The sequence below is a fragment of the Treponema porcinum genome, from assembly GCF_900167145.1.
Taxonomy (GTDB): Bacteria; Spirochaetota; Spirochaetia; order Treponematales; family Treponemataceae; genus Treponema_D; species Treponema_D porcinum.
Window position 1 is genome coordinate 64,355 of the sequence record NZ_FUWG01000003.1, and the last position, 57,671, is coordinate 122,025.

The 57,671-nt window shown below is 43.3% G+C and carries 48 protein-coding genes (1 of these 48 cut by a window edge); 15 read left to right on the forward strand and 33 right to left on the reverse strand.

Going from position 1 to position 57,671, the window contains the following annotated elements:
- Positions 1 to 1,031, reverse strand: partial view of a fibronectin type III domain-containing protein gene (locus tag B5D55_RS02020; protein WP_078932326.1) — the 5' portion only. 3,064 nt of this gene lie to the left of the window's left edge; 1,031 of the gene's 4,095 nt are visible here — the first part of the coding sequence; its start codon is at positions 1,029 to 1,031; its stop codon lies beyond the left edge, outside the window.
- A gap of 187 nt (positions 1,032 to 1,218) precedes the next feature.
- Between B5D55_RS02020 and leuS the strand changes: the two genes are divergently transcribed.
- A complete protein-coding gene (gene leuS / locus B5D55_RS02025) occupies positions 1,219 to 3,771 on the forward strand; it encodes a leucine--tRNA ligase (RefSeq protein WP_078932501.1) in 2,553 nt (850 codons plus the stop codon).
- Between the two features lie 92 nt (positions 3,772 to 3,863).
- Here the strand turns inward: leuS and B5D55_RS02030 are convergent, their stop codons facing one another.
- The 4 genes from B5D55_RS02030 to B5D55_RS02045 are packed head-to-tail and all read right to left on the reverse strand — an operon-like array spanning position 3,864 to position 8,806.
- Positions 3,864 to 4,724, reverse strand: a complete 861-nt coding sequence (locus B5D55_RS02030; RefSeq protein ID WP_078932327.1) for a M15 family metallopeptidase — start codon at positions 4,722 to 4,724, stop codon at positions 3,864 to 3,866.
- Position 4,725: 1 nt separating this feature from the next.
- Entirely contained in the window at positions 4,726 to 5,052 is a 327-nt protein-coding gene (locus tag B5D55_RS02035) for an STAS domain-containing protein (RefSeq protein WP_078932328.1), read from the reverse strand.
- A gap of 48 nt (positions 5,053 to 5,100) precedes the next feature.
- Positions 5,101 to 7,413, reverse strand: coding sequence for a PP2C family protein-serine/threonine phosphatase (locus B5D55_RS02040; RefSeq protein WP_078932329.1), 2,313 nt, complete (start codon positions 7,411 to 7,413; stop codon positions 5,101 to 5,103).
- 1 nt (position 7,414) lies between these two features.
- Positions 7,415 to 8,806, reverse strand: a complete 1,392-nt coding sequence (locus B5D55_RS02045; RefSeq protein WP_078932330.1) for a PP2C family protein-serine/threonine phosphatase — start codon at positions 8,804 to 8,806, stop codon at positions 7,415 to 7,417.
- A 228-nt stretch (positions 8,807 to 9,034) separates the two neighbouring features.
- Between B5D55_RS02045 and B5D55_RS02050 the strand changes: the two genes are divergently transcribed.
- Positions 9,035 to 10,939: a phosphoenolpyruvate carboxykinase (GTP) gene (locus B5D55_RS02050; RefSeq protein WP_268811090.1), complete on the forward strand. Its 1,905-nt coding sequence runs from the start codon at positions 9,035 to 9,037 to the stop codon at positions 10,937 to 10,939.
- Positions 10,940 to 11,105: 166 nt separating this feature from the next.
- On the opposite strand, the gene B5D55_RS02055 is transcribed toward B5D55_RS02050, so the two are convergent.
- The 4 genes from B5D55_RS02055 to B5D55_RS02070 form a co-directional block, all read right to left on the reverse strand.
- Entirely contained in the window at positions 11,106 to 11,723 is a 618-nt protein-coding gene (locus B5D55_RS02055) for a hypothetical protein (RefSeq protein ID WP_143593135.1), read from the reverse strand.
- Positions 11,724 to 12,255: 532 nt separating this feature from the next.
- On the reverse strand, positions 12,256 to 12,474 hold the full coding sequence (locus tag B5D55_RS02060; RefSeq protein ID WP_078932333.1) for a hypothetical protein: 219 nt from the start codon (positions 12,472 to 12,474) through the stop codon (positions 12,256 to 12,258).
- A gap of 20 nt (positions 12,475 to 12,494) precedes the next feature.
- Positions 12,495 to 14,645: an InlB B-repeat-containing protein gene (locus B5D55_RS02065; RefSeq protein WP_078932334.1), complete on the reverse strand. Its 2,151-nt coding sequence runs from the start codon at positions 14,643 to 14,645 to the stop codon at positions 12,495 to 12,497.
- A gap of 17 nt (positions 14,646 to 14,662) precedes the next feature.
- On the reverse strand, positions 14,663 to 15,568 hold the full coding sequence (locus B5D55_RS02070) for a hypothetical protein (RefSeq protein ID WP_078932335.1): 906 nt from the start codon (positions 15,566 to 15,568) through the stop codon (positions 14,663 to 14,665).
- Between the two features lie 158 nt (positions 15,569 to 15,726).
- Here B5D55_RS02070 and B5D55_RS02075 point away from each other — a divergent pair, with 158 nt between their 5' ends.
- From B5D55_RS02075 to nudC, 8 genes are all read left to right on the forward strand, one after another.
- Entirely contained in the window at positions 15,727 to 16,047 is a 321-nt protein-coding gene (locus tag B5D55_RS02075) for a helix-turn-helix domain-containing protein (RefSeq protein WP_078932336.1), read from the forward strand.
- 558 nt (positions 16,048 to 16,605) lie between these two features.
- On the forward strand, positions 16,606 to 17,421 hold the full coding sequence (locus B5D55_RS02080; RefSeq protein ID WP_078932337.1) for a CheR family methyltransferase: 816 nt from the start codon (positions 16,606 to 16,608) through the stop codon (positions 17,419 to 17,421).
- A gap of 18 nt (positions 17,422 to 17,439) precedes the next feature.
- The gene (gene cheB, locus B5D55_RS02085; protein ID WP_078932338.1) at positions 17,440 to 18,648 is read left to right on the forward strand and encodes a chemotaxis-specific protein-glutamate methyltransferase CheB; all 1,209 of its coding nucleotides are present in this window, start codon (positions 17,440 to 17,442) and stop codon (positions 18,646 to 18,648) included.
- 32 nt (positions 18,649 to 18,680) lie between these two features.
- The gene (lptC, locus tag B5D55_RS02090) at positions 18,681 to 19,265 is read left to right on the forward strand and encodes an LPS export ABC transporter periplasmic protein LptC (RefSeq protein WP_159446125.1); all 585 of its coding nucleotides are present in this window, start codon (positions 18,681 to 18,683) and stop codon (positions 19,263 to 19,265) included.
- 1 nt (position 19,266) lies between these two features.
- Entirely contained in the window at positions 19,267 to 20,076 is an 810-nt protein-coding gene (locus B5D55_RS02095; protein ID WP_078932340.1) for an LptA/OstA family protein, read from the forward strand.
- Positions 20,077 to 20,130: 54 nt separating this feature from the next.
- A complete protein-coding gene (gene lptB, locus B5D55_RS02100; protein ID WP_078932341.1) occupies positions 20,131 to 20,868 on the forward strand; it encodes an LPS export ABC transporter ATP-binding protein in 738 nt (245 codons plus the stop codon).
- 98 nt (positions 20,869 to 20,966) lie between these two features.
- Positions 20,967 to 22,499 carry a ribonuclease Y gene (rny, locus tag B5D55_RS02105; protein WP_078932342.1) on the forward strand — a complete coding sequence of 511 codons (1,533 nt, stop codon included), beginning with the start codon at positions 20,967 to 20,969 and terminating at the stop codon, positions 22,497 to 22,499.
- 132 nt (positions 22,500 to 22,631) lie between these two features.
- Positions 22,632 to 23,402 carry an NAD(+) diphosphatase gene (nudC, locus tag B5D55_RS02110; RefSeq protein WP_159446126.1) on the forward strand — a complete coding sequence of 257 codons (771 nt, stop codon included), beginning with the start codon at positions 22,632 to 22,634 and terminating at the stop codon, positions 23,400 to 23,402.
- 16 nt (positions 23,403 to 23,418) lie between these two features.
- Here nudC and B5D55_RS02115 read toward each other — a convergent pair whose 3' ends face one another.
- The 5 genes from B5D55_RS02115 to B5D55_RS11540 form a co-directional block, all read right to left on the reverse strand.
- Positions 23,419 to 24,777 carry a M16 family metallopeptidase gene (locus tag B5D55_RS02115; RefSeq protein WP_078932344.1) on the reverse strand — a complete coding sequence of 453 codons (1,359 nt, stop codon included), beginning with the start codon at positions 24,775 to 24,777 and terminating at the stop codon, positions 23,419 to 23,421.
- Complete coding sequence (locus B5D55_RS02120) at positions 24,774 to 26,222, reverse strand: M16 family metallopeptidase (RefSeq protein ID WP_159446127.1); 1,449 nt, start codon at positions 26,220 to 26,222, stop codon at positions 24,774 to 24,776. The genes B5D55_RS02115 and B5D55_RS02120 overlap by 4 nt, the downstream gene beginning before the upstream one ends.
- A 30-nt stretch (positions 26,223 to 26,252) precedes the next feature.
- Positions 26,253 to 27,521, reverse strand: coding sequence for a diaminopimelate decarboxylase (locus tag B5D55_RS02125; protein WP_078932346.1), 1,269 nt, complete (start codon positions 27,519 to 27,521; stop codon positions 26,253 to 26,255).
- Positions 27,522 to 27,608: 87 nt separating this feature from the next.
- Positions 27,609 to 29,264, reverse strand: coding sequence for a methyl-accepting chemotaxis protein (locus tag B5D55_RS02130; protein WP_159446128.1), 1,656 nt, complete (start codon positions 29,262 to 29,264; stop codon positions 27,609 to 27,611).
- Positions 29,215 to 29,436 (reverse strand): hypothetical protein, encoded by a 222-nt coding sequence (locus B5D55_RS11540; protein WP_159446129.1) that lies wholly within the window; start codon positions 29,434 to 29,436, stop codon positions 29,215 to 29,217. Before B5D55_RS11540 ends, B5D55_RS02130 begins: the two co-directional genes overlap by 50 nt.
- 153 nt (positions 29,437 to 29,589) lie before the next feature.
- Between B5D55_RS11540 and B5D55_RS02135 the strand changes: the two genes are divergently transcribed.
- The 4 genes from B5D55_RS02135 to B5D55_RS02150 all read left to right on the forward strand — a co-directional run bounded on the left by B5D55_RS02135 (position 29,590) and on the right by B5D55_RS02150 (position 35,348).
- Positions 29,590 to 30,834 carry a flagellar motor switch protein FliG gene (locus tag B5D55_RS02135; protein ID WP_078932502.1) on the forward strand — a complete coding sequence of 415 codons (1,245 nt, stop codon included), beginning with the start codon at positions 29,590 to 29,592 and terminating at the stop codon, positions 30,832 to 30,834.
- Positions 30,815 to 33,850, forward strand: a complete 3,036-nt coding sequence (locus tag B5D55_RS02140; protein ID WP_078932348.1) for an insulinase family protein — start codon at positions 30,815 to 30,817, stop codon at positions 33,848 to 33,850. Before B5D55_RS02135 ends, B5D55_RS02140 begins: the two co-directional genes overlap by 20 nt.
- A 38-nt stretch (positions 33,851 to 33,888) precedes the next feature.
- Positions 33,889 to 34,107 (forward strand): hypothetical protein, encoded by a 219-nt coding sequence (locus B5D55_RS02145; protein WP_078932349.1) that lies wholly within the window; start codon positions 33,889 to 33,891, stop codon positions 34,105 to 34,107.
- A gap of 74 nt (positions 34,108 to 34,181) precedes the next feature.
- Positions 34,182 to 35,348, forward strand: a complete 1,167-nt coding sequence (locus B5D55_RS02150; protein WP_078932350.1) for a hypothetical protein — start codon at positions 34,182 to 34,184, stop codon at positions 35,346 to 35,348.
- 25 nt (positions 35,349 to 35,373) lie between these two features.
- Here the strand turns inward: B5D55_RS02150 and B5D55_RS02155 are convergent, their stop codons facing one another.
- From B5D55_RS02155 to B5D55_RS02175, 5 genes are all read right to left on the reverse strand, one after another.
- Positions 35,374 to 35,955 carry a hypothetical protein gene (locus tag B5D55_RS02155; RefSeq protein WP_078932351.1) on the reverse strand — a complete coding sequence of 194 codons (582 nt, stop codon included), beginning with the start codon at positions 35,953 to 35,955 and terminating at the stop codon, positions 35,374 to 35,376.
- 121 nt (positions 35,956 to 36,076) lie between these two features.
- Positions 36,077 to 36,496 (reverse strand): hypothetical protein, encoded by a 420-nt coding sequence (locus tag B5D55_RS02160; RefSeq protein WP_078932352.1) that lies wholly within the window; start codon positions 36,494 to 36,496, stop codon positions 36,077 to 36,079.
- A gap of 105 nt (positions 36,497 to 36,601) precedes the next feature.
- Entirely contained in the window at positions 36,602 to 37,072 is a 471-nt protein-coding gene (locus B5D55_RS02165) for an ASCH domain-containing protein (protein WP_234975359.1), read from the reverse strand.
- On the reverse strand, positions 37,072 to 37,365 hold the full coding sequence (locus tag B5D55_RS02170; protein ID WP_078932353.1) for a hypothetical protein: 294 nt from the start codon (positions 37,363 to 37,365) through the stop codon (positions 37,072 to 37,074). The genes B5D55_RS02165 and B5D55_RS02170 overlap by 1 nt, the downstream gene beginning before the upstream one ends.
- A 14-nt stretch (positions 37,366 to 37,379) precedes the next feature.
- On the reverse strand, positions 37,380 to 38,192 hold the full coding sequence (locus B5D55_RS02175) for a hypothetical protein (protein ID WP_159446130.1): 813 nt from the start codon (positions 38,190 to 38,192) through the stop codon (positions 37,380 to 37,382).
- 467 nt (positions 38,193 to 38,659) lie between these two features.
- On the opposite strand from B5D55_RS02175, the gene B5D55_RS02180 reads away from it, so the two are divergent.
- Positions 38,660 to 40,828 carry an EAL domain-containing protein gene (locus B5D55_RS02180; protein ID WP_159446131.1) on the forward strand — a complete coding sequence of 723 codons (2,169 nt, stop codon included), beginning with the start codon at positions 38,660 to 38,662 and terminating at the stop codon, positions 40,826 to 40,828.
- Between the two features lie 115 nt (positions 40,829 to 40,943).
- Here the strand turns inward: B5D55_RS02180 and gatB are convergent, their stop codons facing one another.
- From gatB to aroF, 14 genes are all read right to left on the reverse strand, one after another.
- Positions 40,944 to 42,479 (reverse strand): Asp-tRNA(Asn)/Glu-tRNA(Gln) amidotransferase subunit GatB, encoded by a 1,536-nt coding sequence (gene gatB, locus B5D55_RS02185; RefSeq protein WP_078932356.1) that lies wholly within the window; start codon positions 42,477 to 42,479, stop codon positions 40,944 to 40,946.
- A gap of 10 nt (positions 42,480 to 42,489) precedes the next feature.
- Entirely contained in the window at positions 42,490 to 43,983 is a 1,494-nt protein-coding gene (gene gatA / locus B5D55_RS02190; protein WP_078932357.1) for an Asp-tRNA(Asn)/Glu-tRNA(Gln) amidotransferase subunit GatA, read from the reverse strand.
- 75 nt (positions 43,984 to 44,058) lie between these two features.
- Positions 44,059 to 44,367 (reverse strand): Asp-tRNA(Asn)/Glu-tRNA(Gln) amidotransferase subunit GatC, encoded by a 309-nt coding sequence (gene gatC / locus B5D55_RS02195; RefSeq protein ID WP_078932358.1) that lies wholly within the window; start codon positions 44,365 to 44,367, stop codon positions 44,059 to 44,061.
- A gap of 51 nt (positions 44,368 to 44,418) precedes the next feature.
- Complete coding sequence (locus tag B5D55_RS02200; protein ID WP_143593143.1) at positions 44,419 to 44,649, reverse strand: hypothetical protein; 231 nt, start codon at positions 44,647 to 44,649, stop codon at positions 44,419 to 44,421.
- A 93-nt stretch (positions 44,650 to 44,742) separates the two neighbouring features.
- Positions 44,743 to 47,382, reverse strand: coding sequence for an AAA family ATPase (locus tag B5D55_RS02205; protein WP_078932360.1), 2,640 nt, complete (start codon positions 47,380 to 47,382; stop codon positions 44,743 to 44,745).
- Between the two features lie 125 nt (positions 47,383 to 47,507).
- On the reverse strand, positions 47,508 to 48,653 hold the full coding sequence (gene dnaJ, locus B5D55_RS02210; RefSeq protein ID WP_078932361.1) for a molecular chaperone DnaJ: 1,146 nt from the start codon (positions 48,651 to 48,653) through the stop codon (positions 47,508 to 47,510).
- Positions 48,654 to 48,917: 264 nt separating this feature from the next.
- The gene (gene dnaK, locus B5D55_RS02220) at positions 48,918 to 50,873 is read right to left on the reverse strand and encodes a molecular chaperone DnaK (protein WP_078932363.1); all 1,956 of its coding nucleotides are present in this window, start codon (positions 50,871 to 50,873) and stop codon (positions 48,918 to 48,920) included.
- Between the two features lie 41 nt (positions 50,874 to 50,914).
- Positions 50,915 to 51,520, reverse strand: a complete 606-nt coding sequence (locus B5D55_RS02225) for a nucleotide exchange factor GrpE (RefSeq protein ID WP_078932364.1) — start codon at positions 51,518 to 51,520, stop codon at positions 50,915 to 50,917.
- A 143-nt stretch (positions 51,521 to 51,663) separates the two neighbouring features.
- On the reverse strand, positions 51,664 to 52,602 hold the full coding sequence (locus B5D55_RS02230; RefSeq protein ID WP_078932365.1) for an RluA family pseudouridine synthase: 939 nt from the start codon (positions 52,600 to 52,602) through the stop codon (positions 51,664 to 51,666).
- Positions 52,599 to 53,603 carry a hypothetical protein gene (locus B5D55_RS02235; protein WP_078932366.1) on the reverse strand — a complete coding sequence of 335 codons (1,005 nt, stop codon included), beginning with the start codon at positions 53,601 to 53,603 and terminating at the stop codon, positions 52,599 to 52,601. Before B5D55_RS02235 ends, B5D55_RS02230 begins: the two co-directional genes overlap by 4 nt.
- A gap of 78 nt (positions 53,604 to 53,681) precedes the next feature.
- On the reverse strand, positions 53,682 to 54,704 hold the full coding sequence (gene asnA / locus B5D55_RS02240) for an aspartate--ammonia ligase (RefSeq protein ID WP_078932367.1): 1,023 nt from the start codon (positions 54,702 to 54,704) through the stop codon (positions 53,682 to 53,684).
- Positions 54,705 to 54,730: 26 nt separating this feature from the next.
- On the reverse strand, positions 54,731 to 55,261 hold the full coding sequence (locus B5D55_RS02245) for an adenine phosphoribosyltransferase (protein ID WP_078932368.1): 531 nt from the start codon (positions 55,259 to 55,261) through the stop codon (positions 54,731 to 54,733).
- A 76-nt stretch (positions 55,262 to 55,337) separates the two neighbouring features.
- Entirely contained in the window at positions 55,338 to 56,231 is an 894-nt protein-coding gene (locus B5D55_RS02250; RefSeq protein WP_078932369.1) for a prephenate dehydrogenase, read from the reverse strand.
- Positions 56,232 to 56,291: 60 nt separating this feature from the next.
- Positions 56,292 to 57,326 (reverse strand): 3-deoxy-7-phosphoheptulonate synthase, encoded by a 1,035-nt coding sequence (gene aroF, locus B5D55_RS02255; RefSeq protein WP_078932370.1) that lies wholly within the window; start codon positions 57,324 to 57,326, stop codon positions 56,292 to 56,294.
- Positions 57,327 to 57,671: the final 345 nt, after the last annotated feature.

The window sequence follows — 57,671 nt, forward strand, 5'->3', positions numbered from 1 at the left end:
GTGATAATATCTGTGGCAATTTCCGTTCCTTCACTATCTACAGTAAAAGCAGTACCTTCCGCACAATTTATCCTGTATTCAGATGCTTCCAGTTTTTTTTCTAAGTTTGAGTCCTTTCCTTTTACAACGCCTATATATGTTGAAATCGGCTTATATGCTTCATCAGGCTCAGACAGTTCCTTTCTCAAAACCTTAAAATATACAGGATGCGGAATATAATCTGCCCCGGATTTTACGTCTACGGATGAAGGAAGTTTCCAGGAAAGAAGAATGCCGTCCTGACTTACACCTTTAGAAACAGTAAGTTCTGCCGGAGCATCAGGAATAAGCCTGTGTGCAGTACTTTCGTTCACCTTGTCGCTCATTTCTGTATGACTTTCATCCTGATTAGACTTTATGTATGCCTTTACCTGAAAATAATATTGTTTATTTGCAACAAGATTTGTAAACGTACAGGAACTTTCCGTTCCGTCAGCAACCACCTCTTTAAGAACAGTCGTTCCGTCAACGTCAAACAAAAGTATTTCATAGCACAAAGAATTCAAATAAGTACTTTCAAAACAGTTTGCTCCTCCATACCAATACACTGTTACTGCCGTTCCGCTAGAATCTTTTGCAATTTTAGTTATAACAGGAGCAGAAAGCGTTGAACCATAACACAGCGCACTAAAAGCAGACTCCGTACCGTAGTAATCAACAGCCGTAACACGATAATACTTTAAAACACCAGAGTCTTCTTTATATGTAAAAAAAGCAGAAGCATCAGAGGTTTCTGCAAATTTTGTAAACGTACCGGTAGAACTGCTACTGGAATAGATAAAATACTGCCGCGCCGCCTTTGACGGTTCCCACGAAAGCGTAACCGACCGGTATCCGCCTTGCGTTGCAGAAACGTTTGCAGGAGGAGCAATCTGCCCTGTAGAATAAGACCCACGCGTATTGAATGACGGGGAGTCAAGAAGTTCCTGTTCACACGATGAAAACAATAGAAAAAAAGTGGAAAATACAATAATAAATCTGCCAGCCTTCATTAAAAACTCCATGCGTTTTATATAAACTCCAGCTAAACACTTCTCCTTTAAGGTTTAAACAACCTCTCAAATAATTGTAAACTTTGACGTTATTTTATATAATACTAAATTACCAAAATATTCAATGATACGTTCCGAAAAAGCAAATGTTTTTTCAGAATGTAAAAAATCTATTCAGAGGCATAATATGTCAAAATATCCGTTTGAATCAATCGAGCCTAAATGGCAGAAATATTGGGAAGAAAACAAGACTTTTAAAGTAAGAGAAGATGCGTCGTTTCCAAAAGAAAAACGCATGTATGTTCTTGATATGTTCCCTTATCCTTCCGCAGCAGGACTGCACGTAGGTCACCCGGAGGGCTACACCGCAACAGATATTTACTGCCGTTACCTGCGCATGAACGGATACAACGTCCTTCACCCAATGGGATACGATGCATTCGGACTTCCTGCAGAAAATTACGCCATAAAAACAGGAACTCATCCGGCAACAACAACAAACGCAAACATCGAACATTTTACAAAACAGATAAAATCACTCGGATTCAGCTATGACTGGGACAGATGCGTTTCTACCTGTGACTCAAGCTATTACAAATGGACGCAGTGGATTTTCCTTCAGCTTTTCAAGCGCGGACTTGCCTACGAAAGCAACACGCCGATAAACTGGTGTCCGAGCTGCAAAACCGGTCTTGCAAACGAGGAAGTAAAGGAAGGAAAATGCGACCGCTGCGGAACTCAGGTTACGCATAAAACAATCCGCCAGTGGGTTTTAAAAATTACAGCCTATGCAGACAGGCTGCTTGAAGATTTAGACACGCTTGACTGGCCTGAAAGCGTAAAGCTTATGCAGCGCAACTGGATTGGAAAATCTACCGGTGCGGAAGTTACGTTCACCATTGCAGACAAGGACGGTAAGCCGACTGACCAGAAGCTTACTGTATACACAACGCGCTGTGATACGCTGTTCGGCGCAACATATATGGTTGTTTCTCCGGAACACCCGCTTGTAAAGCAGCTTACTACGCCGGAACAGAAAGCTTTTGTTGAAGAATATGTTGAACTTTCTGCAAAAAAATCTGACCTTGAACGGACAGATTTGAACAAGGACAAGACAGGCGTTTTCAGCGGAAGCTACGCAATCAATCCTGTAAACGGAAAGCTCATTCCTGTATGGATTGCAGATTACGTCCTTATTTCTTATGGAACGGGTGCAATTATGGCAGTTCCTGCACACGATGACCGCGACTGGGAATTTGCAAAAAAATTCAACCTTCCTATAATTGAAGTATTAAAGTCTGACGTAAACGTTCAGGAACAGCCGTGGACTCAGGACGGAATTCACGTAAACTCAGAATTCCTTGACGGTCTTAATAAAAAAGACGCAATAGAAAAAATGCTTGAGTTCCTTGAAGAAAAGAAAATTGGTAAAAAAGCCGTAAACTACAAACTGCGCGACTGGATTTTCAGCCGCCAGCGCTACTGGGGAGAGCCGATTCCTCTTGTTCACTGCGAAAAATGCGGAATAGTTCCTGTTCCGGAAGAAGAACTGCCACTTGAACTTCCAAACGTAAAATCCTATCAGCCTACAGGTACGGGCGAAAGTCCGCTTGCCGGAATTGAGAGTTGGGTAAACTGCACCTGCCCTAAATGCGGCGGAAAAGCAAGGCGCGAAACAAACACAATGCCTCAGTGGGGCGGTTCATGCTGGTACTACCTTCGCTATCTTGACCCGAAAAACAACAGTGCATTCTGTTCAAAAGAAGCGGAAAACTACTGGATGCCGGTAGATTTGTACGTAGGCGGAGCGGAACATGCCGTCCTTCACCTTCTGTACGCGCGTTTCTGGCACAAGGTACTGTACGATTTGGGATTAGTTTCAACAAAAGAACCGTTCCAGCGACTTGTAAATCAGGGAATGATTACATCTTTTGCATACCAGCGCAAAAACAAAACGCTTGTTCCTGTAGATGAAGTTGAACAGCATTCGGACGGTCTTTGGTACGAAAAGGCAACCGGCGAAAAACTTGAGCAGGTAGTAGCAAAAATGTCAAAGTCGCTCAAGAACGTAGTAAACCCGGATGACGAAATCAAGCAGTACGGCGCAGACTCTGTTCGCATGTACGAAATGTTTATGGGACCTCTTACAATGAGTAAGCCTTGGAACACGCAGGGAATTATCGGAATTCACCGATTCCTTGAAAAAGTCTGGAGCTTGAGTGAAAAACCGCTTTCAGACATAGACATAACAGGTCACCTTACGGACGAAAAACTTGTTGCACTCAGAAAATCATTTGCGCAGACAATCAGCAAAGTCACGAACGATACAAACACTCTGAACTTTAACACGGCAATAAGCCAGATGATGATTTTTGTAAACGACCTTAGCAAGATGGAATCAATTCCGCGTGCAATGTGGAGCGATTTTGTAAAAATCCTGAGCGTTTACGCTCCTCACATCGGCGAAGAACTGTGGCAGAAGCTTGGCAATGACAAAACGATTGCTTACGAAAAATGGCCTGCATTCAACGAAGAATACCTTAAAGATGACGAGAAAACTATTGTCGTTATGGTGAACGGCAAGCTCCGCGGAAAATTTCAGGCACCAAGCGGTTCTGCCGACGATGTCCTTATCGAAATGGCAAAAAATGACGAGGGTGCAAAGAAATTCCTTGAAGGCAAGCAGATTGTAAAATCAGTAGTCGTAAAAGACAAGCTCGTAAACTTTGTAGCAAAATAGATTTTTGCAGGACTGGTTATTGAGGATTGTTTTAAACATTGAATATAAAAAAAAGCAGTACTTTTCAGTACTGCTTTTTTTTGCAGGTTATTTCACGCCTTTTTCCATGCGTCTATAAATTCAAGCATATACTGCTGTACTCCGCAAAACCATTTGTTCTGGAATTTACAGGCAGTTTTTCCTATATAGCGGAAATGCCAGCATTCCCAGCGGTAACCAGTAACATCTTCATACCCATTCGGAAAAGAAAGCGACCAGCCGTAGTCAGAAGCATTTTCATAAATCCACTGCCCCATTTCCGTTTCTGCAAAATCGTCTGTAATAGAGCCAAAATCTATTGCACTTCCAAGCTGATGCTGGCTTGTTCCCGGACGTGCGCTTTCACGCTCGGCTTCTTCAAGACCGTCAATCCTGACCCATTTTTCAAACAAATTTTTCTGGTAATCATACGAGCGATATGTAGAACTTACAAGAAGCGTAATTCCGTCTTTCTGCGCTGCACCAGCAAGTTCATTAAGCGCAGAATACGCATCCGGACGCAGGCTCAAATCGTTCCTGTTTATGTTGAAAAGCGGATTTTTTCCAAGCGGAACTAAATCTTTTGGAACATACGCCGACGAAACGCTGTGTTTTTTATCAATCAGGTATAGAACCGAAAGGTCATCACTTCTAAACGAAGATTCTTCCTGCAAAACATCATTCAAATCCTGCAAAAAGAGTTTTTCATCACTCTTAGAAACAGTAACTTCTGCCTTAAAACGCTCCGACATCAAGTTAAGAACATTCTGCAATTTAATCACTTCCGGCGAAACACCAGAATCTTTTTCCTCCTGCAGAAGCGGAACTGCATCCGTCACCTCAAAATGAACAGCACCAGTTCCTCGTGCACTTGCAGACTTACTGCACCCGGCAAACAATACGAATATGGCAAAAAATGCACTTAAAATACGCATTCTACACGACCTCGGTAACAGAATTTATAATCCTGAAAAGTTCCTTAAAGCCCGTAGACAAAATTGCCTTGTCCGCCTCATTTGAAAGCGACATCAAATACAATTTTGTGTGATACTCCTCGGCATCATTATGTGCTGCCATAATAACACCAAGCGCAGAGGCGTCAAGTTCTACGACATTTGCCAGATCAAGCACAACATTCTGCTTTTCTATCGTTTCATACAGTTTTGTCTGAATATTAACGGCAGTATAGGCATTGAACGCACCGCTAAGTTCAAAAAGAATATAGTCAGCGCCTTCTTTTCGTGTAACAGTCAATTGTTCCATACGTACAGACTCCTGTTCTTTGTTCTATTCTATTCCAGTTTCAAAAGACTAAACATTGTCCGAAATGATTTCATCAGCATCCGGCACGTCTTCAACAAACTCGGCAGCATCAAGCATTTCCGCAGCGTCAGTTTCCTGTTCCATACTCGCCATAAACTCTTCTTTTATAGCCCTTGCTTCTTCTATCTCAGATTCAATAGAACTGAGATATTTCATTACAAGAACGCTTACGTCGTCTTCCATTTCATGAGACATAAAGCGCATAAGTTCATCGTGTTCAAACTGAGCCATACGCTGTGCCGGATACATCGCATTTGCTACCATAAGCCGCTGGATTCTGTCTTTTCCGAACTGTTCGCCGCGCAAAGAGTGCGACTCAATAAGACCGTCGGTACAGGCAAGAACAATGTCGTTCTTGTGCAGCTTTATCTGCTTTACAGAAATATAAGGCGAAATGTCGTTTACAAAGCCAAGAATATGACCGCTTCCCTGAATTTCAATGACGTTATTGTACGCCTCTGTATAAAGGAACATCGCCGGAATACCGCAGTTTATATAGTACATAGTATCATTTTCAAAATTAATGATTGCAAACATACCGGCAAAAATCGTACCTTTCTGCAGATTATAGCGGATAAATTTATTTACTTTTACGACAAGCTGCTTAAAGTCGTGCGTTTCCTCAAGATATGCGCGGATAATCGCCTTAAGGATGACCATACTCATACTTGCCGCAATACCCTTACCGCTTAAGTCACCCATTACAAACAGGTGGCGAGAATCCGTAAGGCGAATCATATCAACAAATTCACCGCCGATATTATGCGCCGGAACCATTATACATCCGGCATCAAGACGCGGATTTTTTACCGCATCCATATTTTCCTGAATGGAAGTAATAATCTGGGCGGACATACGGAGTTCCCGGTTTACAGTACCGATAATTTCCTTGTTCGAAATATTCCGCATATAATAACCGAATACGAAGAAGTACGAATACAGTTTTGTAAAGATGCTCAGGTCGTATTCTTTGTAATGGTCATTACCGGCTTTCATTCCAAGAATGATAATTCCGTGAACGTCACGACCTTCATTCAAAATGAACAGCGCATCTGCCTCAGTCTTTTTAAAGAAATCCTGAAGTTCCTTCTTGAACGGAGAAAGAGCGTGCACAGTTTCGACTTCTGTAAATATTACAACGTTACGCCCTATGTTCAGCAAAGATTCAAACAGAATTTCATAACTGTCAATCTTGTATTTTTTTCCGTTAGACGTATAGGCATTCTCAAAAGTTGCATTTCCGCCGTTGATGTAAACAGCCATAGAAGAAGCTTCTGCGTTTCTGTTGAAAATGCCGAACATCTGGTCAGCAATTTCATCCATTTCGCCGCTATAATCAATAGAAGCAAGGTCTTTTTCAAATGCCTGTGCATAATCAGAAGAATGAAAAAATTTACTGTTTTTGAGCGGTTTATAAATCATATTTACAAGGAAGCAGGCTGCAAAGACAACTGCAAGACCAATAGCCGCCACCATAATGCCGTAAGTTTCGTTCAAATAATAGACAAGCATAAATGCCGCACCAAGAACGGCAGCCGGCATTATATACAGAAACACAACTTTCAGGAAGAACGAAACCAAACTCCTTCCGGAAGGAGCTGACTGCACCCATGAACCATACGGAAGGATAATCATAAGCGGAACATACATATAATAATGCAGAATTGTATAACCCGGATATATTTTTGAAATCAAATACAGTCCGCCAGTCAAAAGCCATGTTGCAGCAAGTCCCAGCGTATATATATATCCGCGATGCCTGTCAAGTTTCTGTGCTTTCATCTCGTTGCGCACAAGCATTACAAGACAGCCGATTGCCGGAAGCATAAATTCAAAAATAAAACGGTATAGAGAATACCATGTCCATGGAAAATACGTACGTGCAGCACCGCTAAACAGATAATTCGAGCGCACAAGAATTCCGACGTCAGAAGTTATTTTTATCTCTTTAAACTGGAAGAATATAAAATATCCTGCCACAATATACAGAAAAAATTTAAGCGTATAAGTTATGCCGGACGAATATTTCCACGCATAGTAAATAAAGCAGAACATAACGTTTACAAGCATACATCCTTCAAGAAGGAAGCATATCCGCATAAGAAGAGTAAACAGCGCCGGTGTTACAGACGGACGCACCACAAGAAACAGCGTATAAAGGCAGGTTATGACGGCAAGAATAAGGATATTTGCTATTGCAGGATTAGTTCCGTCATCAATTCTGTTTTCTATGCGGTCTGCCAGCACAGTTTCAAAGATAAAAAACAGCGAAAGAAATAAATTCAGAATAATAAATGTCATATCAACCTACCTTAGCAACCATCATAGTAACGTCATCGTGCAGACGCTTGTCACCATTGTATTTCATAATCAGACTTACAATATCATCTACAAACTGCTGAGGAGATTTAGAAGCACTTGACTGAAGCGTTTCGCGGTACAAGTCAGTATCACCAAGCTCAACACCGTTGTCGTCCATAACCTCAGAAACACCGTCCGTCGCAAGCAAAATCATATCGCCGCGGAAAAGACGCTGTTCCGCAACCTTAACATCGTCCATATCAATAATTCCGACAAGACTTGCATTTGAAGAAAGCGACTTGATTCTATAGCCGTCCGGGGAACGCGAAAGAATAATCGGATCGGACATAGACGCATTGATATACGTAATTTTCATTTTTTCAGTATCTACAATCCCAAGGAACAGAACGGTATATTTATCCTGAAGGTGCATTCCCTTAATCGCCTTGTCAACACCGCGAATCATAGAAACAAGATCTTCCTTGTCTTCCATAATCTTTACGGTATTCATTACAAGACCCATAATCAGGGCGGCAGGAAGTCCTTTACCGGAAACGTCGCCGAGCATCAGAAGCGTCTTTGAACTGTCTATAGGAAGGACAGAATAATAGTCACCGGAAACGTTTACAAGCGGACGGTAATATGCTGCAAGCTTAAGGTGCGGAATGTCAGGCATTTTGTGAGGAAGGAACGAAATCTGCGTTTCCGCAAGCTGCTCCCACTCTTTTGTAAGGGAAGAAATTTCTGATAAATCTTCAATGATTTTCGTACGCGAGATAAAGCGCACGAATTCTTCATAAAGCCTGTCATAAATCTCTACGTCATACAAATGCGTATAGCGGCAGAACACGTACAGCTGGTATTTCTGGTAGCACATCATAAAGCCGCGCGCCGCTTTGTAAGAAGAAACAACATCGTAGGTATTTCCGATAAAATAAAATCCTGCCTTCCATGTAAGCGGAAAGTTCCTCATCAATTTGTCACGCACGGAATAATAGGAAGATATGCGGCTCGGGCTATTATATAGAACATAATTTTTTTCACGGTCGATAAAGAGAACGCTGCAATCAGCTTTCATCTCAAGAATATCAGTATTCGCCTGGAACAAATCATCAAACGAATAGCAGAAGCGCAGCCGATCTATGAACTCACCAAGATATTTTGTATCGCTTTCAAGAATGTCTTTCTTAAAAAGAAAAGAATCGGCAACTTTCCTCAAAACAGACGTTATAATCAAAGAAGAAAGAAACAGCACGGCAGGAATTCCGGCAAGAACAATCCAGGACTGCTCACCTCTGTTCAGAGAAACAAGAAGTACGGAAAAGCCCAGCGAAATAAGATATACAATCGTATTTATTATAGAAAAATAAATTTTTCGCTCTGTTTTATACATAGTCACCCCAAGTTTAGAAAATTGACATAAACAGTATATCATACAATCGGCAAATTCGCCTAAAAAAAATAGCATATAATAGCAGGACCTGCCTTATTTTGTTCCGTTTCCGCCCGTTCCGGAAGAACAGTATACAAAAACCGGCTTCAAAAATGACATTTTTTCGCAATGTGTCATTACAATTCATTCGTTTTTCATTGAACATTATATAAAAAAAATATATATTTAATTCAGTATGGAAAACCTTCGGGCTCAACCCGACTAAATAGGAGTAATTGTATGACAATCAATGACATCAAACATGCTAAAATCAAGGCATGGATTGAAGAATGTGTTAAGATGTGCGAACCGGATTCAGTTGTAGTTTGCGATGGTTCTCAGGCAGAGTATGACCGCCTTATGCAGAAATGCGTTGACGCAGGACTTGCTACTCCGCTTGCAAAGAAACCTAACAGTTTCCTTTTCCGCTCGCTGCCTTCTGATGTAGCACGTGTTGAAGCCCGCACTTTCATTTCTTCCGTAAAAGAAGAAGATGCAGGTCCTACAAACCACTGGATTGACCCAAAAGAGCTTAAGGCTACAATGACAGGTCTTTACACAGGCTGTATGCACGGACGTACAATGTACGTAATTCCGTTCTGTATGGGACCGCTCGGCTCACCGATTGCAAAATACGGAATCGAGCTTACTGACTCAGAATACGTTGTATTGAACATGGACATCATGACTCGCGCAGGCGAAAAAGTATGGCAGTATTTCGGTACTGACGGCGACTTTGTTCCGTGCCTTCACTCTGTAGGAAAACCGCTTAACAACGGCGAAAAAGACAACGGCGTATGGCCTTGTGCAGACGTTGAGCACAAATACATCAGCCAGTTCCCGGAAGAACGCCTTATCTGGTCTTACGGTTCTGGTTACGGCGGAAACGCACTTCTTGGGAAAAAATGCTTTGCACTCCGCATTGCAACTGTTATTGCACGCGAAGAAGGCTGGCTTGCAGAACACATGCTCATCCTTAAACTTACAAACCCACAGGGCGAAGTAAAATACGTAACAGGCGCATTCCCTTCTGCATGCGGAAAGACAAACCTTGCAATGCTTATTCCTACAATTCCTGGCTGGAAAGTTGAAACAGTCGGCGATGACATTGCATGGATGAAATTCGGCAAAGACGGACGCCTTTATGCAATCAACCCAGAAGCAGGATTCTTCGGTGTTGCACCGGGAACTTCTGCCCAGTCTAACAGAAACGCTCTTGAAGCCGCTTCTAAAAACACAATCTTTACAAACTGTGCTCTTACAGAAGACGGCGACGTTTGGTGGGAAGGAATCGGCTACCCTGCAAAAGGCAAGCTCGTTGACTGGAAAGGCAACACACGCGATGCTCTTCCAAAAGACAAATCACCAAAAGGCGAAGAATTCGCTCATCCAAACGCACGCTTTACAGCACCAGCTAAACAGTGTCCATGTATCGCTTCTGACTGGGAATCTCCAGAAGGTGTACCTATCAGCGCAATCTTGTTCGGTGGACGCCGTCCGTCAACAATTCCACTTGTTCACCAGAGCCGTGACTGGAACCACGGTGTATTCCTCGGATCTATCGTAGGTTCAGAAATCACTGCTGCTTCTACAATCGATGCTTCTCAGGTTGGAAAAATCCGCCGCGACCCGTTCGCAATTCTTCCATTCTGCGGTTACAACATGGGCGACTACTTCCAGCATTGGATTGATGTAGGAAATGCTGCTCAGGACAAAGACAAGCTTCCAAAAATCTTCTATGTTAACTGGTTCAGAAAGGACGAAAACAATCCTGACCTTCCAGGCGGATTTATGTGGCCGGGCTACGGTGACAATAGCCGCGTTCTTGCATGGATTTTTGACCGCTGCGACGGAAAAGACAATGCAGTTGAAACACCAATCGGACTTATGCCGAAAGAAGGTGCTCTCAACCTTGACGGACTTGCAGATGTCTACAAACAGCAGATTCCTGCAATTACGGCAGTTGACAAGGAAGGCTGGCTGAAAGAATGTAAGGATATCCGTGAAAACCACTATCCTAAGTTTGGAAAGCATCTGCCGAAAGAACTTACAGAATGTCTTGATGATTTGGAAGCAAGACTTAACAAAGCGTAAGTTGAATACATTCGGTCATTGAGCATGCCGGCTCGTAAGAACACGCAGCAAATGACTGGAAGTCAGAGAAGCCCTGTCAGAGATGGCAGGGCTTTTTGTTTGACGAAAATATATGTGTATGTTTCAAACTGATTTCATAAACAACAAATCTCGTATTAGTTTATTTCTAAAACAAATACTTTTCCGGTAATTTTATAAACAGTTCTGTATTTCCTGAAAATACATGATCAACATTCAAAAACGCAGTAAAAATAATTTTTTCATTTTCCAATTCTGAATATAATTTAAAAAGGCCGAATCCAGGATCCTTATCTCCGCAAATTAAGTGTAATTTCTCACCGTTGAAATTTATGAGTGCTTTTTTGATTAAATCTGGTTTGTGATTTAATGGAGCTCCAATAAGCAAAGCTTTTTGAATTACAGGATAATTTTCAAAAGCAAAAAGTCCTTGTGTTCCGCCATTTGAAACTCCTACAAAATAAACAATATATTTTTCTATGCAAACTGTTTTACAGTAATTTTCAATTATTTTTAATCCATGACCAATAGAATTACCGGTTCCTTCAGGATTTGAAGCTACAAACACTGTAACTCCAAATCTGCGATTAAGGTTCTCTGACATCTGCAAATACTTATTTTCATATCCATAAATTGATCCTGTAAGCCCGGCCTTTATAAATACAACAATATGAGATGGAGGATTTCTGTCTTTTCCGTTTATAATCCCGTAATCAATTTGTACAGAATTACAAAGAGCTGAAACTTTAATATCAAAATCTGTCATACTTTTCCATTTTTCGGGGCAAAATGAGTACATATAAATCCTGCTTTAAATCTGAATATATTATAACACGAATTTGGATTTTTATTAGGTCAAATTTCGAGTTTTAGGGAAGTGCTGATTAACACTTGAAGCGATTACTCAGCACTTCCCGTCAAATTGCCGTAAGTCAATGACTTACGGACAATTAGCAACATTCAAGGTTAACACTGAAAAATCCTCTATAGGATTTATTCAGTGTTTCCTTAGGTAAATTTACAAAAAAAGGCATTACCTGTAAAATTTTGAATACCTACAAACAAAATAACGGAGGAATGCCATAACTGAAAACAGCCTGACTACTTTCACTCTGTGTCCTTTCAGCCCACTCCGCTCCAGTAGTGTCAGCCGGGCTACTTCAGGCTACCCTCACGGTCGGTACCTCATTCCGCTTTCAGCTCCACTCGGCACGCACTTCGTGCCCTTGCGTATCCCTTACGCGGGAAAACTTATTAAAAGAACTTTGAGGTAGTATTTTTTATTTTCTAAAAAGAAGTTAATCTTTATCGTTTTTAATGCAAAATTTACAAAAATTTTTTGGCAAATCAATATTTTTTGCATATTCATAAGCATCATTTTTACTTGCAAAACCTATATACTTACCAATTCCTGTTCCCCCGTTTTTTTCAATTTGAGAACATCCATTTTTATGTATTCCAATATGTTTATTTACATGATTTTCATAAATAACATAATTGGCTGTCCATGTGCCCATACTATTTCCTCCAATATTTATTACTCCGCATTACGTGCAATGCGAATACCTACCCATTTCACTTTTGTTGATGAATAATAAGTATAGCTTGAATTACAACTTCTATAAAAAATAGTACAGCTGCTAGAATTCCAGTACAAACTTCCCCATTTCAAAACAAGATGATCTCCACTCCAATGCACAGGATTTGTCAATTCCCCTGTACCCCAATCTGCATAATGATCAAAACACCATTCAGCAACATTTCCGCTCATATCATAAAGACCAAGTGCATTTGCTTTTTTAGTTCCTACTTTATGTGCTTCATCTCCGCTATTGCTTGAATACCAAGCAACCTCCTCAATCGTGTTGCTTCCCGCATAAATGTACTTGTCATGTTCCGCTTCACTTCCGCCACCTGCGGCAAATTCCCATTCACATTCTGTTGGAAGGCGGTAACCGTTTTTGGTCTGGTACCAGGTGACAGTACCTGTATTCGAATCATCTTTCCAGACGGCGCTTCCGCGGTAATAAACCGGTTCTAAGCCTTTATATTCACTGTATGCGTTAAGCCATACACATGCCATGTTCCAGCTGATGTTTGTAGCCGGAACAAAGTCTTTATAGGCGTCGTTTGCAGCGTAGCCTTTACTTGCAGAAGTTAAATTGTAGCCATTGTCCTTTGCCCATCGGTAAACTTCAAGCCATAATTCGTATGTCAGTTCGTACTGTGCAATCTGGAAAGAAGAAAGCGTAATTTTCGGGCGATTTGTACCGTTGTTCGGGTCGCCTAAATAAAAACTTCCACCCGGAACCGTAACCATTGCCGCATAATCTTTCCCCCACTGTGCGTAGAGCGTCATATTTTTGCTTGGAATCAGGCTGTAACCCGGTGCATAACTTTGTCCGCTTGTTCCGTCAGTGCTGGTTGACCATTTTGTAAAAGCGTAGCCCGTTTTTGTAAGGTTTCCTGTATTTGCACTAATTATAAAAGAAGAGCCTTTTTCAACCTGTACTGTTTCAGGCACAGTTCCGCTTGTTGCTCCGTTTGAGTTGTAGGTAATTGTGAACATTTCTGAAACCCATTTTGCATAAAGAGTTACATCTTCTGTCGGGTAGAATGGGAATGTTACTTTCTTTTCGTCAGTGCATTCTGGATCCAGATACCAGCCGCCCAATGATTTGTCAGTTTTAGTGCTTTCAGGGCTTTCATTAATAACATAGCAGGAAACAGGATTTACTGCCGAGCCGCCGTTTGTTTCAAATGTGATTGTAAAATTCTGCTTGTAAGCGGCATATAGAGTCGTATCTTTTGAAATTACAAGAGGAAAAACAGCTTTTGTGTTTAAGCCAGAATCTAAATACCAGCCAATAAATGTGTATCCTGATTTTTCCGGTTCCTGAACACTTTCTACTGTTCTTGCCCTAAATGATGGAATTTCGCTTCCTCCGTTTGTTTCCAAAGTTACAAGATAAGTTGGCAGCCACATTGCATACAGAGTGATGTCCTGTGTTACTGTATATGGCACAGAAATTTTTTCTCCGCTTAAAGAAGAATTTGCATACCAGCCTGCAAATTCGTAGTTCTCTTTTTCCGTAAACGGAAGTTCCTGAAGGACACCATTTTTAATAGAAGAAACTTCTGTTCCACCGTTAGAATTAAAACTGACAGTATAATTTTTGAGCCATTTTGCATAAAGCGTTATATTTGCATTTAAAGAAAGCGGAAATGAAACCGGGTCTCCAGAAAAATCTGCGTTCAAATACCATCCGGCAAACGTATAGTCTTCCTTAAATGGAGTTACGGCACTTATAATTTCATTCCCTGTAAAATCAGCAACCGCAGTTCCACCATTTGATTCAAAATGAACTGTATATTTTTGATTCCAGCGTGCATAAAGTACAGTATTCTTTTTTGGTTCATAGGGAAAAAAGACTGCATCTCCAGAAAAATCAGAAGTTTCATACCAACCAAGAAATTCACAATTTTCTTTTGTAGTTACAGGAGGAAAAACTATTTTGTCGGTATTTACGGTTGAAACTTTTGTACCGCCGTTGGAATTAAAACAGACTTCGTAAATGCCTGCTGATTCCTTAAAAAATTGGTTTTCACAAGATGTAAATCCTAAAACTGTTATAAATGCTGCAAATAAAATCCAATTTTTTTTTGCTAAATAAAACCCTTTTTCCATCTTAATCCCCTCATAAATTAAAAACGCAGTCCGGTTCCAAATCCAACTGCAAAAATATACGGATACCCGAAACGAACCATCGGTTCTATATAAAATGAATCAAATTCCTTCCTAAAACCAAATCCTCCTCCGGCATCAAAAACTGTATAAACATTTTCATTTGAAAAGATAATATCCGCCCCGCCAGTACCTTCTATATAAAATCCTGTCGAAGGTTCTCCGCCAGGAGAAACCAAATAAACCCGTAAAGCAGCCAATGGTTCAAGAGAATAAACTGTATTTTCTTTTTCAAACGCATCATAACTTGCAATAAGTTTTCCGCCTAAAGAAATTTTTCTAAAAAATGAATAATCAAAATAAATTCCTGCAGCTGGCGCAACATACGAAATTGAGTTTTTATTTACTTCTGCACATATTCCGATTGATGTTTTATAATAATTCGCCGCACGCCCCAACAACTGTTCAGATTTTGAAGAACGAGAAAATACATAAGTCTTAAAAAGAATGTAAGAAGCAGTTTCTACATCCAGCAGTCGAACCTGAAGATTGTATTTATTATCCAATTCCTTAATCTGACCAAAAACGATTGCGTTTGCACCCAAGCGTTTACAAATAGAAAGAGCAGTTTCATCACTTATAAAACCTGAAAGCTGATAATTCAACTCTGTATCAACTTTGTTCATATTGCTGCGGGTTACAACTTTCATCCCGTTTTCTGTTACTTGAGATGTAAGTTCTGTTTGTATATATTCAGAAAGGTCTTTTGAAGGTGAATTAAAATCCAAAATACATAAAATCGTCTTAGAATTACATTTTGAAGTTACATCATCTGCAACTTTTAACATAATAGAATCAATTTTTTCCTGAGCAAAACCAAAGCTACATAGCAATGAAAATGTAAATGCAAGAAGTTTTTTTTTCATAAATTCCCCAAATCTTACTCATATTTTTTAATTTTTAATCAACTTTCTGTGTTTTAGCTAATAATATTATTAGCCAAAACACAATTTTAATCAATATTTAATTCTATACTGAGTTTTAATGAATAAAATAAACCAAGAAATCAATAGAAAATATTGACATGGGTATTCGACACACTTTTATTCAGAATTTAAAATACTACAGAAAACAAGCGGGGCTTACACAGGAAAAACTTGCCGAAAAAATCGAAATGAGTACTGCATACATCGGTGACATGGAAGCCAGAGAACGCTTTCCCAGTGCCGAAACCATAGATAAAATCGCTGAAGCATTAAATATCCGCCCTTCTGTACTTTTTGATGAATTCGGTTCTCCTGACAATATCAAAGATTCATTTAAAAAAATCTACACAAAAACCTTGCAGCAGGAGCTGAAAGAAAAACTTGACCAGGCTGTAGAAGAAGTCTGTAAACAGATTTAAGCCCCCCCCCCGATGAAGTTTGTCAAGCAGGAATGACATAAAATAGAAAAAAATATTTTGTTTTTATACATTTTCCGCACCGGGATTTTTTTTCATCAACCATTTTTTTCCTCAAAAAAACTACTTCTTACCTGTTAATAAACACCCTGCTTATTAGGTTAATCACGAGGGTGCTTATTAACCTGATAAGCACACCGCTGATTAGTTAATCAGCAGACCCCGTACTAGACTAGTAAGCAGGGTGCTTTCTAGTCTAATCAGCATACTCTTTACTAGACTAGAAAGCGGTGCGTTATACGGAGAACTTACAGACTGCATAACGGATTTATTACAGACCTGTTCAAGGATTTGTTTTCATCACGAATACGGATTTATAAGCATGAATAACATTCCAGTATATAGACCACATTACAAGCGTAAAAGAAGTGCAATTTACAAGGTCAAATTTCGAGGTTTTGGTAAATTTACAAATTTCCGCCACACCGTCAAAAAGTCAAAACGAGCAACCTTCATCTTTTTATTTACAATCATCGACTTAAGATTTATAATGAATTCGTTATGACAGATATTTTGAACGATGCGGATTTTGATAGATTCCGAAAAGTCATTTATAAAGAATGTGGAATTACATTCTCCGGGACGAACAGACCTATTCTTGACAGTAGGATAAAAGAAATCCTGCGGGAAAAGAAAATTGCTACAGTAGACGAATATTACAACCTCATTCTGTCTGACCGCGAAGAAATGAAACGGATGCTCGACTCAATCACGACGAACCTTACGCGTTTCTTCCGTAACCAGCCGCATTTTGATGCATTTATAAATTATGTCATTCCGCACGTCCTTGAAGAAAAGAAAAAAACAGGCGACAGAACCATACGCGTCTGGAGCGCAGGCTGTTCTACAGGCGAAGAACCGTACACAATCGCTATGATATTGAAGAAAATTCTTCCGCCGGGCTACAGTTTTTCTGTCACCGCATCTGACATATCGCTGAAATCGCTGATGGTAGGACAAAGCGGATTTTATGCGGACAATAAAATTGACGGAGTACCGGCAGACTATCTTTCCGCCTTTTTTACAAAAGTAAACGGCGGTTACCAGATAAGCAAAGAGATTATGGAACATGTAAAATTCGACTACCATAATCTTCAGCACGAATCGGGAATGAAAAATCTTGACGTCGTTTTCTGCCGGAACGTTATGATTTATTTTGATGAAGCGGCGCAGCTTGTCGTACTCAACAATTTCTGGAACGCAATGGCGCAGCATTCCTATCTTTTCATCGGACATTCTGAATCACTTTTCGGAATGAAAACAAAATTTGAATTCCTAAAAACGGACTGGGCTTGTCTTTACCAGAAAAATTCATAAAAAAAAGAGCAGTTAGTTATGGATATAAATGACGGAAAACACGATAACCTGAACGTCGTAATCTGCGACGATTCAGCATTGATGAGAAATCTGGTTTCAAGAATTATAGATGACACTCCCGGAATGAACGTTATTGCAAAAGCAAGCAACGGTCAGAATCTGCTGAACATCCTTCCAGACGCAAAACCGGACGTAATTGTCCTAGACATCGAAATGCCTGTAATGACCGGCGTTGAATTCCTTAAAGAACGCAAGGCGCGCAAGATTGGAATTCCTGTCATAATTCTTTCAAGCATTGCAACGCAGGGTGCTGCCGTAACAATGGAATGTCTTGAACTCGGCGCAAGCGACTTCATCACCAAGCCGGGCGGTTCAATTTCTATGAACGTAAGTACCGTAGGCAATGAAATCGTAGAAAAAATAGCTTCATACGGCGGCAGATACGCCCGGAAAAACGGAAAGCGCATTCCGTTCCCGGAACATTTTATGCACCTGCTCAAAATGCGCAGCGCAGAAAAATTTGTTGCACAGCAGAAAGGTACGGAAATTCCTGAAAAACCGGCTGCAACGCAACTTTCGCCGCTTTTTTCTTTCGGAACGCTTGAAAAAAAAGAGCCTGCCGTAATAACGCCGCTTCGTGAGGGCGGAACAATAAAAATCATTGCGCTCGGCATTTCTACCGGAGGTCCAAACGCCCTGCGCGACGTATTCAAGATGATTGACCCTCACCTTACACAACCGATTCTTGTTGTCCAGCATATGCCGGCAGGCTTTACTGCGGAATTTGCGCAGAGCCTGAACAAAATCTGTCCGCTCACTGTTGTAGAGGCGGCGGATAATATGCCGATTGAGGATGCACACATTTACATTGCACCGGGAAACTACCACATCGCAGTAGAAGAGCGTGCAGGAGGAAACGTAATCCGCACCAATCAGGAACCGCAGAGAAACGGTCATCGCCCTTCCGCAGACGTTCTTTTTGAATCAGTTGCAAAAATCTACAAGAACAACGCACTCGGCGTAATTATGACAGGAATGGGAAAAGACGGTGCCGTAGAAATTACGGAGATGAGGCGGCAGGGAGCCTGGACGCTCGGTCAGGACGAAGAGTCTGCCGTTGTATACGGAATGCCGAAAGTCGCATGGGAACTCGGTGGCGTTCAAAAGCAGGTTTCGCTAAAAAATATGGCTGATGAAATAAGCGCGCTTGCACGAGAGCACCGGTAAGCGTTTGTATGCGGCGTACAGCTTTATTTTTTATGACATCATCTTTTTTTCTCTGCACGGCCTGTTCGCTCAAATACGGAATGGCAACTTATGATGACTCCACAACGCCGGAATTCATCTTTTCGGATGTACACTTTGACCGTTACGAAGACAATCAGAAAACACTGAGCCTTTCCGCAGAAAAAATGGAGCAGTACAAGGACGGAAAATCGCTGTATGCAAAGAACCTTGATTTTCAGATTATTGACAATAACGGCGAAGTAACAACGGAAGGTTCCTGCAAACTGCTTGCGGCAGATACAAAAGAAGAAAAATACGTTCTGTACGATGACATTGAAATAAACAGTAAAAAAGACGATATGACCGTTACGGCGGACAATCTTAAATGGAACGGAAAATCAGAGCAGCTCACATCAGGGCGGAACAACATCGTTTCAATAAAAAAAGGCGGAACGTTCATACAAGGCTCCGGATTTTCTGCAAGCGGCGTTTCAAAAAAATTTACGTTTACCGGAGTAATTACCGGAAGTACAGACACAGAATACAGCAATGCGGACGACCAGCAGGACGAAAATACTGCCGCAGACACGGAAGAAACCGTACAGCAGGATGAATGATATGAAGAACATTCTTAAAACGCTTATAATTTCTGCCTCATTTCTTACGCTTTTCTTACCGTCTGCGTTCTGCGAAAAAATCATATTTTCCGCAAATAGTATGAGCGGAACAGTCGGCGACAAGTCGGATTCAACTACGCTTTCCGGGGAGGCATACGTCCTTACAGAATCAATGGAAATTTCCGCAGACAAAATCACTATGTCAGGAAAAGACTTTCGCTTTATAGAAGCAGAAGGTTCAATAATCGGAAAAAATATGGAATCCGAACTTGAGTTTACCTGCAACCGGCTGAAATATGACCGCGAAACTAAAATCGCAAACCTAAGCGACACCGTAAATCTGACTGACGTAAAAAACAACGTAACTGCAAAAGCACAGTATATCGAATACAACCAAAATACGGACATTGCCGTAATGCAGATTGACATAGAGCTAAAGCAGAAGGACAACACCTGCACAGGAGTTTACGCCGTCTACCGCAAGAATGACCAGATGCTTGAACTGAGCGGAAATGCACAGATAAAACAGGGGGCAGACACATTCCGGGCGCAGGAAATTACGCTGAACCTTACAAGTCAGGAAATCACTCTTGACGGACGCGTAAAAGGTTCAATCGTAGACGAACGGAAAACAAGTTCCGCAGAAAACGAAGCGGCAGAAACGCAGGAAAATCAGCAGGACGAAGAAACAGCTGAAACTTCCGGCGATACTGCTCAGAAAACGGAAGAAGAAAAACCGGACGGAAACACAGAATCGGAAGCCGAAGCAGCAAAAGCAGAAGAAAAAGAGGACAAGCAGAAAAACGAATAAACAGCACAAGGCTTTTTTGCAAGAAGCAAAGCCTTGTAACTGCAAGAGGATCTTATGGAAATACAGGAACATACACTGCGGGTTTCAAGCCTGTTTAAAAGTTTCGGACATAAAAAAGTCGTTCAGGGAATAGACTTTAAAATGAAAACCGGAGAAGTACTCGGTCTTTTAGGACCGAACGGCGCAGGAAAAACAACTACTTTCTATATGATAGTAGGATTTTACCAGCCCACAGCCGGCGATATTTTTCTGGACGACGAACAGATAACGCCTCTTCCTATGTACAAGCGCGCCCGTCTTGGAATTTCCTACCTTCCTCAGGAACCAAGCGTATTCAAAAAACTGACCGTTGAAGAAAACATCTGGTCAATTCTTGAAACACGCTCAGACTTAACGCATACGCAGAAAAAAGAACGCCTCGAAGAATTAATAGAAGAATTTGCAATTGGGCGCATACGTACGCAGTATGCCTTCACCCTCTCAGGAGGAGAACGCCGCCGCACAGAAATCGCCCGTTCACTTGCCATTGAACCTAAATTCCTGCTGCTTGATGAACCGTTTGCCGGAATCGACCCTATCGCCGTAGCAGACATCAAGGGAATGATAGGACTTCTTGCAAAACGCGGCATCGGAATTCTTATCACCGACCATAATGTCCGCGACACTCTGGAAATCACCGACCGCGCTATAATCGTAAGTTCAGGTCAGATTGCAATTCAGGGAACAAAACAGGAAATTCTTGATTCCGAACTGGCTCGTGAAGTCTATCTCGGCAAAGACTTTAGTATGTAGACTTTTGAATGCAGGCAAAAATCAGTTTGACAATTTTTTTTCCATACTGTAGTATATAAATTGAACTATTCTATATTATTGCAAAGGAGAAGTTATATATGAACACGATTATTTTGTTCATAGTTCTCCCGATTGCAGGAATTGTTCTTGGATGGACTATTCGCTGGCTGTGGGCCAGATTTCAACTATCTGCATCAGAACAAAAAGCAGAACGTGTAAAACAGGATGCTATAAGAGAAGCTGAAGCTCAGAAAAAAGAAATTTTGCTTAATGCAAAAGACGAACTCATTCGGGAACGAAACCAGCAGGAGCGGGAAAACAGGGAGCGCCGTGCTGAAGTTCAGCGCTATGAAGCCCGGGTAAACAAGAAAGAAGAACTTGTTGACCAAAAAGCAGCGGAATGTGAAAAGAAAGAGAAAGATTTTATTGAAAAATCAGCGGCAATGAAAAAACGCGAAGCCGCACTTTCAGAACAGGAAGAAATGTACCGCAAGGAACTGGAAAGAATTTCCGGTCTTTCTGCACAGGAAGCAAAAGATTTAATCATTAAAAATCTTGAAAATGACGCAAAGCACGATGCGCAGGCCCTGCTAAACAAAATTGAGCAGGATGCACAGCTTTCCGCAGAGAAAAAAGCACGTGAAATTCTTGTTACTACAATCCAGCGCATTGCGCCGGAAACAACAAGCGACATCACAGTAACGACAGTTTCCCTGCCGAGCGACGAAATGAAAGGACGGATTATCGGCCGTGAGGGAAGAAACATCCGCACTCTTGAAACGCTCACAGGCGTAGACATCATCATTGACGACACGCCGGAAGCAGTCGTAATCTCTTGCTTTGATCCGGTACGCAAGGAAATTGCAAAAGAGTCGCTTGAGCGGCTTATTTCTGACGGACGCATTCATCCGGCACGCATTGAAGAAATCGTGCAGAAAGTAACGCGCGAAGTTCAGAACAAGATTTATGAAGAAGGCGAAAAAGCCCTGTTCGATCTTGGAATACACAATATGCCTACAGAAGGGGTGCGCGCTCTTGGACGTCTGTATTTCAGAACAAGCTACGGTCAGAACGTTCTGACTCACTCAAAGGAAGTGGCAACAGTTGCTTCTATGCTTGCAGCTGAAATCGGTGCTGACCGCGAACTTGCAAAACGTGCGGCCATTCTCCACGATATTGGTAAGGGTGCAGAAACTGACAGCGACCAGAACCACGCAGAAGTCGGCGCAGAACTTGCCCGCAAAATGGGCGAAGATCCGCGCGTCATCAATGCGATTGCGGCACATCATAATGATGTTGAGGCAACAACGCTTGAAGCAACGCTCGTGCAGATTGCAGATGCAATTTCTGCCGCACGTCCTGGCGCACGCCGTGAAACAATAGACAATTATGTAAAGCGCCTTGAAAACCTTGAAGCTATTGCAGAAAACTTTGAAGGCGTTGAAAAGGCCTATGCAATTCAGGCAGGACGAGAACTTCGCATTCTTGTAAACAATGAAAAAATTGCTGACAATGAGGTGAAGCAGCTTGCTTCTGACATTGCAAAGCAGATTGAAACAGACCTGCGCTATCCGGGAAGAATCAGGCTTACGATGATACGCGAAACACGTATCGTAGAATACGCCCGGTAAACGGCGGAAACGCAGAATGTAAAAAAGGCTGTCTGTAAAGAAAGTCATAATAATGACGGATTTTTCAGGCAGCCGTTTTCTTTTTAAATGGATTTTTCAGGACACCGGGAATTTTGTAAAACAGAAAACGCTATGATTACTCCAAACCTTATAAAACGAACAGACAGGAACATCATCATCAAAGACAATAATATTATACTGAATGATAACGGAACGCTGCCTTCTTTTGAAAAACTGCTTGAACTAAAAGCGCAATACCCGGCATCACACTGCATTGCAGAAAGAGAAAACGCATTTTCTGCACTTGAACTTCCCGACGAAGCAGAAGTTTCAGGTACAAAAGAAATAGCGTTTCGCGAGTATTTTTTCACTCATTCAGAAGAAGACAGCTACACGGCGGCCCGGGCAAAAACACTTTTAACCTGGACAAAAAAAATGAATTTCTGCCCGAAATGCGGTTCAACCCTTGCATACTGCAAAGAAGAGTCTGCAAAGGAATGCCCGGAATGTTCTGTCCAGTATTTTCCGAAAATTGAACCGTGCATTATTGTCCTTGTAAAAAAAGAAGATAAAGTGCTTCTTGTGCGCCACTCATACAGAAACCAGGATATTTTTGCCTGTATTGCAGGATTTATTGAAGCCGGCGAAAGTGCCGAACACGCCGTATATCGCGAAGTAAAGGAAGAAGTCGGAATTACGGTGCGGAACATACAGTACAAGGGAAGCCAGAGCTGGCCGTTTCCAGACCAGCTTATGCTTGCCTACACGGCAGACTACGACTCCGGTGAATTTTCATTGCAGAAAGAAGAAATTGCAGAGGCAGGATGGTTTTCAAAAGAGAACATTCCTGCAAGTCCGAAGCCCGGATCTGTAGCCTACAGACTTATACACAACCTGTTTTAGGCCGTGTATGAACCAACTAAAACTTAATGCGCTCCTCATCTTCCGGTGAAACAACTGCAAACCAGCGGGAACTTCCGTCAACCCAGTATTTTTTGAATACACGAAGTATATCTTCCGCCGTTGTTTTTTGCGCAATGCCGGTAAGAGCGTCGGCAGAAAAAACATCACCAAACTGAAGAAGGCTTGCGCACATTCTGCCGGCAATACCGCCAGTCGTTGCCTGTGAAGCAAATTTCCTGTTTATGTACGAATTGATGTAGCCTTCAAGACGGTCTTCCAGCGGTTCAAAAATGTACTGACCGTCAGCATTTCTTCCGGAAATTACAACGCCGCGCTCCATAATGCCGCGCGCTTCATCCATGTACCGAGAAAAATCAGTAAGATTTGATGCGCGGTACAAATACTCAAATCCAAACGGCGCGGCAGAACTTACAATCGAGGACTCCGGTGTATAGCACGCACCGTAATTTTCACGGACAACATTAAACAGAATGTCAGAATATATATCGCAAACAATACGAGCAACCGGATAGTCCGGGCTTGTTACGGAAGGAGAAGCAAACGCGCGCATAACAAAGCCTGTCCCTGCCGCCGCCTGATGAACAAAAACTGCATTTTCACCGGAAACTGAAAGCGGCTCAACAGCCGTATCTTTAAGCGCATTTTTTCCGGCGTGCAGCGTACCAAGCGTTTCGTTCAATTTTTCAAGCAACTCTGGAACGGAAAAACTGCCGCACGCAACAACGCTTATCCGCCGTGAGTCAAGCAAAGACGAATGAAAGGTGCGTATTGCACTAAGGGTGATGTTTTCAACAGAATCAATGGTAACGGCACTTGAAGTCTGATACGGATGACCGTCATACAAAAGCTTCTGACTGTAGTAAAAAAGCATAGAGCCCGGATTATTAAGCGCAGACTGAATGGACTGGCGGCAGTTCGTCATAAACAGTTCATATTCCCTCTGGCTGAAAATCGGATTAAGAAAAGCATCTGAAAAACAGTCAAACGTCTTGTCAAAATAGGAATCAATGCTTGTCATTGCAAAGACAGAACCGTCGCGGCTTGTTGATGAAGAAATTGAACTCTGCGTATCAAATTCAAGCGCCTGAATTTCTGCATAACTGTATTTTTCCGAACCCATACTCATCATTGAAAAAACAGCGTCCTCAAGTCCTGAAGCTTCTGGCGTAAGATATGCCGTTCCACCCTTCACTACAAAATAAACGGCACAAATCCTGTTGTCTGGAATCTGACGGACGTATACAGGAATGTCATTTTTAAGGCGATACGTTTCTACAGTAGATTCTGCGACTGATTTTGAAAACGCACTGAATGCAGCTGAAATGCATAAAATTAAAAGAATGTTTTTTTTCACGGCTGTTTCCTGAACCAGAATGCATTATCTGCCGTTACTTCCGTAAAGCCAAGTTCGTCAAACTGAGCCTTTGTCTTTTCATAGACTTCGGGATTTACAAGAACTGTAACAAGCGGATTTTTATTCTGAATGTATTTTTGAACAAAACTATTTAAGTCGTCAGGGGTAACGCGGGAAATACGGTCAGAATATGAATAGTAATATTCTGCATCCGTACACGTCCACCAAAAGCGAAGCGTACTCAAAAGACCGGCGGCAGTTTCATTTACATAGATGTTTGAATCAGTAATTTTACGGACAGCATCCTGAACTTCAGACGGCTCAATCTGCGCGGCGGAAGAAAGAACTGACGGCAGTTTTTCCATAAAATAAACGGCACGGGCGGCAACTTCTTCTTTCGGGGAAGTTACAAGCGCACCTGCGGAAAAAAGCCCTGCCTGACGCGACGTAGGATAGCCGCCCCACACGTAATTTACATCAGGAACGCCGAGATAGCCGTCTTCTACCAGAGATGAAGCAAACACTCCGCCGGGATTTGAAAGCTGATAAGAAAAAACGTCAGCGACATAAGTATCTTCCACATCAAAAGCAGCATCAGGAGCACGGTACACAACTTCAATCTGCGCAAGCTGGGAAGAAATCTTTTCATACGGCATTACAAGAAATTCCGGCTTTGAAAACGGCTCTTTAGAATGACGCATAATACCGTCTTTAAAAGGATCTGCACCGCGTTCCCAGGAACCGAAAATCTCAGAAACAAGGCGATACACCTCATCTGGCTGAACATCTCCGCCTACAAAAACGGCGGCATTGTTCGGAACGTAATATGTCTTCTGGATTTTTTTAAGCTGTTTTACAGTCGCCTTTTCCACTACAACATCAGAGCCGCCCGAATCAAGTTTCCACGGAGCAGCAGGGAAAAGCGCCCTGCACTTTGCAGCAGAAAGAATGCGTCCCGGGTCGCTGAAATTCCCGCGTATTTCGGAAAGCACAACCTGTTTTTCATTCTGAAGTTCCATCTTGTCAAGAAGCGGCTCGCGGACAGCTGCATTCCAGAACAAAAGTCCCTCTTCAAGCTGAGATGCCGGAACGGTGAAATAGTAATTGACACATTCAACGCCGGTAGAACCGTTCCATTCCGCAACACCCATCTGGCTTAGGGCACGGGTAACTGCGGCGGCATTTTTGTACAGAGAATTTCCCTTGAACATCATATGCTCGTACAGGTGGAAAAGACCGGCCGTTTGCGGAATCTGGGTAAACGAGCCGCATTTTACGGCAACTTCAATATACACAAGAGGAACGCTGTGATTTTCCGCAACGAACACATCAAGACCGTTATCAAGAGTGTACTGATACAAATGCGGAACAGGCGTTTCTTCTGCCGACGTGCAGAACGGAAGATGCAGAAGCAGGACAATCAGAATGTACGGAAAAAAACGCATCTTTCTTCTATACAGTAAATCAGTCATACGCTATGCCTTGAATGAAGACACGCCGTCTAAATCAAGAGTTGCAAACAAATCGTCTATGGTTTCCCGGCGGCGGATTTCCTTAAACGAACCGTCCTCGCGAAGAAGAATCTCGCCGGCGCGAAGCTTTCCGTTATAGTTAAAGCCCATCGCCCTGCCGTGAGCGCCGGCATCGTGAATAATCACAAGATCCCCGATATCAATATGAGGAAGCGGACGCTGAACGGCAAATTTATCGCAGTTCTCACATAGGCTTCCAACTACATCATATACAGAATCTTCAGGAGCATTTTCCTTACCGCTTACCGTAAGCTCGTGATATGCCCCGTACATTCCCGGACGCATTAAGTCTGCCATACAGCTGTCAAGACCGATGTACTCTCGGTAGATGTGCTTTTCGTGTATTGCCGTAGAAACAAGCCAGCCGTACGGACCGGTAATCGGGCGTCCGCATTCCCAGTAGATTGCAAGAGGATCAAGTCCTGCAGGAACGATAATTCCATCGTAATATGCCCTGATTTTTTTGGCAACTTCCTCATAGCTTACTTTTTTCTGATCCGGCTTATACGGAATGCCAAGACCGCCGCCTAAATCCGTAAATTCAATGCGAATTCCAAGCTTCTGCTTGATTTCTGCACACAGTTCAAACAGGATTTTTGCGGTATCTGCAAAAAAGTCAGGATTCAGTTCATTTGAAGCGACCATCGTATGAAGTCCAAAATGAGTTACGCCCTCATCGCGGCATATACGGTACGCCTCAAAAAGTTGCTCGCGCGTAAGACCGTACTTCGCTTCTTCCGGCTTTCCAATGATGGCATTTCCGCCTTTCTTGAGCGGTCCCGGATTGTAGCGGAAACAGATTGTGTCAGGAAGCTTTCCAAGAGTCTTTTTCAGATATTCAATGTGGGTAAAATCATCAAGGTTAATGATGTTGCCGTTTTTTGCGGCATATTCGTATTCCTGCGAAGGAGTTTCGTTGGAAGTAAAAATAACATTTTTTCCCTGAATGCCGGCATTCACGCACAGCATAAGTTCAGGAAGGCTTGAACAGTCTGCACCGCAGCCTTCGCTTGAAAGAATTTTCAGTATATACGGATTAGGGCACGCTTTTACCGCAAAATGCTCCCGGAACTCAGGGAATATGCTGAACGCTTTTGTAAATTCGCGCATATTCTGCCGTATTGATTTTTCATCATACAGATAAAACGGAGTCGGAAAAGTCCTTGTCAGCTCTTTAAGCTGGTCGTGTGAAAGCGGAAAATACTTTGCCATAACAAAACCTCATAAAAAAGTAGAATAGGGTAATTGTAATGAAAAAGCATAAAAAGAACAATGAAAAGCAGACGGACAGACTGTCAGCTACACCTTAAATTCGTCTATGCGGTTTCCGATGTTCTGGATTGAACTGCTCATCACCGAAGCGATTTCTGCAAGGTCTTTTCCGGAGCCAGAAACAGCTTCAATTTCATTTTCCATATCTGAAATTTTGCCGTTCATAACGCCCGTAACGTCCTTAAGCCGCTGCACGCCGTCAAGCACGCTTTTGTTCTGTCCGCTCATCCGCACAGATTCTTCGCGAACCTTGCCCGCGCTTTCTTTCATTGCAATGACAGCCTCACTAATCTGCGAAGATCCAACCTGCTGCTCCGCCATAGCGTTCTTGATTTCCTGCATAAGCCGGTTCGTTTCTTTTATATCCTGGACAACAGAAATAAAAGACACGTTCGACTCGTCAGAAGCCACAACCACATTCTGAATGGAATCTTTTATGAGCTTTAGCTGCTCGCCAATATTCTTTGACTGGCTTGATGACGTTTCCGAGAGCTTTCTGATTTCATCGGCAACAACGCTGAATCCCTTGCCGGCATCTCCTGCGTGCGCCGCCTCTATAGCGGCATTCATTGCAAGAAGATTTGTCTGCTCCGCAATCGATGCAATCACGGCGTTGGCTTCCTGCAGCATTTCGGACTGCTTTGCAATATCAGTTATCTGACTGCTCACATCGCTCTGCTTGCCCGAACCGGTCTGTGCATCTTCCAGAAGCCGGTTAAAAAGCTCAGACATACGCTCCACAGAATTATTTACGGACTGAATGTTTCCGACCATCTGCTCTACCGCAGCAGAAGCGTTTTCCGTGCCGGAAGCCTGTATCTGCACAAGAGAATCAAGCGAAGAAATCGTGCCTGCAATCTGGCGAACAGACTCGACTGTGTTGTCCACACATTCAGCCTGATTTGAAATTTCGCCGTTCACCGCATCAAGATTTGAAATAATGTGGGAAATGGAAGAATTGGCAGCGTCAGTCTTTTCCTGAAGCGAAGCATCGGAAACAAGCAGTTCCTCCTTTGCCTCCTTTACGCCGCTTACAATATCCTGAAGTTTTGCCGTAAACTCGTTGAATCCGGAAACAACTTCACCAATCTCGTCATTGGAAGAAATATCTATGCGGCTTGTTAAATCTGCGTGACCGGAAGCAATCGTCCTGATCGAATCTTTAAGCACACCTACAGGACGAAGGGATTTCATTACAATGCTTGAAACGATAAGCACTGAAATTACGGTAAATATAATTACAAAAAGAACTGCGAGATTTCTAAGCTGAACAATCTCAGCAAGGAAATCTTCCGCCGGCGCACTGCATACAACAACCCAGTCAGTATTTCCGCCTACAGGTTCATAGGACACGCAGAATTCTTTTCCTGTTGCCTTATCACGGCAGAACAAAGATGAAGAATTCCCTGCCTTTATTCCTTCAACAACGCTTTTCATTTCAGGCGGAAGGTCGTCGTAAAGTCCTTTTTCTTCCTTTAAAAACGTTATGTCTGAATGAGCTACATATTTTCCGGTAGTCCTGTTAATGACATACGGATGCGACTGCTTTCCTATTACGACATCAGAAACCGTACTGCATAGTTTAAGGCTGTCTATTACGGCAACAACAACGCCAATCTGCTTTTCTGAATAATCATAAACTGGAAGCGCATAGAACGTAGAAAGCTTGCCTGTTAAACGCAATGACAACCATATATGACGGATGAATGTGGTTGTCCTTTTTGGCATATCCGCATTCTCCGCTAATCGGAATAAAAATGCCGAGGTTTTCAGAATAAAAACAGTCGATATGCTCAAGGTCTTTTTCAGAAACAGACTCGCCTACAAGCGCTTTTACAATCTCAAAGTTCTTCACGAAAATATTTTAGTCCAGAATCCACACAGTGTATAGTGCAGCACTTAAAAATCAGACTCAAAATCAACGGGAAAGATTTTGCTATAAAAGGAATGACATCAGGACTGCCCTTCCGCATTTGAAGTCATGCTTATTTTATGCTATCATCGTTTTATGAATTTGAACGATTTACGCGCACACGCCTACGGAGCTGCCTCCGGCAAGGAAAACGATACTTCAAACGGTGCGCATTCCAATACAGAAAATGAACGCACTCCTCAAAAACCGCTTTTCCGCGATGTAAACGCGCAGATGGATTCAATTTTCCGCAGCAGCAAAAAACTTTCGCGTGAAGAACACCCGAACCCATCGAACTCCAACGCGCAAACGCTCATCAAAGTTCCAGCGGACGAATCTTCCGCACAAAAAAAAGACTCTGTATACCGCCGGGTGGCTAAATTCCTAGTCCTCATAGGCGTTGACGAAGCTGCTAAAATACTCCCTCACTTAAGCCCTGAACAGACAGAAAAAATAATTCCCGAAATTGCCACAATCCGCACCATAAGCGACGATGAAGCGGCTGTCATTCTTGCTGAATTCCAGGGGCTTTACAAGCACGTTACGGAAAAAGGCGGAAAGGAAACTGCCCGCGCAATACTTGAAAAAGCATATGGTTCTGAAAAAGCAGAAGAAATGCTCAAAAAAGTGGCGCCGTTTTCCGGTGCAAGACCGTTTGACTATCTTAATGACGCAAAAAGCGAGCGCCTTCTCCTGCTTCTGAACGACGAAAGCAACGCGGTAAAGGCACTTGTCCTTTCAAACATAGACGCAAAAAAAGCCGCAGACGTCCTGAATCTTATGACAGACAGCGACAAAAGCGACATCGTAAAACGACTTGCAAAAATGCAGCCTGTTTCTCCGGAAGTTCTGCAACGCGTTGATCAGGCGATGCACGAAAAAGCGCTTGCCCTTTTGGAAAATGATAAATCCGAGTCTATGGACGGAAGGAATGCCCTTGCGGAAATCCTTAAAAAGATGAGCCCTGATGCAGAATCTTCCATTATATCGTCACTTTCGGACGAAGACCCGGAGCTTGGTCTTGATTTACGAAGGCGGCTTTTCACAATTGATGACGTACTTAATGCGGACGACAAATTCATTCAGCAGAAACTGCGCGAAATGCAGAATATTGACGTTGTAAAGCTGATTGCAGGAAAACCGGACTCATTCCGAAAAAAAATATTCGGCTGCGTTTCGTCCGGCCGCCGCGCAGAAATCCTTGAAGAAGAAGAAATTTCATCTCCTCTACGCAAAGCAGACTGCGACAGCATAACGAACACTTTTTTCAGTATGCTCCGCCGCGCCTACGAAGACGGAAATCTTATTATAAAAGGAAGAAATGACGACGTATATGTGTGATTTTAAACAGTTTCCAGAAACATACAAAGGATTTGAACTTATTTCCATAAATACAATCCCGGACTGCGCTTCCACCGGAATTTACCTGCGCCACAAAAAAACAGGACTGGAGGTTTTTCACCTTCTGAACGACGACGAAGAAAATCTTTTTGCCTTTGCCTTCAGGACTCCTGCAAAAAACTCAACCGGTGCGGCGCATATTCTTGAACATTCCGTATTCTGCGGTTCTCAGAAATTTCCGCTGAAAGAACCGTTCACAAATATGATGAACCAGAGCGTAAACACCTTTCTGAACGCGCTCACCTACTCCGACAAAACAGTCTATCCGTCCGCCTCTATGATAAAGTCTGACTACTACAATCTTATGGACGTATATGCAGACGCAGTTTTCTTTCCGCTTTTAAAAAAAGAAGCGTTTATGCAGGAAGCGCACCGTCTTGAACTGAACGAAAACGGCAATTTTGAAATTCAGGGCGTTGTCTACAACGAAATGAAGGGGAACTACTCTTCCTTTGAGTCCGTTGCATCTGATGCGCAGATACGGAGCGTCTACCCGGACACTAACTATGCTTTTGATTCCGGCGGAGATCCGGAGCACATCCCGTCATTCAGTTACGAGGACTTCAGGAATTTCCACAAAAAATACTACCGCCCGGACAACTGCCTTCTTTTCCTGTACGGAAACATACGGACGGAAGAACAGCTTGACTTCCTGCAGGAGCATCTTCTTGACAGGCTTGAAAAAACAGTTCCTATGGCAGAAGAACATCATTCATACCCGTTCGTCAGCCCGGAATTCATCGAAATGGAAACTCAGAAACCGTTTGAAAACCCCGTAACGGTTCGGGCAGAAGCGCCTGATGCAGGGGCAACAGGCGCAACGGTCACCGTAAACTGGCTGTGCGGTCAAACGGCAGATTTGCAGAGCTATATGGAATGTGCTTTTCTTTCAGAAGTACTTTCAGGACACGACGGTTCTCCGCTTACAAAAGCCCTCATCGACTCAGATTTAGGTGATGACATAGCGCCTGTTTCCGGGTGCATAAACGAAGCGCGTCAGTTTTTCTTTGCACTGGGACTGCACGGCGTAAAGACGCGCAACGAAAAAAAAGTCTACGCCCTTATTTTTAAAGAACTTGAGCGGCTCTGCACAAAAGGCATTGACCAGAACGACATTGATTCTGCCATAATGACAGCAGAATTTTCCAACCGCGAAGCCGTCCGCTCAGGAGGACCGTATTCGCTTGTACTGCTTGAGCGCGCCTTAAACAGCTGGAATTACGGAGGCGCACCTGCGGACGGACTTTTCTATCGCAGTACGTTTGATATAATCCGTAAAAACTGCGAAGCAGAACCGAAATATGTTGAAAACCTCATAAAAAAATACCTTCTCGACAACAAAAACTGTTCGTTCGTTATGGTAAAGCCGTCAAAAAAATATCTTTCTGCCCGGAACAAAGCAGAAAAGAAACTGATTGCATCGCTTTCAAAAACGGCAGACAGGAACATCATTCAAAAAGAACTTGACGAACTTCATTCCTACCAAAATCACCGCGAAACAGAAGAAGAAGTCGCGTGCATTCCGCGCCTGAACATCAGCGACCTGAACACTAACGTAGAAAAAATCCATACGGAAATTAACGTTGTAGACGCAAACGGCGCGTCTGTTCCGCTTTTTACAAACACGGAAAACACAAACGGAATTGCCTACCTTGAACTCTGGATTCCTGCGGACGTTCTTTCTCCGGAAGAATACAAATATCTTCCGCTCTATGCGTACTGCGCCCCGAATACAGGCTGGAACGGCAAGGACTGGGCTGAATGCGCACAAGAAACAGCCGTCCACACAGGCGGAATTACCTGCCGCCTTTTCACAAATACAAGTCCGAATACGGAAAAATCTGCCGCATTGCGAAAATCGCTTTCTAAATACAACTGCACAGACAGAGACTGGCTGATTTTCTCAGTCAGAATGACGGGCGAAAAAACAGACGATGCGCTCAAAGTCTTTGCAGAATGTTTTTCTACCTATAATTTCAGCGACACAAAACGCCTTGCAACGCTTACGGCAGAAGCATACGGAACGATAAAATCAGCCGTAATTCCACGCGGAAACAAGCTTGCAGGTACGCGCGCCCAGGCAGTTAAAACGCACACAAATACAGTCGATGAAATCTGGAAAGGAATTACGCAGCTTTTTGCAATAAAGGCAATTTCAGAAGAAAATCCTAAAAATCTTTCGGAACATTTTTCCGCCCTTACAGAAAAACTGCGCTCTGCAGGGGCGCTCATCCACATTACCGCAGATTCTGAAACGATGCAGAACCTTCTCCCTAAAATGAATGATTTTGCTTCAGGACTACGTCTTGTTCCGCCGGCAGAAAAAACGGTAGCAGACGAAGCGGCATTTTTAAGGCAGATTGTTCTTCCAGGCGAAAAAGAACCTTGCCGGAACGAAACGTTCGTCATTTCATCGCAGGTAGGATATGCGGCGGCGGCAATAAACTCAAGTTACTTCGGAACGGCGGAAAATCCCTCCGAGCTGGTGCTTTCGCATTATCTTTCGGGAACGTCGCTCTGGGAGCGCATACGCACGACCGGCGGCGCATACGGAGCATACGCCGGCTGCGCAAACCTTTCGGGACTTTTTGTACTTACAACATACCGCGACCCTGCGCCGCAAAAATCACTTAAAACTTTTGGAGAATGCCTTAAAGATGCGGCGGAAAATCCAATCGGACAGGACGAACTTCTGCGTATGATTACAGGTACATACGGTGATGAAGTACAGCCGCGCTCTCCTTACGGAAGGGGAAACATCGGACTGATACGCACGCTTTACTGCATCTCCGACGAAGAACGCCAGCAGAAACTTACAGGACTTCTGAACGTAACGGCAGAGCAAATTCAGCAGACGGCAATGCACATTCACTCTCATTTTGATACGTGCCGCACGGCAGTTCTGTGCAATAAATCTGAAAAAATAACTGGCGTTATTATTGATTTACCATTATAATGTTCACATCGTGAAGTGAGGTTAATGAGGTTAATACTATGGATAAGAAGACAAAGCAATGTATTGAGATGTTACGACAGCTTGTTTCTGATGTACAGGGCGCGCCGTATCCAGGAGATGATATAAAGCATGAACTTTACAGCATCTGGTATGAACATGCGCAGCGTGCAGCCGTTACCTGCTTTGAATTCCTTGATGAAAACTTCCCGGAAGAATCAAAAGACGTCACGAAAAAAATAGACAAACTGTTTAACTAGGTATCTTTCTTCTTAAGAAATCTCTTTTCCATACCGAAAATGAGTATAATAAGGCAACGAGGGGATTTTTAAGAATGTGCGCTTTAAATAAGTCAAACGGATTAATGAAATTTCAACTCAAAGGTTCTTTAAAAAAAAGCGGAATAGAATTTTCACGTTTTGTATTTAACGGAATTGAAAAAATCACCGGTCTTGAAAAAACTTTTTTTATAGAAATAGCACTCGTAAATCCGTACATAAGCCCGGCAGAACCTGTACTTGGTTTTAAGCCGAGAGTCAATGTTTCGGCAGAAGATTTACAGAATGTCCTTGCCGGAACTGTATCTGCACAAAAAATAAAAAGCGAAGCATTAGTAATTCCATCCTACACAGTTATCCGCGCAGGTCTTTTAGGAAGCGGAGCAAAACAGTTGTGCACCTATACCTCAATAAAAAACCTTTCAATCAGCCAGAAATCTTTTGACATTCAGGCAGACCGCTTTCATTTTTCGTACGAACAGCTTTCCGGTCAGATTGAATGTTCCCCGGCGGAATTATACGAACACCCGGAATTCCTGTGCGATACAGGAAACATAAGCTGGAACCTGCACTATGAAAAGCAGTTCTTTTTTACGAAAGGATATAAATCACAGCAGTTCAACTGGACTGTACCGGGAGCGCGTACGCTTTTTTCCGGAAACATTACGGTAGATGGAAAAGAATTTTCAGTCATTCCGAAAAAATCATTCGGATATGCAGAACATTTCTGGGGAAAATCACTGCCTGACTCCTGGTTGCACATCTCTTCTTCAAACCTTACAAGCCTTATAAGCGGAAAACTACTTCAGAATTCCTGCTTTGCCATACAGGGTGCATTCAACGGCAGGATTTCGGTGCTTGCATTTTTTGAAGGAAAACTTCTTATGTTTTCAGCAGATTCACCAAAACGGTCGTATCAGGCACTTTGGAACATTTCGCAGACGCCGGACAAAGAAAACAAGGAAAAACTGCACTGGTCTGTAAGTGCAAGCAACAGGTCGTACGTCATTGACGTTGATATGTTCTGCTCGGCGGAAGAACTGTTCGTACGTTCCTGGGAAATCCCGGAAGGAAACAGAAAAGTCCTGAAAATCCTGAGCGGTGCTACCGGCGGAGAAATCCGGCTGTATAGAAAAATCCGCGACAGCCTTGAACTTATCGAACATGCCCATATTGCAACTGCACTAAGCGAATTCGGTCAGCCGGAAGCTTCAGAACAGTAAATCGCGCCCTGCAAAATGCGCAAAATCACCGCACGATGCTTATATAAACAGAAAAAATATTGTCGTATGTATCATTACCGCGTGGCATAAACCGGTAGTAAAATCCTAAAGCCGGCATACACGTGCGGGAAGAACCGTAAAGAAAATCATACTCAACACCAAGACGGAAGCCGTTTCCCCAGGAAGATGATGATATAATGGAATCAGCTGCGTCATTATTGCGGAAATCACTGCGTCGCCCGAGCGCGTATGCAACGGAACAGTTCAGTCCGCCTATTCCTGGATACGCCTTTATTCCGCTCCAGAATGCATAGTCCAGGTGATTGGAATAATCGCTTCCGCTCCAGATAAAATCGCACAGCAAATCTGCGCCCAAAAGAAGTTTAAGCGGTTCGCAAAGCCTGAAAGAAAAGTCAAAAAGACCGCCGGCAATGACACGGTTAAAATCTCCGTCATTCACCAGCTCGTTCGAGTCAGAAACGGCACTGTCCGAATAAACAGGAAGTCCGGAGGAAAGTCCTATATCAAATCCCACGATTTTAGAAGATTTTGCAGACAGTTCAAAAGCCAGCGCAAGAAAAGCGCACAAACCCAGTAACTTTTTCATAACGTTTATTGTATTGAAAAAAACGGCAGAAATCTAGTAGTTCACCATATTCCTGCCGTTTTGAATTTTCGTTCAAGTAATTTTATAGAGCCAGAAGAACTTAGCCTTCTGCACAAAGCAATCAGTCGTTAAGGGTTATCATTGCACCAAGAATTATAAGGTGAGCTGCAAACGTATACAGCCACTCAAGGAAATTCTTTGCATTAAAACCGTTTAACAGTCCGCCTTTTGCAAGAAAATCCATCAGAACGATTGCAACAATCCATACTATCATAACAATGAGCATAAGGATATTGTCAAGTTTCCCGAACTGGTCGCCCATAAAAAGCTCAAGGATAAGGAAAATTCCTGCAAGAAGTTCAATAACGCCGAAAACTACAACAAGAACGTTCTCTACGTTTCCGTCAAATACAGCGCGGATAGCGCCAACTGCATCATCACCGTGTCCCTGGAAAGACCAGATACCTGCAACTGCAAGCATTGCTCCGAGTGCCAGCTGAAGAAGAAGTCTTCCGATTGTTACGCCAGATTTTTTTGCCATTCTAAAACCTCCTGAATTCTGCAAAAAACAGATAGGTATACTATATATCACGTTTTTTACAAATGCAACGCAATTTTATATAATTTTACCTTTCTTTTAAAAATATCAGTTCCCCTTATAAACAACGTGAAAAGTCTGGAATACCAGGCGGATGTCAGGCGAAAAATCAAATCCGACGACTGCTCCTTCATCTTCAAGATACTCCCGATATTTTTCGCGCCAGCCCTCAAGATTTTCGTCCTCGCCTTCCTGTTGCGCCATCTCCCATGTAACTTCATTAAACGGAACGATGTTCACGCTGTCAAGCTCAATAACGCAGCGCGGATTTCCAGCCCGGTCAAGAACAAGATACAGTTCGCCGGAAACAGGCAGCGGCTCGCCGTCTATGGAAAACGATGGAAAGCTGGAAAATATCGCAGTCTTTTTTCCGGCAGCAATCATTGCAATCTGACTGTCATTCGACATTCCCTTTGACTCAAAATTCAAATCACCGGAACAGACCGTATCAGAATCCCTGCCCGTCCGTTCAAGAAAGGTATGCCAGTATTCATCAAGAGGCGTCATCTTTTCTGTCATCAGCGGCTCCTGTAAAGCATTATGATAAATGCGGCAATAAAAAATAAATCAGGAACGGCGGTAAACACAAGGGTAGACACTGGAATTCCGAATACAATGATTTCTTTTGGAAAAAGAATGCCAAGCTCAATCATCATACTGTACACAGTTCCTGCATATTTTACGACTGTTCCTGCCACAACAGACATCCAGGCGGAATCTTTTGTACGAGCCCACAACAGCACTGCGCAGAATGCGGCAGCTCCTCCCACAACAAGCTTTACTATAAAAACAACTGTTTCTGCCAAAGTCATAGATCAACCTTCTTTTAACGGGAACTTGAGCCGGTATCAAACGGCTTCTGCTTAAGTTTTGAAAAAACACCCCTGTCAGCACCGAACGGTACGATAGACGGCGTATTGTAATCAGGACTTATTACAAGCGCGCAGTCAAGACAGTGAAGGACAAACGATTTGTACTGTTCTTCCAGAACTTTCGGAAACAGGTACGGACCTTTACGCTCCCAGTATGCGGAAATAAGATTGTCGTACAAAAACCAGTCTTTTTCGGAACGGCGCGGAAGTTCTGCCGCAAGGTCAAAAAGTGCGCGAGCAACGGCAGCATTAAGCGGTGCAGGAATACGCTCTGATACAGGAACAGTCCTGCCTGCCGCAAGAGCAACTTCTACAACTTCCGGAATGGCTGCAACAATATAAACAGTCTGCGTCCACGGAAGCGGCGGTGCAATAATTACGCAGTCCTGCCCTGAAAAATCTGATTCCGCCGGATTCCACGGTTTGTAGAACGCAGTTCCGTTTGGAGAAACAGTAAGGGCGGCCTTCAGCGCAGACGCATACGAAGGGTAGAAAAGCACCGTCCGCGGCGAATTAAGAAGTTTTGCCACAGCTTTCTGCGTCTGAACCTCAAATTCAGTAATGTAGCTTCCGGTAATGCCGCGGTTCAAAACGTTCTTGAAACGGGTGAAGGCAGTACCGCCCCAGCCAAGAACGGCGCGTCCTCCCTCCTGATACAAATCGGTAAGCCGGACGCCTTTTTTCGTATACAAAAAACATCCGCGTGCGCGCTGTACCGTACCGAACCGCGAAAAAATCTCTGAATATAAATATGAATCCGTCATCATCAAGTACAGTATACCAAACTGCATAAATTCAATCTATGGAAACACTGAATATCCTATTGAGGATTTTTCAGTGTTAACCTTGAATACGTCTGGTCAAGGTACATTCGCCTTCAGCTCATTCAAGGCCTTGACTCAGCCGTTTTAAAGGGTTGTTTTAACCCCTTAATGCAGCTAATTGTCTGTAAGTCAATGACTTGCAGCAATTTGACAGGAAATGCTGAGTAATCGCTTCAAGTGTTACTTAGCACTTCCCTATAAAACAACTTTATTCCAGTTCTTTACCGATACCGGAAAACAAAAAAAAACAGCAGAACAAAAAATAATTCCTAGCGTGTTTTTACTTTTTATACTATAATGTGCGTATGCACAAAAGTTTTACTTTTCATACTTTGTCTAAAACTAGCAGACTTCTCAAACGGATTATTATCCTGTCACTGTTTGGGTTCATCTGTCTTTTTTTATACATAATGTCATCAATCGCCCTTAATCAGGTAAAAAAGGCGATAGAAGAACAGTATATAGAAGACGGAAAAAATCTGGCGCGTACGTATGCAATTACATTCCAGAACATCATTACGCAGGCACATCTGTCGCTTGATATGTATGCAAATTCAGACGTCATAAACAGAGGTTCTACACAGGAAATTGCTGAATGGTTTGCCGCAAACAGTTACATTCGCCCTAAGAATTTTCTTAATGCATTCTACTGCGACAGCAGCGGAGAACTGTACACAGATTCCGGAAAGAACGTAAACGTATCAGACCGGGATTATTACCGTGCAATAATGAGCGGAAACTACATCTATCATCTTGGAAGCGCAGTCTACTCAAAAACAACCGGAAAGAAAATCATTCACGTTTCAAGGGCAGTATACACTTCTTCAGGCGAACTGAAAGGTTTTGTAGGCGGCTCAATAGAACTTGCAAGCATAAACAAAATTCTTGCAAGCGCACAGCATGCAAACGACATCCAGCCGTTCATTCTGGACAAGGACGGAATATGCATTTCCCATCCGGACGAAGATGCACTTATGACTACGTTTACGCCGCAAGAAGATGAATATAAAATCTACGCAACGGCAAACATATCTAAAATAGGAACGACGACGTTCAATTCCATTAACGAACACGGCGAAAAAGTCCACGTGTTCATTGAAAGGATAAAGGACTGCAACTGGACTGCCGGTGTAAGCATTCTTGACAAAAAAATCTACGAAACTTACACAAAACTTGACCACGCAAAGAAAGTTGTCTTTTTAATCGTAATTTTTGCAGGAATACTGTTCTACAGCTTTACAAATATCGTACTAAGCGTATTGCGCAAAAGATATGAATCTACACTTAAACGCGATCCTCTCACGGAACTTCTTACAAGACAACATCTCGAAATAGAAGCAACAAAGCAGCTTGAACAAAATCCCGACGGAAACTTTGTACTCATCGAAGCAGACTTTACAGGATTTAAATTCATCAACAGAAATTACGGTGAAAAAACAGGAAACGAAACGCTCATCACTTTTGCAAATGAACTTAAAGACTTATGCTTTGTATATGGCGGAATTGCAGCCCGCGGATATGCAGATCATTTTTATTACTTTAACCAGATAAATTCCCTTGCAAAATTTATGGCAACATTCCGAATTTCACAGGAAAATATAGAAAGAATTGCAACAAAGGGAAAATATCCTTTTTCTCCTAAATACGGAATTTCGTTTATGACTCCTCAGAAAGAGGATGATATAAATTCCGGCAAAAAATCAATCGCACAACTTATCGGCGAAGCTTCAATGGCAAAGCAGAGCATCAAAAACAATAATGATCAGGCATATGCTGTTTTCAACACGAATATGGCAAAACGAATTCTTCAGGAACAAAGAATCGAACAGACCATGGAAAAAGCTCTTGCACGCGGAGAATTCTTCGTTGTCTATCAGCCTAAAATAAACCTTACGACAGATAAAATCATAGGTGCCGAAGCGCTTGTACGGTGGAACAGTCCGGAACTGGGATTTTTAACGCCGGACAAATTCATTCCGCTTTTTGAAAGCAACGGCTTCATTAAAAAACTTGATTTTGCCGTATACGAAATGGTTTTCAAATTCCTGCGCTCACAGCTTGACAAAAATCAGCCGGTTGTTCCAATTTCCATAAATATGTCGCGCAGTCACGTAAATACGCAGACATTTATGAAGGAATTTCTAAAGCGCATTGAAAAATACGACATTCCGAAAAACCTTATCGAAATAGAAATTCTTGAACGTTCTGTTGCAAACGAAAAACCTATTTTGCAGGAAATAACAAAGGAACTTCACAAGCACGGATTTACCGTTGCAATGGACGATTTTGGAAACGGAGAAAGTTCACTTACAATGCTGAATTCCGTACCGATTGACGTTCTTAAGTTTGACCAGAACTTCCTGAAGAACAATGCTGATTCCGAAAAAACAGAGCAGTTCATTACTTCGCTGATGAAAATGGCACAGCAGCTTCAGAAAAAGACAGTCTTTGAAGGCGTTGAAACTGAAGAACAGAGAGACTTCCTAAAATCAATCAACTGTGATTCGGTACAGGGATATTTCTACTCAAAACCTCTTTTAGAAGAAGATTTTGTAAAATTCTTAAAAGAACATTCATAATCCGGTATTTCCGGCGAACAGTAAAAAGGGGCTGGCTGAAAAAATTTTTCAGCCAGCCCCTCCTTTTTTTGCGGAATTTGTTTTTGCAGAACTTTTCTGCACACCGCAAAAAGTTTTACAGTTTCTGCAATTTTTCCGTAACAAGCGCAGTTGCCTGCTTAGGATTTGCCTTTCCCTGCGACTGTTTCATCACCTGTCCCATAAGCCAGCCGATAACGTTTGTTTTTCCGCCTTTATAGTCGGCAACAGCCTTTGGATTTGCGGCAATTACGGCGTCTACAATTTTTTCTATTTCGCCGGCATCACTTACAATTTCCATTCCGTTTTCCTTTATAATAACGGACGGAAGCTTGTTAGTTTCAAGCATAATGGCAAAAACTTCTTTTCCCTGTTTGCTTGTTATTTTATTCTGCTCAAGACTGTCTGCAAGTCCTGCAATATGTTCAGGCGTAATGGAAACGTCAAGAATAGTCTGCTTCTTTTCATTAAGAACAGCAAGAAGTTCAGAAATAATCAGGTTTGCAACACGCTTAGGACTTACAGAAGCAGCCGCTGCCTCTTCAAACCACAGTGAAAGGTCACGAGTAGAAGTAAGAACTTCAGAATCATACTGGGTAAGACCAAATTCTTTCTGAAAGCGGATGCGTTTCTGCTCTGGAAGTTCGCCGACTTTTTCAGCAGCAGCTTCAACCAGTTCTGCACTTACCGTAAACGGCTTTATGTCCGGCTCTACTACAAACCGGTAATCCACAAAGGAATTCTTTGTTCGCTGAACGACAGTTTCACCTTTTGCCTCATCCCAGCCCATCGTCACTTTAAATCCAGGATTGAATTCCTGCCTGTCTTCAATAAATTCTTTCAGTTGGCGCTGTGCTTCGTAAGCGCATGCATCGCGGATAGATTTAAATGAGTTCAGATTTTTTATTTCGGAAATAGGCGTATGATACAGTTTTCCGTCTTCCCAAACAGAAAGGTTTATGTTTGCATCACAGCGCATATTTCCTTCTTCAAGATTTCCTTTAGTAACTTTTACGTAACGCAGGATTTCCTGAACGGTCTGCATAAATAGAGCCGCTTCATCAGGACTTGACATATCTGGTTTTGTAACAATTTCTATAAGCGGCGTTCCGCAGCGGTTATAGTCAATGTAAGAGTGCTTTCCCTCAAGATGAAGTGATTTTCCTACGTCTTCCTCAAGATGTATGCGCTCTATGCGGACACGACGATATTTTCCGTCAATTACGCAGTCTTCGCCGGCAAAATTCTTAGGACGGAACAAATCGCCGCCCGGCTGCTGCTCCTTAGGAAAATGCTCAAACGGAATGTCGACAAATCCGTCCGTACAGAGCGGAAGGTCATACTGCGTAATCTGATAGCCTTTTGCCAGATCAGGATAAAAATAGTGCTTGCGGTCAAATTTTGTATAAGACGCAATATCACAGTTCAATGCAAGACCGGCAACAGCACCAAGTTCCACATAACCTTTGCTAACGCGCGGCATAGCACCCGGAAGACCAAGACATACAGGACAGACGCGAGTATCCGGCATTCCGCCGTAACGGTTTTCGCAGGCACAGAACGCCTTTGTTTTTGTCAGAAGCTGTGTATGGATTTCACAGCCGATTACAATCTCATATTTATCAATAGCCATAATTTTTTCCTTATTTCAGCGGAATTCCGCAGCCCTGATGATCATTTTCCCACACCTGTGCAATCTGCAAAAGCTTTGCCTCGCTGAACATAGGACCTGCAAACTGCATTCCGACCGGCATTTCGTCCGTTCCTTTTGCTTTTCCGGCAGGAACATTTATAGAAGGAATACGGGCAAGATTAACAAACGTCGTATACATATCGCTCAGATACATTTCAAGCGGATTATCAACTTTCTGCCCAAGCTTGAACGCCGGAGTAGGACACGTCGGACACAGAACCATATCATACGACTTGAACAGTTCTGCCATTTCGCGCTGAATTCGTGCGCGTACGGTCATTCCTTTTTTATATGTATCGCCGGAAAACTGCTCCGAAAGAACGTAGTTTCCTATAATAATGCGCCGCTTTACTTCCGGTCCGAAACCTTCCGAGCGCGTATCTACATATAGTTCATCGTAACCTTTTTCATTGTCAACGCGGCGGCCGTAGCGTATTCCGTCAAAGCGGCTCAGATTTGAAGCTGCTTCAGAAAGTGCGATGACATAATAAGATGCGATTGACGCATCCAGTACCGGCATATCAACTTCGTCAATCACAGCGCCTTTTGACTTGAACCATTCGCGCGTTTCATCAAAAGCGGCTTTTACGTCCTCATCAAGACCTTTTGTCTGAAGGAACTGGCGCGGAATTGCAATTTTAAGGGAAGACATATTTTCATACGGCTTAAGGTTTTTCAGTTTGTCTGCGTCAGGTAAATCGGCGGATGTATCATCGTAAAAATCTGCGCCTGACATACACGCAAGAGGAAGTGCTATATCGCCCGGAGTATGCCCCATAATTCCAACCTGATCAAGGGAAGAACCATACGCAACTACACCCCAGCGGCTCAAAACGCCGTAAGTCGGCTTAAGTCCATAAATTCCGCAGTAACACGCAGGAAGGCGGACAGAACCGCCGGTTTCCGTACCTATTCCAAACAGCGCCTGATTTGAACTTACAGCCGCCGCTGAACCGCCGGAAGAACCGCCGGAAACATACGCCCTGTTTATCGGATTGCGCGTAGCTCCGTAAGAAGAATATTCCGTTGACGAACCCATTGCAAATTCGTCCTGATTGCACCGTCCGAGCGGAACTGCTCCTGCTGCCTCAAGACGGTTTATAACGGTAGCATTGTACGGCGCAACGTAACCTGTTAAGATTTTTGAACCGCAAGTAAGCGTATGTCCTTTGCAGCTGATGTTATCCTTGTTTGCAAACGGAATGCCAAGAAGCGGCTTTTTCTCAAAAAGCGCATCAAGCGTTCCGGAAGCCCTTGCTTCCTGAATTTCCCTGTCGCACATTTCAGCTTTTGACAAAGCATCGCCGTACATTTCCAGGAATGCATTAAGAGGAACGTCAGAAGATTTGTCTGCCTCAAATGTTTCAATAGATTTTTTTACAAGCGCAACGCTGGTCGTTTCACCTGATTGCAGTGCTGCGCGAACTTCTTTGATTGTATACATATTCTTTGTTTCCTGCTGTAAAATAATGGGCTGAAAACCTGCCCTTTCGGGTTGTTTTTTAACGGTTCTGCTATTTTAGGCTCCCTCACCGAGGACTTTTGGTACCTGGAAATAGCCGTCCATAAAATTCTCTGACACGTTTTTTACGTCAGGAATTTCAAGTCCGAAAACTACTTCGTCTTCCCTTAATTTTTCTGCTTCGGTAGAAGGATATGCATCATAAGGATTTTCGCTGTCATCATACTTTGAAAGAATGTCAAAATAACCGACAATCTCATCCACCTGTTTTTTTAAAGTGGCAATGTCTGTACTTTCTGGAGAAAGCCGTGAAAGATACAGAAGATTATTTAAAGTTTCTTCGTCAATTTGTTTGTGAGTACTCATACGATGAGTATATCTTATTTAAATTGTTTGCTCAATCATTACAGGACATCATCACATAACAGGAAGAATGTAATCCGGGCGTATCAAGTCTACAGGATACGATGCATACATATTATATAAATTTATGCAGCCGGTCGGTTTTCTGTTATAGTCAAATAAATCTTCCCCGTCATCATCCGGAAAAACAACTTCTCCAAGCGTCATAATTTCTTCATCAGAAACAGTGTCAGGCAGGAACATCATCAGATTTTTTTCATCATCGCAATACATACACAAGTTCATATAATGCCTCCTGCAAAAACCAAGCTTCATTTCTATGATACACCACATTGCAGAAAAGTCAATTTTATGACTGGAAGAAGGAAAAATTCTGCTTTAATTATCAGGCTTGTTTTCAGTTTTAGATGCCCTGACTGTAAAATACGCGGTCTCCGTTTTCCAGGAAAAAATCGTATTGGCAGAGGCATTTTCCAAAAGCGTTATCAGTTTCTGAAGTTCAAATGCGCCCACCGCCTCAAGCATTTTTGTACCGTAGGCAGACGTCTTTGTGTCAAACCAGCGGCGAATTTCAGTCAAAGTGATGCGGCGCTTTTCCTCCACTGTCTGAACGGCGGACTCCACTGCAAAACCGGCATTCCTGAAAGACTGCGCAATCGTTTCGCAGTTCCAGCTGAAAAGAGGATTAGTTACATCACCGAAAAAAGATTTTTCCGCCTGCTCCATTTTTTCAAGGGCAGAAAGATACGGTTCTGCCGAAGACGGTGTAAGAACCTGCTTTTTTATCAATTCGGAAATATGCTGACCGCCAGATGGAATTTTCTGGGAAATGACGGCACACCAGCCGTCTGCAAGCGGAGGCTCAACGGAGGTATCGTCCGCATTTTCATCGGCATTACCGTCATACGCGTCTGTTTCATAAAAAGACTTTGTTTCAACCTCCTTTTCCACTTCGTTTTCGTCAGTAAATATTTTTCCTTTCTGCTTCTGATGGGGAACGCATATAAACGCAAGTGCCTTTGCAAGGGCTTCTACCGATTCTCCGAAAGCAAACGGATCACGGAAAAACAGCCTGTCAAAAACAGTTCCTTTATACTCAAACTGCAAAAGAAGATCCTTGAATTTTACAGGAGAAAGAAGCCCCTGATTTTCTGTTTCAGGGCGGAACAACAAAAGCGGCCTGTCCAAATCACCGAGCGTCCGTCCGTACTGTTCAAGAATTTCCTTTCCACGCTGACTTCTGCACACGCCGCACGTCATTCCTTCAGGAGTTTTTCGCGCAACTTCCCACAAAAGAAGTCCGTCGTCCGCATTCCACACAAGACTACGGTGATAGCGTAAAAGCGAAGCCATTGAAATCATCGTATCACGGACAGAAAGAAGGACATCTGCCCGATTTGAATCAAGACGGCTTCGCCACTGCTTATCCGCCTTGTCAAGAGTAGACTCGCGAAGATTATCAACAGGACTGAACGTTAAGTTTTCGCCTTTTTTTAGCTCTCCACCCTTAAAATGTTCCGCTATCCACCATTCGCTTATCGGATTTATGCCGAATTCAGAAAGCCCGGCCTGTTTCTGCGTTTCCTGTTTAAGTTCGCTGAATTCAGGAACGGCATTCCTTGAACCTGTCTGCGCAGAATCATCATCCGGCACCCGCCGTTCCAAAAGTGCCGCAATCTGAAGTTCGCGGCGGCTGAGCACTTCCTGGCGGATTTGTTTTTCATATCCCTGCGTACTCGGCGTATAAAAAACGCGGCCCATAAGCGCATCCGGAAGATACTGCTGCGCCACCCAATGATCGCGGTATGCGTGCGGATAAAGATAGCCTGCACCGTGCCCGAAACCTTCTGCATCACGGTTTGAATCGCGCAGGTGATTAGGAACGTCAGCATCCTCTTTTTCAACAGAACTGAGTGCATCAAAAAATGCCATACTGCTGTTTGATTTAGGCGCAGTCGCAAGATACAGCGCCGCGTGGGCAAGAAAGTAACGTCCTTCCGGCATTCCTACCCTGTCAAACGCCTGCGCACAGCTGTTCACCACAGAAATTGCAGAAGGATCGGCAAGACCAGTATCTTCACAGGATGAAATGAGCATACGACGGAAAATAAAATGCGGATCTTCCCCTGCCCTGACCATTCTTGCAAGCCAGTACATTGCCGCATCAGGATCGCGTCCGCGAAGGCTTTTTATAAATGCGCTTATAATATCGTAATGATAATCGCCGTCCCTGTCATAAAGAACGACTTTTTTCTGAATGGACTCCTCAGCTGCTTCCTTTGATATGAAAATAGTCGAACCGAGCGCCGGAACAGGAGGATTAGCATTCGGATTCCATTTTTCAGGAGTTGTTTCAACGGCAAGTTCAAGAGCATTCAAAAGACTGCGCGCATCTCCATTTGCCGTATCGACAAGATGTTCAAGCGCGCCGCTTTCAAATTCAACCTTCCATCGTCCGTAACCGCGCTCCGTATCGTTCAGCGCCTGACTGGCGGCCTTTTCCAAATCCTGCTTTGTAAGCGCTTTTAGCTGGAACACACGCGAACGGCTAACAAGCGCCTTGTTCACCTCAAAAAACGGATTTTCCGTAGTTGCGCCAATCAGAATAATCGTGCCGTTTTCCACCCACGGCAAAAGCGCGTCCTGCTGGCTTTTGTTCCACCGGTGAACTTCATCTACAAACAAAATCGTGCGGCGGCTGTACAGATTAAAATAATCTTCCGCCTGCTTGATTGCGTTTCTTATATCAGCAACGCCGGTCAGAACTGCATTCAGCGTAATAAAATTAGACTTTGTATGATTTGCAATAACGCGTGCAAGCGTCGTCTTTCCAGAACCCGGCGGTCCGTAAAAAATAACGGACGTAAGCTGGTCTGCGGCAATAGCGCGCCTTAGCAGGCGGCCTTTTCCTACAATGTGATCCTGCCCGATATATTCATCAAGATTACGCGGCCGCATTCTGGATGCCAGAGGCTCGCGCATACTGCTGCTTGCACTGAAAAGTGAATCATTGCTCATATCATAAAGTATATCATAAAAAAGAGGACGTTTTAACTTCTTTCTGAAAAAAAGAAATCCCGGAAGAACATTGCGTTTTCCGGGATTTAATCAAACTATACGTTTCTGACTGTATGCTCGTACTGCTACAGTGACGAAATGTTAAGAAGCTGCGGCGAAGTTGTTGCACCGTCAAGTTCAAGATACTGCTGAAGAAGGTCACGCTGCTTTCCAGAGATTTTTGTCGGAATCTGCACGATTATTTTCACATACAAATCGCCTTTTCTGTCTGGGCTGCCGGTAAATGGAACACCCGCCCCACGGATACGAAGCAATTTGCCTGATGCCGTTCCAGCTGGAATTTTAAGTTCAATTCGCTTTCCGTCAAGGGAAGGAATCGTAATGTCTGCGCCAAGAACAGCCTGGGCAAATGTTACCGGCACGGCGCAGTACAAATCCTGACCATCACGCTCGAACATCGGGTGATTTTCTACATGAAGGATAACAATCAAATCGCCGCTTGGACCGCCGTTTTCTCCGGCATCTCCCTGACGCGGAATGGCAATGCGCTTTCCGTTGTCTACACCGCACGGAATTGTAAGCGTCATTTTCTTGCTCTTTTCCTGTACGCCGCGTCCGCCGCACGCCTTACACGGTTTGTCTATTGTAGTACCGCTTCCGTTACAGGTAGGACAAGTCTGCTGAACGGCAAAAAATCCGGCACTTCTGCGCACCTGACCTGCACCATTACAGGTAGGACAAGTTTTTCTGCTTGCACCGGCGGCACAACCGCTTCCCTTACATTCCTCACAAGTTTCATTATGGCGGAAATGAATGTCAGCCTTTGTACCGTACACGGCATCTTTAAAAGAAATGTTCAAATCATAGCGAAGGCTTGCACCCTCTGCAGGACCGCTTCGTTTTCTGCCGGAACTTCTTGAACCGCCGCCGCCGAACAGGTTATCGAAAATATCTCCGAAACCGCCGCCGCCCATACTGCCGAACAAATCGCTGAAATCGTGGAACGCGTGCGAATACTGCGCCCCTCCGCCGCCTTGATCCATACCGTCAAGACCTGCAAAACCATACTGATCATAAATAGGACGTTTTTTGTCATCGGAAAGAACTTCGTACGCTTCCGTAGCCTCACGGAATTTAGCCTCTGCTTCCTTATCCCCAGGATTTCTGTCCGGATGATATTTTATCGCAAGCTTTCGGTACGCTTTTTTGATTTCGTCTTCCGTAGCGCCTTTTGCAACGCCCAATACTTCGTAATAATCTCGTTTTGCCATATTTTCAACCTTTCAAATAACTATACCAAAAAAGAACCCCTTTCGCAATGGAAAGGGGATGGCGCAAGTTTTATTTTTTTTCAACAATCTTTATTGTTCGGCTTGCGCCTTCAGTTTTGCACGGCAAAACTGATTTATGCATTTTACCCCGTTTTTTTCACAGGGAAAAACACTGGCTAGGCGCAAGTTTTATTTTTTCAACAATCCTTATTGTTCGGCTTGCGCCTTCAGTTTTGCACGGCAAAACCGGCTTACAAATACAGCCTATGAATCATCCTTAACTTCGTAGTCTACGTCTTCGGCGGAGCCTTTGTCAAAATTGCTGGATTTGGCAGAATCGGTACCTGCTGCATCAGCACCTGCTCCGGCATCAGAAGCCCCCTGTGCACCTGCACCGCCCTGAGCTGCCTGCTGCTTGTATACTTCTTCTGCAATCTTATAGGAAGCCTGTTTCAGTTCTTCTGTCTTTGCCTTGATGTCGGAAGTATTATCTGACTCAAGAGCTTTCTTCAAAGCTGCAACTGCATCCTCAATCTTCTGCTTGTCAGCACCGCTTACTTTATCACCAAGATCTTTCAGTGATTTTTCAGTAGCATAAATCAAGCTGTCAGCCTCGTTCTTTGCGTCAACAGCTTCACGTTTTTCCTTGTCAGCAGCAGCATTTGCCTCTGCATCCTTAACCATACGGTTGATTTCGTCCTCGCTCAAGCCAGAAGAAGACGTAATCTGAATATGCTGCTCTTTTCCTGTTCCCAAGTCTTTTGCAGAAACGTGAACAATACCGTTTGCATCAATGTCAAATGTAACTTCAATCTGCGGAACACCGCGAGGTGCTGCCGGAATGCCTACAAGGTCAAAATTTCCGAGCGTGCGGTTCTGAGCCGCCATCTCACGTTCACCCTGAAGAACGTGGATTGATACGGCAGTCTGTCCGTCAGCAGCCGTAGAGAAAATCTGGCTCTTCTTTGTAGGAATTGTCGTATTGCGCGGAATAAGTTTTGTAAATACGCCGCCCATTGTTTCAATTCCAAGAGAAAGAGGAGTAACGTCAAGCAAAAGAACGTCTTTTACATCGCCCTTCAAAACGCCGCCCTGAATTGCTGCACCTACGGCAACAGCCTCATCCGGGTTTACTGCACGGCTTCCTTCCTTACCGAAGATTGATTTTACTACTTCCTGAACTTTCGGCATACGTGAAGAACCGCCGACCAAAAGAACCTCATCAACTTTATCAGCAGAAATTCCTGCATCAGCAAGCGCCTTGCGGCACGGCTCTTTTGTACGTTCAAACAAGTCATCCGTCATCTGCTCAAACTGAGCGCGCGTAAGCGTCTTCTGAAGATGCTTTGGTCCTGTTGCATCTGCCGTAATGAACGGAAGATTTATATCTGTTGAAGTCTGGGAAGAAAGCTGGATTTTTGCATTTTCAGCTGCTTCACGCAGACGCTGCATAGCCATAGCATCATTTGAAAGGTCAATTCCAGAATCCTTTTTGAATTCTGCAATAAGCCAGTTGATGACGGCACGGTCCCAGTCATCACCGCCAAGGTGAGTATCGCCGTTTGTAGATTTTACTTCAAATACGCCGTCACCCAGTTCAAGAATGGAAATATCGAACGTACCGCCACCCAAATCGTAAACGGCAATCGTCTTGTCCTGTTTCTGATCCTTATTAAAACCAAATGCCAGAGAAGCAGCAGTCGGCTCGTTGATAATGCGCTTTACGTCAAGCCCGGCAATTTTTCCGGCATCTTTTGTTGCCTGGCGCTGTGCATCATTAAAATAAGCAGGAACAGTAATTACAGCTTCCGTAACCGGCTCGCCAAGATAATCTTCCGCTGTTTTCTTCATTTTCTGAAGGATGAATGCAGAAATTTCCTGCGGACTGAACTGCTTTTTTTCTCCGTTCTGCTCAATCTGAACACGGCAGTCTGCACCATTGTCGAGAACTGTATACGGAAGCTTTGTAGCTTCTCCCTGCAATTCGCTGAATCTGTGGCCGATAAGACGTTTTACAGAATACACAGTATTCTTCGGATTTGTTACCATCTGATTTTTGGCAGGCTGACCGACAATGCGATCTCCCTTTGCAGTAAATCCTACGATAGAAGGAGTCGTTCTGCCGCCTTCAGAATTCTGAATGACAACCGGCTCGCCATTCTCCATAACAGCAACACATGAGTTTGTAGTTCCTAAGTCAATTCCAATAATCTTTGACATAATCTATATTCTCCCTAAATTTAACCTTATTATATTCTTACCTATTCAGAAACAGGCATTGTTACCAGAACTTTTGCGTGCCTGATAATTTTTTCCTTAAGCTTGTAGCCTTTAAGATAAACTTCCTTAATTTCCGGTTCTTTTACTTTGCCTTCTTCACTACGAAGAGCTTCGTGTTCATCCGGATTAAATGCATCGCCTGGCTTACCGTAACTGACAAGATTGTACTTATCCTCAAGCATTTTCACCAGATTTTTGTTAATCATCTTGATACCGTCCGCAATAGATTTTGCGTCCGTCGCATTCTTTGAGGCTTCAACTGTCCGGTCAAAGTTATCCAGGCTTTCAAGCAGGTCACCAAGCAGATTAGCATTTGCATAATCAAACGTGTCCTGCTTCTCCTTTAACATACGTTTGCGGTAATTGTCAAAATCCGCAGCCCTTCTTAAAAGCTGGTCTTTTAACTCCGCATTCTCCTTTTCAAGGGCAGCTATTTTTTCCGCATCTGTCGGTTCTTTCTGCTGCTCCTGGTTTTCATTGTTTTCGGCAGAACCAGTACTGTCCGTACTTTCTTTTGTTTCAGTAGAATCAACAGTTTCTTCTGTCTGATTCTCTGCTGCCTCAGCATTCTGATTTTCTTCTGACATTTCGGTGTCCTTTTTTAGTATTCTATAGAAAAATACTAATTTTCTGTGCAAAACGTCAACAGATTTTTTTATTTTAACTTTTTTTTATATAGTACAAAATAGCAAAAATGAAAATCCTGCCACAAAAAGAAAAGCTCATTCTCCTAAAAAAAACTGCACGGAGCATACACAGAAATATGCTCTCCTGTAACAGGATGGTCAAATTCAAGCCGCTCCGAATGAAGCATAAGTCGTTCTGCCGGAATGCCGCCGTACAACACGTCACCGGCAACGGGAAAACCGGCTTCGCTTAAGTGAACGCGAATCTGGTGCGTACGCCCGGTGAAAAGTTTTGCCTGAACGGCGGCGCATTTTTTTCCGGAGAGCATTTTTTCCCCGACGACGGAAAATTCCGTTTTTGAATAAAGTCCGCCCTTGTCCTGCGGAAGCGTCCCCCATCTGCACGCGGCGCTTTTCGGAGAAATCCTGCCGATGAATGACTCGACGGTAAATTTTTTACTATGGGGAAGACCGTTTTTTCCGTAGCAAAGAACCTTGTATATTTTTACGAAACGGTGCAATTCAAACATATCGTGTACCGCTGCATTCACGCAGCGCTGTTTTGTAAAAAGAATTACGCCGCTTGTATCACGGTCAAGTCGGTGCATTATGCCTGCATACGGCGGATTACGAAGCGAAGGATTTTTTGACCACAAATACCGGATGACCGCATCATGCAGGTTATCCCGTTTCTGAGAGCCGGAAAACGTTTCCTCCACCGGAAAAAACGCCGGCTTATTCACCAAAATCAAAAAATCATCTTCAAAAAGAACGTCTTTATCGCTCACTTCAAACAAAATGTCGTCCGGCTTTTTCTCAAAGAAAAACTTTTCTTCCTCAAAATTGACGGTAACGGTGCTCCCTGCAAAAACGTCATACGCAGGGCGGCGAATCTGGCGTCCGTCAACAAAGACTGCGCCGGCTACAATAAGCCGCCGTATTTTTGAGTTGGAAAAATCACCGTTCCTGGAACAAGCCGGAAGTTCACGGCGTAAAAGTCCGTCAAGACGAGTGCGCACATCAGCAGTAAGCGTATATTTCATAAGACTTTATAATCCACATCACCGTCATTCAAAAACACCCTGACGCTGCAATGTTCCATACATACATCGTTTGAAAATGCCTCAAGGTCAAAACTTTCAGGTCCAAGCAAATCGTCCGGATGATACTGAGTTTCAATGACGGACTCAACACCTTCTGCAACAACGCGGCTTAGCGCACCGTTCAGAAGAACAATATCCTTCACAACCGGGAAAACATCAGAAACTTTCTTTTCTTCATACTTTATAGAAAGAAACAAAAGCTGCATTTTCTCAATTTCCGAATGAGGCTCGTTTTCCGGCACAAAACCGCTTCTATAGTCACAGTTGTTCACGCGCTGCCACTCGGCGAAATCCGCAAAAAATTGGGAAGCTGACAGACGTAAAGGCTTTAAGACAGAATTGAACCACGCTACCGCACGCCCCGCGGAATAGAACGTCCGGCAGGCAAACGCAATGTCACGCGCATAGCGGATATCGTTTCCGCTGAAAACGCCCGTTACTTTTGCAGACGAATTTTCTTCCGCATTTTCAGTCTGCGGAAAATCAATGTGATTAGGATACTGTGCGCAGATAAAATCTACCCGATCCTTAAAAGATTTCAGCGTGTCGCAAGAATTATCGGCATAGAACAGTTCCATTCCGAACACAAGACCGGCATTATTAAGAATGGAACATTTTTTTGCATAAAATTTCTTGTCGAACACAAGAAGTTCTGCGCCGTCACGATTTTTCTTTACATCGGAAGAAGCAGGAATTTCAAGGGAACAGTTTATGCGTAAAGCCTGACTGCACACTTCCGAATCAATCAGTGAAGGATTGACTTTTATGGAAACAAAAAGTTCCGGCGCATCTTTTTCAACCATCTTAAAAAAATGAAGAAGCCGTGATTTATTTCCGGCAATTTCCGGGTCGTGTACAACAAGCTCGGTAATTCCCTTTTTGCCGCATTCTTTAAGCGAAGATTCAAGCTCGCTGCTGTCAAAGGTATATTCTGTTTTCACATCATTCCTGCAAAAAAAATCCGTCTTCCGCAAAAGCAGAAAACGGCAATTTTTTCTATACTACAATAAAATATAAAACTAAAGCAACGGAATTCCGCTTCTTTCACACTCTTTTCTGATTTCGTCCGGCCAGGCGCTTACCTGAGTTTCGCCGATATGCGCCTTTCTTAAAAGGAACATACACAGCCGGGACTGACCTATTCCGCCGCCCAAAGTCGGAACAAACTCGCCGTTAAGAAGGCGCGAATGGAACGAAAGTTTTTCCCTTTCAGGACAGCCGCGCTCTTCAAGCTGCCGGCGCAGGCTTTCAGGAACAACGCGTATTCCCATAGAAGAAAGTTCCAGCGCCCTGCCAAGAACTGCATCCCAAACAATCAAATCGCCGTTCAATCCTACGTGACCGTCTCCGGCATCGCTTATCCAGTCGTCATAATCAGGCGCGCGTCCGTCGTGGATTGAACCGTCAGGAAGTTTTCCGCCTATACCGGCAATGAAAATCGCGCCGTATTTTTTTGCCGCAGCATTCTCGCGCTCTTTTGGCGTAAGGTCAGGATACTCGCGGTACAAATCGTCTGAATAAATCAGCTTGATTTCTTCCGGCAGTACAGGTTCAAGCATTGAATATCTGTCGTAAATGAAAAATTCAGTGCGCTTAAGGCTGCGGTAGATTTTCTTAACAATGTCAAACAGGAAGAAAATAGTCCTGTCTTTTTCGTCAACAGCCATCTCCCAGTCCCACTGGTCAACGTACAGCGAATGAATTTCGTCAAGCGTTTCATCCGGGCGGATTGCGTTCATATCAGTATAAATACCGAATCCCGGCTTAAGTCCAAGTTCGGAAACTTTTATGCGCTTCCACTTTGCAAGCGACTGAACAATCTCCATCTTCTGACCGCCCATTGCACTTACATTAAAGGAAACCGGCTTTTCTACGCCGTTCAAGTCATCGTTTATTCCCATTCCGGCAGGAACGAACAGCGGCGCAGTTACGCGCGTCAAATTCAGTTCCGTCGAAAGGCTTAGCTGAAAAAAATCCTTTATGCTTACTATTGCATGTTCTGTTTCTTTTACCGAAAGAAGCGGCTTATATTTTCTAAACATTTGTTTTTCCTCTTGACCTTTCTTTTTTATTTTCCGTTGTAGTTTATCAAAGTCGTTACTTTTACCGGAGCAAGAGCCTTTTCATAGTTCAGTTCCGGAAGTCCGATTATTCCGAAGAATTCAAAAACTTCTGCGCCGCCTGCTTCAACAAGCGATTTTGCAGCGGCAAACGTTCCGCCTGTTGCAATCAGGTCATCAACGACAAGATATTTTTTTCCCGGCTGAATGTCTGACTTGTGAACTTCAATTTCGGCAGTTCCGTATTCAAGCGCATACTTACAGCTGTACGTTTCTCCCGGAAGCTTCCCCTTTTTCCTGATAAGGACAAGAGGAAGCCCGAGCCGTTCTGCAAGAGGAGCTGCAAGCAAAAATCCCCGTGACTCGATTCCGGCAATTGCATCTATCCCTGAATTTTCATACAGTTCTGCCATTTTATCAATGCAGTATCTGAATGCTTCCGGATTTACAAAAACACCTGTTATATCGTAAAAAAGGATTCCGGGCTTTGGAAAGTCCGGCACCCGGCGGATTGCCTTATCAAGAATTTCAACACTCATAGTCGTAAATACTAATACTGATTTATATAGTTTTCAAGAGAGATTTTTACGGCAAAAGAAAAAATCACCGGAAAGATTACTCAACTTTTGTCCGTATACTCCCCATTTTCATGCGTTTTGTCCGAACGTCATCAAGCAGGCGGCACAGGGATTCTGAATCTCCGTTCTGAATATCGCGCTTGAATTCTTCCATACAGTTCTGGAAGCGTTCTATGTGGGCAACAAGCTTTTCTTTATTGGAAATGAACAGTTCCGTCCACAAAGGCGCGTTTATCAAGGCGATGCGCGTAAGATCTTCAAAACTTCCGCCGCCGAATGCAGTAATTCCTTCGTCTTCGGCACTTTCTACAAGAGCGCTTGCTATGACATGGCACAGCTGGGAAGTAAAACCGATTTTATAGTCATGAAGTTCGCAGGTCGTTTCAGTTATGCGAGTAAATCCCATTGCAGAAATCAAATCGCGCATCATATCAAGATTTTCTTTTTTGTTGTACGGCTGCGGAATGAGCAGATAATTGTGATTTACAAAAAACTGTGCATTCGAAGCCGCATATCCTTCTTTTTCTCCGCCTGCCATAGGATGACCGATTATAAAATCAACGTCTGCACGCATAATCGAAGGAAGTTCGGATTCAAAAATGCCTTTCACGCCGCTTATGTCAGTTACAATCGCTCCGCTCTTAAAATGATTTTTATGTTCGCGCAGAAAATCAAGAGTCGCGTGAGGATACAGGCAGATGAACACAACATCACATTCCGGGAGCATTTCTGCAACAGAATCAGACGTAAACGCCCTGTCTATTACGCCTTCGTTTTTTGCAGCTTCAAGACAGGCTGTACTTCTGTTGCAGCCGTAAATGCGCCCCGTACTGCCGGACATACATAAAATGCGTTCGCGGATAGACTTTGCAAACGAGCCGCCCATAATTCCAAGTCCGACAATTCCGTATGTTAAATCTTTCAAATGCATATCATCCTCACGGTATTACTGTAAATCAATTTTAATGTAAATGCAAACAATAAAAACTTACTATATACACTTTCCTTCAACCGCGGCGTATTTATTCAACTTTGTGGTAAGTTCCTCAAACTGCTGAGGAGTCAGCTGTTGGCTTGCATCGCTCATTGCTTTTTCAGGATTACAGTGAACTTCAATTTCAAGCCCGTCTGCTCCTGCAGCAACTGCGCACTGAGCCAGAACAGGAACCATCCACCTGATTCCGCAGGCATGGCTTGGGTCAATAACAACCGGAAGATGGCTTACTTTATGAAGGTACGGAACGGCACTGACGTCAAGACAGTTGCGGGTATAATTATCATACGTTCTTATTCCGCGTTCGCACAGAATGACGTTTTCGTTTCCATTTGCCATAATGTATTCTGCGCTCATCAAAAGTTCGTTTATAGTTCCGGAAAGTCCTCGCTTCAAAAGGACAGGTTTATTCGCTTTTCCAAGTTCCTTGAGCAAATCAAAATTCTGAAAATTCCGCGCACCAACCTGAATTAAATCAACGTTATCAAAATATTCCAGTTCCGTAACGGACATCAGTTCCGTGCAAACAGGAAGTCCTGTTTCTTTTTTCGCCTTTTCCAAAAGCCTTATTCCTTCTGCACCAAGTCCCTGAAAACTGTACGGAGAAGTGCGCGGTTTGTACGCACCGCCACGAAGAATACGCGCACCGGCTTTTTTTACTGCACGGGCAACACTGATAATCTGCTCCTCGCTTTCTACGGAACACGGTCCTGCAAGCAAAGAAACTGTTTTTCCGTCCCCGATGCAGCACGGAATTATGCCGGACTGTCCGCCGCCTACAGTAACGACAGTATTTGCCGGATGGAACGAACGGCTTGCCATTTTGTACGGCGCAGAAACCCGCTCAGCAGACTCAACGATTTCGTTCGCAAGAAAATCCTCCGGGTCAAGTTTTGAAGTGTCGCCCAAAAGTCCGATAATCGTCTTGTCAGTTCCCTCTGAAAGATGAATGCCGAATCCCCTTGACTTAATTTCGCCTGTAAAACGCTCAACGTCTTTTTCCTCCGCATTTTTCTTTAATACAATAATCATAATTTTCCGCCTTTCAATTATTTTGATATAAAAAAAGGGAACTCCCCAAGGAGTTCCCTTTGATTTACTGATTTATTTCAGAAAACAACAGCGCACGTCAGAATCGGCACAAGGACTCCTTCTTATTGTGAGAAACGTAATAATAATAGAGGTAAGCCTGCAATGCAGAACTGATCTGTGTTTTCATACGAATTAGTGTACAGGCGGAAATTGTAATTGTCAAGGAGAGAACGCAAATTTACTCGGGGGGGGGTACAGCCGATGTTTCAAGGACAGTTTTTTTGTGCTACCACAGGGACATTTCTAACTAATCTAAAAATTGCACACCGCAGAAAACTTCCGTTT

What these genes read in the sequence shown, in the direction of transcription:
- leuS (WP_078932501.1), top strand. Translation starts at nt 1,219, where the DNA reads ATGTCAAAATATCCGTTTGAATCAATCGAGCCTAAATGGCAGAAATAT.
- B5D55_RS02030 (WP_078932327.1), bottom strand. Translation starts at nt 4,724, where the DNA reads ATGCGTATTTTAAGTGCATTTTTTGCCATATTCGTATTGTTTGCCGGG.
- B5D55_RS02035 (WP_078932328.1), bottom strand. Translation starts at nt 5,052, where the DNA reads ATGGAACAATTGACTGTTACACGAAAAGAAGGCGCTGACTATATTCTT.
- B5D55_RS02040 (WP_078932329.1), bottom strand. Translation starts at nt 7,413, where the DNA reads ATGACATTTATTATTCTGAATTTATTTCTTTCGCTGTTTTTTATCTTT.
- B5D55_RS02045 (WP_078932330.1), bottom strand. Translation starts at nt 8,806, where the DNA reads ATGTATAAAACAGAGCGAAAAATTTATTTTTCTATAATAAATACGATT.
- B5D55_RS02055 (WP_143593135.1), bottom strand. Translation starts at nt 11,723, where the DNA reads ATGACAGATTTTGATATTAAAGTTTCAGCTCTTTGTAATTCTGTACAA.
- B5D55_RS02060 (WP_078932333.1), bottom strand. Translation starts at nt 12,474, where the DNA reads ATGGGCACATGGACAGCCAATTATGTTATTTATGAAAATCATGTAAAT.
- B5D55_RS02065 (WP_078932334.1), bottom strand. Translation starts at nt 14,645, where the DNA reads ATGGAAAAAGGGTTTTATTTAGCAAAAAAAAATTGGATTTTATTTGCA.
- B5D55_RS02070 (WP_078932335.1), bottom strand. Translation starts at nt 15,568, where the DNA reads ATGAAAAAAAAACTTCTTGCATTTACATTTTCATTGCTATGTAGCTTT.
- B5D55_RS02075 (WP_078932336.1), top strand. Translation starts at nt 15,727, where the DNA reads ATGGGTATTCGACACACTTTTATTCAGAATTTAAAATACTACAGAAAA.
- B5D55_RS02080 (WP_078932337.1), top strand. Translation starts at nt 16,606, where the DNA reads ATGACAGATATTTTGAACGATGCGGATTTTGATAGATTCCGAAAAGTC.
- cheB (WP_078932338.1), top strand. Translation starts at nt 17,440, where the DNA reads ATGGATATAAATGACGGAAAACACGATAACCTGAACGTCGTAATCTGC.
- lptC (WP_159446125.1), top strand. Translation starts at nt 18,681, where the DNA reads ATGACATCATCTTTTTTTCTCTGCACGGCCTGTTCGCTCAAATACGGA.
- B5D55_RS02095 (WP_078932340.1), top strand. Translation starts at nt 19,267, where the DNA reads ATGAAGAACATTCTTAAAACGCTTATAATTTCTGCCTCATTTCTTACG.
- lptB (WP_078932341.1), top strand. Translation starts at nt 20,131, where the DNA reads ATGGAAATACAGGAACATACACTGCGGGTTTCAAGCCTGTTTAAAAGT.
- rny (WP_078932342.1), top strand. Translation starts at nt 20,967, where the DNA reads ATGAACACGATTATTTTGTTCATAGTTCTCCCGATTGCAGGAATTGTT.
- nudC (WP_159446126.1), top strand. Translation starts at nt 22,632, where the DNA reads ATGATTACTCCAAACCTTATAAAACGAACAGACAGGAACATCATCATC.
- B5D55_RS02120 (WP_159446127.1), bottom strand. Translation starts at nt 26,222, where the DNA reads ATGCGTTTTTTTCCGTACATTCTGATTGTCCTGCTTCTGCATCTTCCG.
- B5D55_RS02125 (WP_078932346.1), bottom strand. Translation starts at nt 27,521, where the DNA reads ATGGCAAAGTATTTTCCGCTTTCACACGACCAGCTTAAAGAGCTGACA.
- B5D55_RS02135 (WP_078932502.1), top strand. Translation starts at nt 29,590, where the DNA reads ATGAATTTGAACGATTTACGCGCACACGCCTACGGAGCTGCCTCCGGC.
- B5D55_RS02140 (WP_078932348.1), top strand. Translation starts at nt 30,815, where the DNA reads ATGACGACGTATATGTGTGATTTTAAACAGTTTCCAGAAACATACAAA.
- B5D55_RS02145 (WP_078932349.1), top strand. Translation starts at nt 33,889, where the DNA reads ATGGATAAGAAGACAAAGCAATGTATTGAGATGTTACGACAGCTTGTT.
- B5D55_RS02150 (WP_078932350.1), top strand. Translation starts at nt 34,182, where the DNA reads ATGTGCGCTTTAAATAAGTCAAACGGATTAATGAAATTTCAACTCAAA.
- B5D55_RS02155 (WP_078932351.1), bottom strand. Translation starts at nt 35,955, where the DNA reads ATGAAAAAGTTACTGGGTTTGTGCGCTTTTCTTGCGCTGGCTTTTGAA.
- B5D55_RS02160 (WP_078932352.1), bottom strand. Translation starts at nt 36,496, where the DNA reads ATGGCAAAAAAATCTGGCGTAACAATCGGAAGACTTCTTCTTCAGCTG.
- B5D55_RS02165 (WP_234975359.1), bottom strand. Translation starts at nt 37,072, where the DNA reads ATGACAGAAAAGATGACGCCTCTTGATGAATACTGGCATACCTTTCTT.
- B5D55_RS02170 (WP_078932353.1), bottom strand. Translation starts at nt 37,365, where the DNA reads ATGACTTTGGCAGAAACAGTTGTTTTTATAGTAAAGCTTGTTGTGGGA.
- B5D55_RS02175 (WP_159446130.1), bottom strand. Translation starts at nt 38,192, where the DNA reads ATGATGACGGATTCATATTTATATTCAGAGATTTTTTCGCGGTTCGGT.
- B5D55_RS02180 (WP_159446131.1), top strand. Translation starts at nt 38,660, where the DNA reads ATGTCATCAATCGCCCTTAATCAGGTAAAAAAGGCGATAGAAGAACAG.
- gatB (WP_078932356.1), bottom strand. Translation starts at nt 42,479, where the DNA reads ATGGCTATTGATAAATATGAGATTGTAATCGGCTGTGAAATCCATACA.
- gatA (WP_078932357.1), bottom strand. Translation starts at nt 43,983, where the DNA reads ATGTATACAATCAAAGAAGTTCGCGCAGCACTGCAATCAGGTGAAACG.
- gatC (WP_078932358.1), bottom strand. Translation starts at nt 44,367, where the DNA reads ATGAGTACTCACAAACAAATTGACGAAGAAACTTTAAATAATCTTCTG.
- B5D55_RS02200 (WP_143593143.1), bottom strand. Translation starts at nt 44,649, where the DNA reads ATGAACTTGTGTATGTATTGCGATGATGAAAAAAATCTGATGATGTTC.
- B5D55_RS02205 (WP_078932360.1), bottom strand. Translation starts at nt 47,382, where the DNA reads ATGAGCAATGATTCACTTTTCAGTGCAAGCAGCAGTATGCGCGAGCCT.
- dnaJ (WP_078932361.1), bottom strand. Translation starts at nt 48,653, where the DNA reads ATGGCAAAACGAGATTATTACGAAGTATTGGGCGTTGCAAAAGGCGCT.
- dnaK (WP_078932363.1), bottom strand. Translation starts at nt 50,873, where the DNA reads ATGTCAAAGATTATTGGAATTGACTTAGGAACTACAAACTCATGTGTT.
- B5D55_RS02225 (WP_078932364.1), bottom strand. Translation starts at nt 51,520, where the DNA reads ATGTCAGAAGAAAATCAGAATGCTGAGGCAGCAGAGAATCAGACAGAA.
- B5D55_RS02230 (WP_078932365.1), bottom strand. Translation starts at nt 52,602, where the DNA reads ATGAAATATACGCTTACTGCTGATGTGCGCACTCGTCTTGACGGACTT.
- asnA (WP_078932367.1), bottom strand. Translation starts at nt 54,704, where the DNA reads ATGTTTAGAAAATATAAGCCGCTTCTTTCGGTAAAAGAAACAGAACAT.
- B5D55_RS02245 (WP_078932368.1), bottom strand. Translation starts at nt 55,261, where the DNA reads ATGAGTGTTGAAATTCTTGATAAGGCAATCCGCCGGGTGCCGGACTTT.
- B5D55_RS02250 (WP_078932369.1), bottom strand. Translation starts at nt 56,231, where the DNA reads ATGCATTTGAAAGATTTAACATACGGAATTGTCGGACTTGGAATTATG.
- aroF (WP_078932370.1), bottom strand. Translation starts at nt 57,326, where the DNA reads ATGATTATTGTATTAAAGAAAAATGCGGAGGAAAAAGACGTTGAGCGT.